Genomic DNA, 57,671 nt, shown 5'->3' on the forward strand with positions numbered 1-57,671 from the left:
GTCACGCTGCTGCCTGTTCTCCCCATGCCGATGCGGGCCTGGGTAAATGCTCGGTACTTTTCCCACAGATCGTTTTGGTTCATAGATTCATCAACCGATGCCGTGCCGCTTCAGGAAGTAATTTACCGTCGCTGCCAATCAAGTTCATACCTTGCAGCCAAGCTTCAAATTCAGGGGCATGTTTTAGACCCAGCAGTTCGCGAAGGTAGAGCTGGTCGTGGTACGACGTGCTTTGGTAGTGCAGCATCACATCGTCCGCGCCGGGAACGCCCATCACGAAGTTACAGCCCGCCATGCCGAGCAACGACAATAGATTATCCATATCGTCTTGGTCGACGTTAGCATGGTTCGTGTAACACACATCGCAACCCATCGGCAGCCCCATTAGCTTGCCGCAGAAATGATCTTCCAGACCAGCACGAATAATCTGTTTGCCATCGTATAGGTATTCCGGACCGATAAAGCCAACGACCGAGTTGACCAAAAGAGGCTGATACTCACGAGCAACCCCGTAGGCACGGACTTCGCACGTTTGCTGATCGACACCATGTTGAGCGTTGGCAGAATGGGCGCTACCTTGCCCAGTTTCGAAGTACATACAGTTTTGGCCAACCGTGCCACGACCTAACTCAAGACCGGCCTGATGCGCCTCGTCGAGCATCGCGAGTGTAACGCCAAAACTATCGTTGGTAGCTTCCGTTCCGCCGATCGACTGGAAGATTAGATCAACCGGCGCACCTGCCTCGATTAGTTCGATCGTGGTCGTCACGTGCGTCAGCACACATGACTGTGTTGGGATCTCAAACCGAAGCCGAAGTTCATCAAGCATCTCCAGTAACGTCCGAACGACGCGAGGGTCATCGGAGGCAGGATTGATTCCAATTACTGCGTCGCCGACTCCATACAGCAAGCCATCAATTGTGCTGGCCAGAATGCCTTTTACATCGTCGGTTGGATGATTCGGTTGTAGCCGAGTCGAGAAGTGTCCGGCCAATCCCAGGGTGTCTCGAAAGCGTGAGACCACACGAATCTTAGCTGCCACCAAGATCAAATCCTGGTTCGACATCAATTTGCTGACCGCCGCAACCATCTCAGGCGTTAGCCCAGGGCTAATTTGCTGTATCGTTTCCCCAGTGGTTTCGTATGCCAGAAGCCAGTCGCGAAACGCACCTACCGTTAACTGACTGATTTCCGCGAAGGCCTCGGCGTTGTGCCGATCGACAGTCAAACGGGTGACCGAATCGAGCTCGTAGGGAATGATCAGCTCGTGCAGAAATTGCGAGAGTGGCACATCGGCTAACACATGCCGCGCCGCCAGTCGCTGTTTGTTGTTCTCAGCGGCTAAGCCGGCCAGGCAATCGCCCGATCGCTCTGGTGTCGCTTTAGCGAGAACGTCTTTCAGGTCGGGAAAAGAATAGGTCGTTATCCCGATTCGATGCTGATACTTCATGATCCCACGATAAAGAGGCCGACGGTTTGCGTTTTATCGTACCGCATCGAAACGCGCGAATGCACTGGCGCATTGCGCAAATTCTTATCTTCCTACACTCAATGTTTGAGGTTTTAGGGGTCGTGGCATCAAAAGGGACGACGTTGATAGCTGTCCGAAACAAATCGTCTCACAGGATCAGCTGCCACGGTAGTACATGGCGAAGCCCCAATTTCTACCAAGGCTCTTTTCAATCAACTTGGGATTGAATGCGAGTTCTTCCTGAAACCTCCCTAAACAAGATCCACTTCTCTCCCAAATCGTCTTGCAGGTTAAGCTCGTTTGCAATGGCAAAACGCTCAACGCCCGATCGACTACGGCAAGCTTACCTTCCGTCTTCATGTTCGATAGGGATCAGAATTGAACCCTATTTGTTGGAGAAATGAATGCTGAATCCTTCACCATAGCGCACCGCGAAATTCTTCTACCAGGATTTGGACAGCTTCCTTTAGGGCCGCATAGCATAGAACTTTAGGAGCAAGACAATCTGACGGTATCAATGCCGTCTGTCGTGACAACAGCTACCGAGTATTAAGGTTCATTAATATGCCGCTCTTGAAGGCTCGATGTGATCCGCGTAATGGATATTCAGAAGACATTAAACGCTTTCTATAGCGATCACTTTTCCACCTCGAAAGAACGTCAATCTAGACGGCGAATCGCTAGCTCTTACGGCTACTAAGTTTTGAAGATTCCCACGTTAACAATTGTTTCAGATGCGGTGCATATCCTCAAATGAATTGCGTGTATTGTCATTACTCGTCCGAATTGATCTGGATATTCTGAAACGGCTTCAACAGCACGGTCATTCTCGCTTGCCTTTCCCGGCAATGTTATTGCTTCCAGGATCCACCTCACGATCCTAGCCGGGTGAACGTTTGCCAGTGCATGACCGCCGGGTCAAATTCCATCCACGACTGGCTTCGCCAAAGGCCGAGCCTCAGAGGAGAACTCAATGTTGGGAAGGCTGATTGTCTTGCTTGGTATTGTCAGTTTGCTGGCCGGCTGTGGCGATCCGGCATTGCATCCGATCACCGGAAAAGTCTCACTGGACGGCAAGACTTACGAACGACTGCTGGTCTACTTTCATCCTCTCGATCGTGAGCCTAACGAGTTTTCAATTGGCGTCGGCGAGACCGACAAAGATGGCGTTTTGGTCCTGCGAACTTCTGCCGGCCCTGGCATCGCCACCGGCAACTATCGCGTGACCTTCTCCTGCATTCAAGCACTTCGTGGCGGCAAGACGCTCACCCTCGGAGCTGGTTCCGAAAAAGCGGACGACGATCGAAGCCTGGTCACCAAGGATATCGTTCCTCCGCAATATGGTTCGAAGACCGAGAGCCCGGTCGAGTTCCAAGTGAAGTCAGGCGAGAACATCTTCGAGTTCGACATCCCTGGCAAATAAGTAAGTCGTTTCATTCCGTTTTTTATTCTCTCCACAAGGGGAAAGCTCTCATGTCGATTTCCAGCACGAAACGAGGCGCGTTCACACTCGTCGAGCTATTGGTTGTCATTGCGATCATTGGTGTTTTGATCGCTCTTTTGCTGCCGGCCGTGCAACAAGCTCGCGAAGCTGCTCGCCGCATGCAGTGCAGCAATAATTTGAAGCAGCTCGGCCTGGCCGTGCACAACTTCGCTTCAACCTATCAGGACGAACTGCCAATGTTGGGCGAGGCCCAGGAAGGTGGCCACTGGACGGCATTCATCCTGCCGTATATCGAACAAGCCAATATGTACGAAGCATTGACCTTCGGTTCCACAAACTGGGCCGCCGGCACCGCGTTGAACAATCCATCGATCACATCGACCAGCAACGCCGAACGTCAAATCGCGGCATGTCAAACGAAGCTCGAAGCTTTGATCTGTCCTTCTTCCACTGTCAGCGGACCGATCTACGACGCCTCGGTCTATTCGCCACCGTGGTTCGTTGCGGCTCGTCAGCCGGCGAACTACTTGGGTGTCGTTACTGGGATTCAGCCCAACGACTGGAAGCCAGCTTGGGGATGGGGACGACCCGGCATCCCGTCCTGGACCGACGCCAACGGCAATTCCCACGATACCAAGGGGCATCCAGAACTCGATGGCGTGTTCATCACCCGACATCCCGATAAGGCGCGAATCGCCCAAGGTGGGATGGGAGGCGCTTGCCGATTGGCCAGCATCACCGATGGAACCTCAAACACGCTCATGATCGGCGAAGCGGAACCAGACCCGCAGCTACAGACCTTGGCTTCTGTTTCCGAAAACGCCAATACTGGCCGTAAAGATCATTGGGCGATCGGTGGCGACGACTTCGACAATTGGGAAGGTTCGGACTGGTCGGAAATGGGTGGCTCGACCGGCGTGCGAATCAATTACCCGCGACCTCAAGGTTCGCCGAACGACGCTTCCGATAGCGATCCGAACTGGGCCGCTTACGAGGTGAGCTTCAGCAGCCGTCACCCAGGCGGATGTAACTTCGTGTCGGCCGACGGCTCGGTCCGATTCGTTGCGGAAACAATCAACGCATCGATCTTCAGTGCCTTAGGTACGCGGGCGAATGGGGAAGCCGTTCCGGCCCCTTAGCTTTCGGATTCCGTTTGAAATTGAAAAGGACGCTTCCGCAAGAGGCGTCCTTTCTTTCGTGATAATTAAGACAGCGAGACCGATGACCGATGACAGATGAATCGTAGTTGTCTCCCAATCGTCGGTCGTGGAACTTAGTCTTGCTTTGGGTCGACCAAGACTTCCTTCTGCAACCAACCGCTGGCCAGCTTTGGCCATTGGGTAACGCGCTGCTCGGTTGGTCGTAGCCCGTAGCCATGACCACCCTGCGGGAAAATGTGCATTTCAGCTGGTACGTCGTTCTGTTTCAATCCGTAGTAATACGCCGCACTTCCCGTTGATGAGACGCGGTCATCACTAGTATGAACCAGGAAAGTCGGAGGCGTCTTTTCATCGACGGAGGTTTGGGGAGTTAGTTCGATGCCCTGTCCGTCGATGTTTAGATAGGCCGGGTAGATTAACAACGCGAAATCAGGCCGCGCATCGATTTGATCGACTTCGTCCACCGGCTCGTAGGCAGACTCATCGGCATTGGAAGTCACCGCCGCCAAGTTACCGCCCGCAGAGAAGCCTAGGATACCTACCTTATCGGGATCAATCTTCCAATCTTCCGCGTGAGCCCGGGTAAGTCGAATTGCACGCTGCGCATCTTTCAGCGGATTGACGTGAGGTTCACCTTCTTTCGCTCGTGGCACGCGGTAGTGCAGAACCACGCCGGTAATTCCGATCTCGTTCAGCCAGGCCGCGACTTCGGTTCCCTCTAAGTCGTAGGCCAAAATGTGATAACCACCGCCTGGACAAATGACGACTGCGGCGCCAGTGTCTTTGGCCGGATCTGGCTTGAAAACAGTCACGGTTGGTTTAGTCACCTTGGTCACCTTACGACCAATGCGTTCGTCGATAATCTCGGCGATCTCTTCTTTTTCACCTTCCGCCAAGCCGGGTACTTTGCCTGCTGGCCAAATGGCTTCGCTGATTGGTTCGGCAGCTGAAAGGGTGGACACCATTAGTAACGCAAATAAACAGCTCGGTCCCAGAAGGCATTTCATGGCAGGCGAATCTCAATGTGAAGAGTTTTGGGAAAAAAGTGGGGTAGGCAGCATTCGTGGCTAGAATGGTATAAGCTGATGAGCGTACCCTGCCACAAAGGTGTTTGCAAACATTCGGTGCGTGTTTAGGCACCACTAGGCAAATCCTTTGGGCACGCAGTTTGCAATTGCGTTACTACATCAGTCCCACCTGCTGGACTCGTTTGAAGGTTTGGTGAAGTAGTTTGCCACAATCGGTAAAGAATGTGACAATCTACCCCGATAACCCTTGCAGAACGGGAACTGAGCAAGCATTAATAGAATGCTGACACTTTCACTTACTTTCTGACTTAGGAACCCTCCCCATGGGTGGCAAAGCCGTTGCCGTCGTTTTATTTGATGGCCAGTCGGCGGGTGGAACGTATCTTCTTCGATGCATCACCGATGCGTTGGAAGCAGACACACTTCCCAACTTGACTCTTCTTCCCACAACGCCAATCGAGGCAATCCAAGAGGCACAAGTAACTTCTCCACAAGGAGTTATGTTTCTCGGTACTGCGATTGCACAGCGAGATACAGAAATCGGTCGCCTGACAGACATCGATCTCTGGAATCCACAAGAGTATAAGCACGAACTATTGAACGCTTGGCATCGTCGCCTGACGAAGGGGAAGAAGGAAAGCACAATTCCGCAAAATGCGCGTGCTCTGTTCCTCCATCATGAAGAACGCCTTGAGCCAGAACAGCTGGAATCGGTGATCTTGCCGATGGTTCGACGCGTGGGTCTGTGGACTCGTTTCTGGAATAATCTGCCGCATCGCAAGAAGGCTTCCGCTTCTTAAGCGAGTCGCTGTTGCGAAAAGCAAACGGCGCGGTGACTTCTTTCACCCGCCGCAAATGCCGCACGGCTTCCCATCTCCCGCCGTGCAATACTTTCCGCGGGATGTTTTTCCGAAGTGCTTGCACGATGGATTGTGCCTAACCCCGCTTGATGTATTCAGCCAAAACTTAGTGGGGCTAGTCGGATCAGTCGGCTTCAGCTGAGCCGCTTCTTCCTTTCGCTGCTTTTCCTCAAGGCGAAAGCGCCAGGGTTGTTGCGGCTTATTGTCTTGCCATAAGCCAACTTGCTTCGCAGCCGCGTCGGTTTGGGTCGCTGCTAACTCGGCATCACCACTGAAATGGCGATAGTGCCAAGCCCAGCCGTCAGCAATGAGCTGACGATTGATCCAATGGCCATCCAGAAACACATGACCCAAGATTCGGCCGTAGGTGTCGGACTTCTCGTAAGCAACGAGGACCTGCTTTCCATAAACTAAGCGATTGAGTGCCTGACGACTTTTCTCGCCGTAGGCTTGGCCGCTTTCTGGAGAGTCGATTCCTTCCAGACGAATCCGATGGGTCTTCTTGTTGTCATCCAGTACGCCGATGGTGTCGCCGTCGGCGACGTAGATCACTTTGCCGCGCAAAATGTTAACTGGACAATTTGTAACCCATCGCCGATCCGCTAAAGACAACCGTGCCTGCGGAATAAGCACGATTTGCCCAGTTTGTGGCAACAGTGCAACCTGATCGCCATCGAGATATGCAAAGCGAGATTTTGCAAAAACTTTATCTTCTTGATCGTGCCACTCGCGAACGGGATCGACTAGCGGTGGATCTGGTTGAGCTTGGGATAGTGCGAATGAGAGTGGCAGCAGTGCCAGCACAAGCCCGAGAAGAGAAGCGTGTTTTGAATGCATTCCGCCAAACCGTCTTGCCTGACGCGGACACCGCGCACTTTGGTCCGCGCCAAGCGAAGACGACCTTTTCAATGATAGAGCTACTTATTCAGTTCAGCGGCGGCGGCATCTTGGAAATCTTTTCGCAAGTCGCTCGCGTCGCTGTTGGGAAAGTTCGATCGTTGGACCAGTAAGATGTAGGCCCGCTTCTTTTCAGGATCGCCCCAGCTTTGTGTGCCAAAGGCACCTCCATGGCCAAAACTTCCGGGGCTTAGTGCCGCCGACACACCCTGGGGTTCTTGCACCACGCAGTATCCAAGTCCCCAACCGTTGCCGGGGGTGAAGCCTGTTTCGATGTCACCGGTTTGCAGTTTGGTCAGTTCCTTTACCGAATCACGACTTAGGATCTTGGCGTCTCCCAGGAAACCGCCGTTGAGCATCATGCCATAGAACTTTGCGAGATCTCGGGCCGTCGAGTAAAGTCCTGCACTCGGATTCGGATATGGATCGGTGTCGAAGTTGCCGATCCAACTTTCTGCTTCGGTCAGTTCACCGGAGTCTTTGTTCTTCGCGTAAAGCGTGGCGATACGTGCTTGCTGTTTTTCGTTTGGATGGAACGTAGTCGTATTCATCTTCAAAGGGTCGAAGATTCGCTCTTGAAGAAATTCACCGTATGGCTTTCCGGAAGCGACTTCGATCACCCGTCCCACGACGTTTAAACCAGGGCTGTATTCCCATTTGGTCCCTGGCTCGTAACGCAGCGGACGTTCTGCAAGTTCTTTCGCGGTGCTTTCAAGAGATCCGACCACACGTTGGCTACCACCAAGTCCAGCGGTGTGCGTGAGACACTGGCGGATGGTGATTGGCTTGTCGAGTGTGTTACCTTCAAACGTTACGTCGGCAAACTCGGGGATGTATTTTGAAACGGGATCGTCGAGACCTACTTTGCCGTCTTCGACAAGGGTCATCAGCGCCGTAGCTGTGATTGGCTTGGTCATCGAAGCGATAGCGAACATCGCTCCCGGCCGCATTGGCTTCTCGGTTTTGAGATTGGCGTTGCCAAGCCCGCTCAGGTGCACGAGCTTGCCGTCTTCGATCACCAGGGTGACAGCTCCGGCGACATCTTTGTCTTCGATGTGCTTCGTGACCGCCTTGTTGACGCCTTCGAGCGCTGGCGGCTTCCGGCGACCTTCCTGAGCAAATGCAGGGGAAGCAACCGCCACGCAGAGCAGTGCCACAACAGTGCGTCCAAGTGTCCAGGGGGGAGCAAGCATCGCAATCATCCTACTTACGAAACAAGATTTCGGGGGAAAGCCGCAGCCTACCGCAATCCATCGGCCTGTCAAGCTTCTTCCAGCCCCCCTCTTTCTGGCCAGTATCCGCCGTAAAATCCGCAACATCTTAAGACGAATCCATTGAGTTTTTCCGCCGATCCTGCCTAGAATAGCTGCTGGATCATGCCGATCCCTTCCGTTCACTCATGGTATCCATGCGACGTTTTGGTAGTTACGCTCTGATTGCCACCTATTTGGTGGTACAACTTTTCGGCCAGGTGCTTCATGCCTGGAGCGGATGTGAGCACGCGCACCTGCCAGGTCAATGGTCGTCGCAGGCCACCGTCGCAATTGCCGATGGTCATGCTGAAGGTCACCATCACCACCACGATCATTCGTCCCATTCGCATGGCTCGGCCGAGCGAGAATCTGCTCCGATCGAAGGTGACGGCTGGAAGTCAGGTCATCGACACAATCTCGCCATCGATGGTTGTTTGCTTTGCCAACATCTGGCGTTGGGTCAGATTGCTCCGGCGACAACTCCTGTTGCCGTCGAATCGATCGCCGTGGAATCGTACATTCCCCGATCGACACGCTTCGCCACGCACAAGTGGCTAGGTCCGAATTCTCCCCGGGCACCTCCGACAGCATAGGTTTTGCTGGCGTGATCTCTTGCGCCAGCCGTCTGTTTGCGTGCGAGCAAACAGGCTAAGGGTCGATCTTCTTCGCATTGCGTCGAAGTCATGGCTCTTGTTTGAATTCGCGACGTAGTCTTGCACCGTAAACCTGCGAGCTGCGGCGCGGCCATGCTATCTATTCATCCGATTCGCCGTCGCGCTGCACACGCGCGATTGGTTGCCCATATATAAGAGAATTCATAATTATGTCTTCGCGCAAAGGTTTTACCCTCGTCGAACTATTGGTGGTGATTGCCATCATCGGTGTTCTGATTGCTCTGCTTCTGCCTGCCGTACAACAAGCTCGCGAAGCAGCACGACGGATGTCCTGTTTCAATAACTTAAAGCAGCTTGGCTTAGCTCTACATAACTACCACGATACGTTCGGAACGTTCCCCAGCGGCTACATCGCAACCAATAGCGATCATCGCACGCCGCTGGCCACCGGCGATCCTGGCTGGGGATGGGCCGCGTTGATCTTGCCCCAGATGGAGCAGGGCAACCTGGCGGACTCCATCGACTTTCGTCTCAGCATCTTAAACGTTTCAAATCAGGCCGCACGCGAAACGCTTATTCAAGCCTACTCCTGCCCAAGCGATCGCTCGCCGGAAGTCTTTCACATTCATGATGAAAACGAGAACGAACTGACTGAGCTTGCTTCGGCAAATTACGTCGGCTGTTTCGGCACCACGGAACTCGACGAATGCGAAGGTCTCGCATCAGGCGTGAAGTGTCAGGGTACCGGTTTGCTCGATCACAATGGCCGCTACGGCATGCGAGACGTGATCGACGGGACGAGCAATACTTTGATGGTCGGCGAACGAGCGTCACCGCTTTACAGCGACCATGTGGAACTGAGTACTTGGGTTGGTGCTGTTAGTGGTGGGGAGGAAGCGGCCGTTCGTATTTTAGGAATCGCCGATCATCCGCCGAATAGCCAGTACCACCAACACGATGACGACGACCATGGCCACGAACACCAACACTTGGACGACTTCGGAAGCCGACATCCAGCGGGTACCAACTTCGTCTTCGCCGATGGCTCGGTCCATCTCATCACCGAGACAATCGACGTGGCTGTTTACCAGTCTCTAGCCACCCGTGCCGGTCGTGAGATGATTTCAGGCGACGCTTACTAAGTTGCCCTCATGCGAAATGGCAAAACCTGATGCTCGTGCAACTGCGCGAGCATCAGAAATTTCTCTTTCTGGCTCCGCACGACACATTCCGTTGATTCTCGGGAATTTGGCTGATGGCATACTAGTCGAAGTTGACCATCTCAAACCGGACGGTCGTCACTCTCTTAAAACATCGTTAAAGCGTACACCCCCGGTAAAGCTTCAGTCCGACGCAGTCTCGTCTACATGACGCAATGTCGCCGAGCGAACGATAATTACTAGGACGCCATAGCATCTATGCTGAGTGGATTCTTGTTCTTACTGGTTGTCTAGTGAGCATATCTAGATTCTTGATCGAAAGGGGAATTCGGCGCGCAGCAAGGTATTGACGCCACCACCTATTACAAGCGATTTTTACCTTGACACACATAATTTGTGTGACATAGTATACTTCGCAAGACAGGTGAAACGAAGCAATTTCTCTCTCGAGTTCCCAGCAACAAGATGCCGCAGACTTCATTCTCTTCCGACTTGATGCGGAGCTGCGCCGATTTGGTGATTTTGACGCTGCTCAACAAGACTCCCATGCATGGATATGACATTCTCGTGTCGATGGGTGACATGGGCGACGGGCAATTTCGTTTCAAGCAGGGCACGCTCTATCCGCTGTTGTACCGTTTAGAGCGTGCAGGCTGGATCGAAGCGCAGTGGCAAGAGCCGCCCGAAGGAAAGAAACGCAAGGTCTATCACATCACCAAGGATGGCAGACGCGTCTTGAAGGAGCGGACACAACAGTGGCATCGGTTTACCGGTTCCGTTAATGCAATATTGCAGGAGTGTTCCCATGGCTGAGCTTGCCTCGAAACAGGTACAAGACTATCTCGATGCACTACGAACAGCCCTGAAGCTGACACCACAGCAATCGTCAGACATTGTCGAAGAAGTCCGTGACGATTTGTTCGATCATGTTCGCCGTTTGGTCAATCGTGGTCGAGACGAGCCAACTGCGGTTGCCGAAGCCTTGGCCGACCTAGGTCCGGCTGAAGAACTTGCTTGCCGAATTAGGACAGAGGTTCCTCCCTGGAATGGTGCATTGTTACAAACATTGCGCTGCCTTCTAACCGCTGCTCTCGTCTTACTCGTAATGTGGATTGCCTGGCAGACACGCGCTAACGCCTTCGGTTTTTCGTGGATACGAGCCTTTGGCCTGATGGCTACCGTGCTACCGATCATCCTGATTGTCTGGCCAGGAATCGTGTGGCGCAAGAATTGGATGTTTAGTGCCGTTCCCGCTGGTTGCGTTCTGGCAATGGTCATTCTGGTACTAACCCTGGGAATGCCAAACCATTCAACGCAAATCATTGACCCCGAAGCGCCGCGTAATGTACCAGCGATGGACAATCAAAACACCCTGACGATCGTTGCCTACCTACCACTTGTTCTTTTTGCTGGCTTGTCCCTTTATCTGCTTGTTATGATGCAGCGGTGGCATCAACAATGGATTGTGATCAGTTTTGGATTGCTCCTCCTGGTCGCCATTGAAGTCCCCTATGCTTGGGAGGAAAGGGAGTACTCTCAGCGATTGGAGGCAATGAAAACTTATCTTGCTGCGACACACCAACAACAAGGCATCTATCCAACAGAGCAGCAACTGATCGACCATCCTAATACCAACCGGTTTCGTTATCGCGTTGCTTCAGATGGCAACAGCTATAGCCTGTTTTGGAGACGTCCGCTAAGTCACGGATATGAATTGGCGTACAGCACCGACCGAGATGCTATCTGGATCGTTGACTGACCGATCCGATAAGACCTTTTTTCTCGATTCACCATCGTTGCTGTCGTCATGAGACTGGAAACGAGGCTGATCGTTCGGCAAGGATTTTTAACCGTGCGACGTGTCACCATTGCGATCGGATTGATCTTCCTCGCCGGAATAGCTGCGATGACGGCAACAGTCTTCACGCCCCAAGAATCGAGCGTTCCGAAACGAGCGAAACGCCCGCCTTCGGCGCCAGGTATGATCCCAATTCCGCTTTCCGACGAGAATGGTGACTACGCTTACCTTGTGGACTACCAACTCGCCTATGTCCCAGCTACCGACGATGAAGAAGCTCAGCTCGTGGCCGTGTTGTCTAACACAAGTGATCAGTCGATGGCAATCATGATCAACTCAAAACGCTTGCACGCTTCGTTCCACTTCACGCGACCAGATGGAACGAAAATCGAAGCTTATCCGAGTCAGTACTATCGCATGATGATGACGGCCCAGTGGATTGATCCGCCCTGTCAACTCGATCCGCTAGATCAGATCATTTGGCGGATACCACTCTCGGATTTAGTACCCCATCTAACGAAAATCGATGGTCCCTTAACAGAGGAGACCATCGCGGGTTCAAAGGTTCAAAGCGAGATCGGTTTAAGTGTCGTTCCTGGTCCAGGGATCTCGATCCCCTACGAAAAGGTCAAATCGGATCCGATAACTATTCCTGGCGGAGATCGCCAGCGCTAGTCATAACTTTGTGACGACAAGATCTGCTGGTCGTAGTGGTAGCGTTTTTCTTGCATCGTTTCACCGCCACCTGAGTAGGCACTGCCAAACGCTCCGAATAGCAAGTCCGACACCGCACACCCAGTGCAGGATGCAATCAGGACTATACCGATAAGCCGTGAGATTTGCTACACAAGATCACCAAGCTTTGCCAGTAGATGGTGGAACTCTGCCATCGATCACATTGGTCGATAGACGATGAACTCCCGTTACTACCGAAATGGGGGAAACGACGCAATACGTTCGGCGGACCAGCGCCGCTAGCAAGCGGTCATCCAGCGTAGAAGTAATAGAACGTCATCCACAAGCACACGAAGTGCAGATACTGATCGAAGCCCACGGTCGCGAAGAAGGCATGCATGTTCTGCCGCTTGTAAAAGTACGACGTGATACGGCTGGTAATAAAATCGACCACAAAGTGCAGTACGCCGTTGGCCACGGCAAATTCGACCCCGGGAAAGAAACCGAGCAGGGGCAAGCAGCAAACACCAAGAACCGCCGTATAGGTGCCAACATGCGCCGAGAGTGCCCCAAGGTGCGAGCTTTTATTCTCGGCCATCCACCGGCTTTGGCAGAGAAAGTCGGCAACCCAGTGGATGAGCATCACATAGAGCATGTTTTGACTTCGCTGATATTGCTTAGGGAGCAAATCCTAGTCTAGCTTCCTCTTCCTCGGCAATGAACGGTCCACGAGGTGTCAACATCATGTAGTTCACTGGGGGACTGATCGATGCGGGAATGCTTTCCCAGCCATCGCTAGACAGGCGACAAAGCCGCCGGACTTTGCTTGAGATTTGGTGATGACCGTAAACCATGCGGGGAAGGCCAAAACTGTAAACAATAGTTGGGACACCATGCAGGTCGGGCAAGTTCTCGGCTGCCAACAAATTTTGCGTCGGTAAGCAAGCCAGCAGGATCGCAAGCGTCGCTAGACTTCGTGCCATCATTCTTACTCCATTGGTAAATCAGGTGCATTCGCTTGAAGGCTACCAAAGGCTGTCGAACCGAAACAATCGCAATTAACGCCGTCCCAGAAAAGCAAACGAACGAAGCAAACCACAATTTGGACAGCGAAAGGTATCGATCAAGTCTCCATTTTCAATGCCGATCGCGTGAATTCCACACGACCAGAACGTTGCATCCCCCGAAATCCAACGATCCTGATAAGCACCATGATTCGAGCGATCAGGAACAAATCCTTTGATCATCCTGACGGCACAATCGGGGCATTTGATCTCTCGTTCCATGTTCTCCTTCTCCCAATACTCGCTTTACGGTCGGGAATCGCCTATTCTCAAGGGAATCATCCCCTCTCGGGCTTCCCACCTTAAGGCCAACCTTCATGAAAATATTCGCTTGCCTGATTCCTTTCTTGGCAATATTCGCCGCCGCTTCCGCCCTTGCTCAAGAGGCACCCACTAAGAACCGTTTGCGGTTAGAGACGAGTGCCTATTTGCAAATGCATGCCGAGAATCCGGTCGATTGGTATCCGTGGGGCGAAGAGGCCCTGGCCAAAGCGAAGATGGAGAACAAGCCGATTTTCGTTTCCATCGGTTACGCCAGTTGTCATTGGTGTCACGTAATGGAAAAAGAGAGCTTCTCAGATCCGAAGATCGCTGAGTTTCTCAACGAGCACTTCGTGTGTGTTAAGGTGGATCGCGAAGAACGTCCGGATGTCGATGCCGTTTACATGCTGGCCGTTCAAGTCATGTCTCGTAGTGGCGGATGGCCACTCAATGTTTTTCTCACGCCTGAGGGAAAACCATTCTTTGGAACGACCTATCTTCCACCGGAAGACCGCGAAGTCGAATTACCCGACAATCAGGGAGTCGGCCTGGTGCCCGGATTTTTGACGCTCGCTAAGCGAATCGCGCAGGTGTGGGAAACACAGCCGCAGCAACTAACGGACGCCGGCGACGCGATCACCCGCGCGCTGAAGCAAGTCATGGGACGCCCGTTGCTTCCGCCTGACTTGGCTGAGCACGATTCGATTCTGCGGACCTTTGACGAACAGCTTGAGGACGAATTCGATCCACGTTTCGGTGGGTTCGACTTCGACGAAGGTAATGCCGACATTCCCAAGTTTCCGCAGCCTTCCTACTTGAAGTATCTTGAGCGACGACAAGCAGCTGGCGATGCGGCAGCAGGTAACATGTTGAAGTTAACGCTCGAAAAGATGGCCGCTGGTGGGATTCATGATCAAATCGCGGGCGGCTTCCATCGCTACAGCACTGATCGACATTGGAAGATCCCCCACTTCGAGAAAATGCTTTACGACAACGCTCAGCTGTTACCTATCTACGCGACCGCCTCGAAGACATTCAGCGAGCCGAAGTTCGCAGACGTTGCCCGCGACATCGCAGACTTCATACTTGCGGACATGACCGGTCCAGACGGGCAGTTCTACAGCGCGCTTGATGCAGACTCGGATGGCGAAGAAGGGGCTTACTATCGCTTTACTTCGGAAGAACTGCAGAACGAGTTGACTGTCGATCAGTTGCGTCTGGCAGAACAGGCGTTCGGCATGACCGGCGACCCTAACTTTGACGAGAAGTATTATGTCCCGCAGTTCCACGGTGCCGCAGAGACCGACAAGCTCGATCAGTTGAAGACCGCCTTGCTCATCCTTCGCAAGAAGCGAAATCCACCATTCCTGGATAAGAAGGTGATCACTAGTTGGAACGGGCTCATGATCACAGGGCTGGCCAGGGCAGGGGAGAGCCTCAACGAACCTCGCTACATCGAAGCCGCTGCGAAGGCTGCCGACCATTTGCTAAGAACGGCCTGCTCGGAGGAAGGACGTCTGCGCCGCACACCCGACACCAAGTCCGAACATCCAGGAGCCTACGTCGATGACTATGCCATGTTCATTGAAGGGCTACTGGCCCTTCACGAAGCAACTGATGAGCAGCGTTGGCTTGACGAGGCAGTGAAATTGCAGGCGACCCAACAAGCGCACTTCGCCGATGAGACAGGCGGAGGGTATTTCTTCACCCCGGACGACAACTCGAACTTGATTGTCCGAGGCAAACTATTTTCAGATAGTGCTCTGCCGTCTGGAAACGCCGTCTCCGTCAGTAATTTGAAAACACTCGCCAAGCTAGTTCCCGAAGAAGCAAAGAAGTATAACTCTCTGGCCGAGAAGACGCTTGAAGCCAGCGCTCAGTTGCTCAACACGCAGCCCAATAGCACAGCCCGTATGGCGGCCGAGTTGATTCGTCCTGAATGATCACGAACGATTCTAACCCGTTTGAAACGCCAAGTTCTACGGTCGAGGATGTGCCAAACGATGTTTCGCATCTCAGCCCCTTTACTGGTCGAAGAAGCGCAATTCGACATTCCCCGATCGGTAGCTCTACCGAAGCCTAACCGATTTGTTGGCTTGGTTTCTATCTCTGGTCTCATGGATGATCTATCGTTCTTCAAGAGCAATCAACACTCGTACTCCGGCTGTGTTCAAGTTCACGAATTTATCGTTATCGCTGTTGTCAAACGAATCCAAAATGATTCATCCCCAGGAATATGAAGGAGGGAATATAGAACTGAGCGGTCACGACAACGCCTAGCCAGTGCAGCAAGTCTCGACGCTCGTCGGTAGTCAGTTTGTCGTAGACCGCTAGGCCAATGAGAAGAAAGAATGTGAATAGAATGCCTGCCAGGTATGCCGTCGTGAACCAATCGAAGTCAACGAGCATGAAGTTTGAGTCGCTCAGCAGCAAAACCAACTGCAGGATGGTAACACCATACAAGAAGCAAATGGCAACGAGGTAGCTACGCCAGATCATGCGCACCGGCAGCAAACAACCCGTAACGACGATCGCGATCATGACGACAAATTGTTCTATCAACGGAATATAAAACTGCCAACTTGTGTTCTCTGGTGGAAACGCGACGAAATAACCGGAATCAATCACTAACGATTTCAACGTCGAAACGATGTAGAGAATTCCCGCCACACCTTGAAGGCAAAGCAGCCAATGCCCGGGCTGAAAAATGGTCGGCTTGCGACGAAGTCTTCGCATGCCAAAGAGAAACAACGCCGTTAATCCGACTGGATAGGCAAGCAGCACAGGAATCAGCAGCAGTATCGCTGTAAAGTTGTTCTGCCAGATCAGCTGAAATGAATTTTGACTGACCGCGCAGAATAGGCCAGTACAGCTCATCCATACGAACAAGTCGATTAGGGAAATGCGGATCCGACCGTCTGATTGTTTAACTTCATCCATGATTGGCATCCTGAAGCAGAATTAAAATCTGTATTCCATCAAGTCACCCTCTGCCCATATCCAGGCGGGAATTTAGAACAGCGTGCAAACCGCCACCCCGAAGCAAGCACGCTTTCCACAAGCCAACATCCGCCGTAGATCGCCTACACTAACCCGCTGACGCATAGCAACCAATAGTCGGGTGTAAGTTCGCTTCGCTTTTCGCGAAAGTAGCCCGCACGCGCAAGAAGAATGGTTGAGGTCCACGCGGACTTGATTCGCAACGACTTCGGCATGAATAGTATGACATAGAAACTATCTATTTCTTCGCTGCGAAACGCGGTGGCCCAAATCATCGAAACCAGGCAAGCCAAGCTTACTCAAATAAACAAATCGACCAGCGAAAGCTGGATCGACGAGTTTTCTTGCACGTGAATGGTTCCCATCCGGCCTCCTCAAAGTGGCAATAAGCTCCCCCAGCATGGCAAACTTTTGTGCTTATTTCCACATTTGCGTGTAGAAAAAAGACAACCCAAGAAACTTATGTTTGGGGAACCTACGAAAGTGATTGCTCCCGAGGATTTCGCTTTTATGATGGAATTGCCCCAGACAATTCCTTTGCCAGTAAGACTTGAAAATGATGTATTTTTTCCGCTATCTGCTGACTACCTTTTTCCTGTTTGCTTCGGCCGCGTCACTGCTGGCCCAAGGGTCGGCGGAAGATTACCGGCGCATGGAAGAAGTCGCCAAGGCGGCTCGCGGCAAAGTTTTCCGCGACGACGTCGTCCCGCATTGGTTCCATGAGAACAATCACTTCTGGTATCGGGTGAACACTGGGCCGCGCCAACACGAGTTTGTGCTGGTCGACACCGAAGCAGGCAAACGCGAGGCCGCGTTCGATCATGCCGAGCTCGCCAAGCAGCTTTCAGAAGAGCTGAAGCGTCCCATCGATTCCGAGGTTCTTCCATTTCAAGCAATTGCTTTTTCCGACGACTTAACATCGGTTCTCTTTCGAGTCGGCAATCAGAACTATGAGTTCGATCGAGCGAATTCTGAGCTTACAAAAGCAGAAGGCACAAAAAACGCACCGACGAACGACCAAGTCGGTCGGCGTCCCTATCCTTCGATTGATAAAGGAGGTGAGGTCGAGTTGATCGTGGCCAATAGCTCGCCAGATGCAATTCGTGTCTTTTGGATCGATCGTGATGGTCGGCCTCGCTTCTACGAGGATTTGGATGCGAACGACGAATACAAACATCGTACATTCGTGGGACATGTTTGGATGATCATGAATAAACAAGGCCAGGCAATGGCCATTCACGAGGCGTCTGATGGGGACAATCGATTGACCGTCGACGGCAAGACGGTCTGGGATCTTCCTCACCGAGGTCGCGGTCGTGGCAATTTCCAAGGTTCCCGTCGCAGTGGCCGTACTTCGCCTGATGGCCAATGGACGGCTTCGATCGAAGATCACAACTTAGTGGTGCGGAACACCAATACCGATGAGAGCACGCGTCTGACCGAAGACGGAACGAAGGAGAAGTATCTGAATGATCGGTTCTACTGGTCGCCTGATTCACGCTACTTGATCGCCATGCAGGTTACTCCAGGGGACGATCGACACATCTACATGGTCGAGTCTTCCCCGAAGGATCAATTGCAACCCAAGCTCCACGACTACAGCTACGCGAAGCCAGGCGACAAGCTCGCTATCGATCGCCCCAGATTGTTCGATCTAGAAAAAGGGGAAGAGATCCCCGTCGACAACAGCCTGTTCGAGAACCCTTGGAGCCTTTCTCGTTTGCATTGGACCGAGGATAGCGGCGAGTTTCGATTTCTCTTCAACCAACGAGGGCATCAGGTAATGCGTCTGCTGGCGATCCAGCCTGACGGAACCGTTCGGACGCTGATCGACGAAGTAAGCAAAACGTTTATCGATTACACCAACAAAGTCCACTTGGAGGAACTAGAAGATACCGGCGAACTAATTTGGATGTCGGAACGTAGCGGGTGGAACCATCTGTACTTAATCGATGCGAAGTCGACTGAAGTGAAGAACCCTATCACAAGCGGTGAATGGGTTGTACGCGATGTCGAACAAGTTGATCTTAAGAATCGTCAGATTTGGTTTACAGCCGGCGGGATCATTCCCGGACAAGATCCCTACTACCTCCATCATTGTCGCGTTAACTTCGACGGCACTGGACTGACAATGCTCACTGAAGGAGATGGTACGCATCGCATTGATTACTCGCCGGATCGCCGCTACTTGATTGATAAGTATTCCCGGGTCGACATGCCTGCAGTGACAACGCTGCGAAAGGTCGAAGATGGCTCGCTCGTTTGCGAACTTGAGAAAGCAGATCACTCAGCTCTCGTCGAAACGGGTTGGAAACCGACCGAACGATTCACAGCAAAAGCCCGCGACGGTGAAACCGATATTTACGGTGTGATTTACTTCCCGACTAATCATGACCCAGCCAAGAAGTATCCGGTGATTGAGTACATATATGCGGGGCCGCATGGCGCTTTCGTTCCCAAGCAGTTTTCTCCGCGTAGCCAATGTCGTGAGATGGCCGAACTTGGCTTCATCGTCGTCCAGATCGACGGTATGGGAACCAACTATCGTAGCAAGGCTTTTCAAGATGTTTGCTGGAAGAACCTGGCCGATAGCGGATTCCCAGATCGCATCTTGTGGATGCAGGCAGCGGCTAAGAAGTTTCCGAGTATGAATCTCGAAAAGGTCGGTATCTATGGAGGATCGGCAGGCGGGCAAAGCGCTTTGGGTGCGATGCTTTCACACGGTGACTTCTATGACGCTGCTGTTGCAGATTGCGGCTGCCACGATAACCGAATGGACAAGATCTGGTGGAACGAACAATGGATGGGTTGGCCAATCGACAAACATTACGAAGAGCAGTCGAACGTCACCAACGCTGATAAGCTGGAAGGTGATTTGTTCCTAATCGTCGGCGAACTCGATACGAATGTCGACCCAGCAAGCACCATGCAAGTTGTCAATGCCCTCGTCAAAGCCAACAAAGATTTCGACCTGCTCATCGTGCCGGGTGCTGGCCACGGAATCGGTAGCGGCAGCTACGGCATGAGAAGAACGCGAGACTTCTTCGTCCGAAAGCTGCATGGTGTGGAACCTCGGCGTTAAGTTCGAGGGAAACCACACATCGCCGGTCAGTTCCGTGATACTGTTTTGTATGGTGCCAACGCCAAGCTTAGTTTTCGCTATGCCGGTCATTCTCGCACTGCAAGGCTACCTCGCAGCCGTTCTGTACTCATTCGATTACGTACTCCGCTGTTTCGGTATCTCGTTCGTCGAAACAATTGATGGAAGTGACAGTTCCCAAGGGAAACGCATTTCACTGTCTTGAAGTCAACCACACAATCGTCATCAAGTACGGCTGTAAGATTAGAAGCCCCCAAGCTGCGACACCTGTCCAGTGCATCCAATCGCGCTCTTGCTTGCTGATGAATGCATCCCACAAAGGGACGATAAGGATAAGCAGGGGCCCAGCGAGAGCGATGACCCCTAATATCCACGTTAAAGCCATCGTCACGTCGCTTCCGAATGGGAATTGACTCGTCCCGTTAAACACGACGTAAATCTGCATCCCGAGCGAGAACGAACGAGTAATCGCTTCCGGGAGGACAACAATGGCCCAAACGCGCGGCAAGGAAGCGAACCACACCACGCCCCACATTGCCAGTATCGAGGCAACCGAAAGAATCAAGCGAACGTTCTCTTGAAGCCAAAGTCCCGTCGATGCGGGGAGTGGATCGACCTGCCAAAAGAACAACTGCAATAGCTTTGTTAAGATTGGCACAAGTCCGACAAAGCCCACCAAACACAGCAGCCAGTGCCCCGGCTGCCACGGGATTCTTCGACCTTGTTGCCACCACCACGCCCGTAGCCCCAAACCGCTCAAACCAGCACTCCACGTCGCAAGCTGCATTCCCATCAAGGATTGCCATAACACTTCGCGCCCCATGAGCCCCGTCTGCCGCCAAAACTCGAAAAGTACCGCACAGATTGCCACCCAAGCCAGCAACATCATCAAGGTAAACGGTGGGATGCGATTGGTTTCGGTCGCCGCGGCAGTTGTTTGTTCGTCCTGATCTTCGCTATTCAAAAATTCAACTCCGCATGTTTGTTTTTAAAGGTATTCGCAGGAGGTCTTCATCTGTTAGGTAACCGCCCAGGAAATTTCAACTCCAGGGGATAACACCCCAAAAATCGACTATCATAGATTTCATACCCATGAGGTATGCTTCTTACGAGTTACCACCGCAACCGCGAATTGACACGCACGGGTTGTAACAATTGCACCGCCTCCTCCAGCCCCACTTGGTGGAATGAACGACGAGGAACTGTCCGACGAGAGTGACCTACCCAGGAGCCCTGTGCTTCAGGTTCGCGATGTCAATCGTACGTTCACGATGGGAGAGGTCAAAGTGGAAGTGCTCCACGACCTTTCGTTCAATATCTACGATGGTGAAGTCTTGGCGATGGTTGGTCCGAGTGGCTCCGGCAAATCGACCATCTTGAACCTGATCGGTGGACTCGATCAACCGACGGCGGGACAAATTGAATTTGAGGGGAGCGATCTGGCCAAGTACTCGTCGAATCAGCTCACACGATATCGCCGCAAGCACGTCGGCTTCGTTTTTCAATTCTATAACCTCGTCCCCAATCTCACCGCGTTAGAGAATGTTCTGGCCGCGGCGCAACTAGCCGATAAGCCGCTCGACTCGGAAGAAATGCTCGCCAAAGTTGGTCTGGCCGAGCGGATGGATCATTTCCCGTCGCAACTTTCCGGAGGCGAACAACAACGCGTCGCGATCGCCCGGGCCGTGGTTAAGAACCCGAAGCTCCTGTTGTGCGATGAACCAACTGGTGCTTTGGACTTTACAACCGGCATCAGCGCGCTGGAACTGCTCCTGGAATTCAACCGAGATCTCGGTACGACCATTCTTATCATCACGCACAATACCGCATTGGCCGATGTCGCCCATCGTGTGATCCATCTGCGAAGCGGTGAGATTGTCAGTGTGCAAGAGAACGCCCATCCCAAGCCTCCAGCGGAGGTCGTCTGGTGAGCATTCTCAACCGGAAACTACTGCGCGATCTCAGCGCGGCGCGCGGTTTGTTGATCGCCATCATCAGTATCATGATGCTCGGCACCGGTTTGCTTGTCGGTATGCAATCGACCTTCTACAACATGCAGGCCGCCAAAGATAGGTATTATCGCGAATGCCGCATGGCCGATTTTTGGATTGACCTGAAGAAGGCGCCCCTTGCCGAGCTCGACGTCCTCCACGACATCCCTGGGATTCGAAATTGGCGGGATCGAATTCAATTCCCAGTCACCGTCGATGTCCAGCAACGCGTCCGACCTTTGAACGGTATGGTCATCTCGATGCCTGATCTGCGTCAGCCGGTGACCAATGACATTGTATTGATTCGTGGCGACTACTTCTCCGATCGAGGTGAACCGGAAGTAATCATCAACGATAAATTTGCCGAAGCAAATCGATTGTACCCTGGGCAGAAACTGCATCTCCTACTAAACAATCGCCGCGAAGAATTCTTGATCGTGGGAACGGCGATCAGCGCAGAATTCACCTATTTAATTGGACCGGGAAGCTTAACGCCTGATCCGGAAAACTTCGGCGTCTTTTATCTGCCGCGAAGACAAATGGAAGAACTGTTCGACTTTGAAGGGGCAGCGAACCAAGTCGTTGGACATTTCACACCTGGAATGGAAGGGGATCGCCAAGCGGTACTCGACTTGGTGGAACGTCGTTTGGAATCGTCCGGCTTTATCAGCTCGACTTTGCTAAAGGATTTCACTTCAAACTACTTCGTCAGCAACGAAATCAATCAGCTCAGCAACATGGCGACCGTTCTGCCAGCCATGTTTTTGGTAGTGGCGGCATTGATCCTTAATGTGCTAATGACGCGTTTGGCTCGACAACAACGAACAACGATCGGTACGCTCAAAGCCATTGGCTATAGCGACGCGACTATCTTCTGGCATTTTCTCAAATTCGGCGCGGTAGTCGGTCTGGTCGCTGGCATTTTTGCGAGTGGACTTGGAATGCTGCTGACCTGGGGCATGTTGACCCAATACCAACAGTTCTTTCAATTCCCAGATCTACGAAACGATCTTTTCGTCCAGACACACTTGATTGGCTGGAGCGTCAGTATTGTATGCGCGATGCTAGGCAGCGTTTATGGTGCGCGGCAGATGTTACTCTTGCAACCGGCCGAAGCGATGCGACCAGAGCCTCCGGCGAAAGGAGGCCGCGTTCTGTTGGAGCGTATCACACTGGTCTGGGATCAACTGTCGCCGGGCTGGCGAGTTGCGATTCGTTCGATGATCCGCCATCGCTCTCGAACGGCAATCGCGCTGTTCGCAGGAACCGTCGGAGCCGGGATTCTGGTAAGCGGTTTGATGATGATGGAAGCGACGGAATACTTCATTCGAGACGAATTTGAACGCCGCAATCGTAGCGATATCGAGTTAACGTTCAAGGATGCTCTCGACCGCCAGGCCTGGTACGATCTTTCTCACTTGCCTGGCGTCGATCTGGTAGAGCCCCAGTTCAATCTGGCTTGCGATTTTGTGAACGGCCCTTACAAGCGCCAAGGCGCGATTAACGGAATTCTAGGTGACGCCCAACTAACCGTTCCGACCGATAAACAGAATCGCCGAATCTCGATTCCTAGTGTTGGCCTGGTGATGGAACGTCGCCTGGCAGATCACCTCCATATCAGCGTAGGGGACATGCTTGAAGTGCGACCTAAGTCGGGTCGCCGCGAACCACTGCACGTTCCGTTAGCGGCGATTAGCGATAGTCAGTTCGGCTTGAGTGTTTATTCCGACATGCAGTATCTCTGCCGCATTCGAGGCGAGTCGTTCGCGATGAGTGGTGCGCAGCTCAAGATTAATCAGACTGAGGACGCGCAGCGAGAGCTTTACCTCTCCCTCAAACAAATGCCCGCCATGGAGGCTATCAGTTCGCGTTTAGAATTGATAAAGAACATGCGCGAAACGATTATTCAAAATCAGAACATTTCAATCGCGATCATCGTGGTATTCGCTGGCACGATCTTCTTCGGTAACGTCCTCAATGCTTCGTTGGTGAATCTTTCCGAGAGGCAGCGCGAGGTTGCCACAATGGGCGCCATGGGGTACACGCGGTGGGAAATTGGCATGCTTTTTTTGCGAGAAAGCCTCGTCATCAATAGTGTAGGTGCCGTCCTTGGTCTGCCAGTTGGTTACTTCCTGATTCATTTAATGGTTCAAATGATCGATCAGGACTTGGTTCGATTTCCCGTTGTCACAGCGCCATGGATATGGATTTCGGCGGTCGTCACAGCTCTCTCGTTCACGCTGTTGGCTCACGCCGTGGTTCAGTGGCAGATCCATCGCATGAATTGGCTCGACTCGTTAAAGGTGCGTGAATAGTTCCACGTTCCAGGAAAATTTTTGTCATGTTCAAAACCATTGCCATCGGTGTCGCCATCGTGCTTGTCGGAGGACTGCTCTATTTCCTTCTGCGCGACGGCGGCCCTCAAGTCGACGTCGTTACTGCCACCGAAAGACCCATTCAAGAATATGTGGACGAACAAGGGAAGACGCGACTTCCTCGCATCTACAAGATATCGATGCCGTTCGCCGCTCGGATTGGTGAGATCACCTTGGAAGAAGGAGACCAAGTCAAAGCTGGTCAACTGGTCGCCCAGATCGTGCAGGAAGATGTCGAAGCGGAGCATGCCGAAGCGAAAGCGGCCGTCGAGCGATTGACCGCTTCAATTCGCGAATCGGCCGACAAAACTGTCGAGAACACCACGAAACAACAAGCGGAGTATTTTGTCCAGTCGATGGTCAACACGGTCGAAGCCGCCAAGACACAGATGACCGCCAGCCGTTCGCGTTTTGAATATGCGACGACCTTCTTAGAACGTGTACGAAAACTCATCCCGCAGGGAGCGAAAACGGAAGATGACCTCGACCGCGCTCAACTGCAAAAAGTCGAAAACGAAACCGAGTTTCAAACCGATGCGCTCACCTATCAAGCGATCCTATCGATCGATGCGGCGACGAAACTGTTGCCAAGCATGGTAAGCCAATACATCGATCGCAAAGACTTATCGGTCGCCGTACTGCAGCAAGAGAAAGCAGAAGCTGAAGCACGCCTACGAACCGCCGAACTTCGACTCGCTCGGTCAAAAATGACCAGCCCAGTCAATGGCATCGTACTCAACAAGGAACTAACCAGCGAACAACAAGCAGCTGCTGGAACGTTACTCTTAGAAATCGGTCAGTTGGACCAGTTGGAGGTTGAAGCCGAAATCCTCAGCCAAGATGCAACACGGATAAAGCCAGGCAACCGTGCAGAAATCTACGGTCCTTCGCTTGGCAGAAAGGCAGGGGAGGGGATCGTGCTGACGGTAGATCGAGTCTATCCAACCGGGTTCACGAAAGTGAGCTCGCTGGGGGTGGAGCAGCAGCGTGTCCTGGTAATCTTACGGTTTGACTCTGACAAAATTCGCGAAGTGCTGGAACAACATGGGCTCGGAGTGGAATATCGTGTTCAAGTCAGGATCTACACTGAGGAGAAAGCTAGCGCTTTGGTCATTCCCCGTTCGGCGATATTCCGTGATTTGGCTGGAAATTGGCAAGCATATGTTGAATCGGGCGGACGGTTGCAACGTAGAGAATTGAAACTGGGTCTGATGAACGATTTGAATGTCGAGGTTCTCCAAGGCGTAGCACCAGGGGACCATCTACTAGTTTCACCGGAGTCCTCTCTGTCCGAGGGCGATTCCGTTACCGCCGTTGTGCGACCCCGGGAAGAGTGAGTCCAAAAAAAACCCCACAGACGGGGCAGAGCCTGTGGGGCCGATGCCGGTCATGCGAACATGACCGACCTCATTTCCAGTTTATACTGATTTAATCGGGTCGATTCCGAAATAGCAACTAGTTGGGACGGAATCTCAAGACGATTCTTGACTCGATCTTTCGCTTAAAACGAACCAAGAATATTGTCTTTCCACGATATTAGCATCCCATTATTGGCACATTTTTTATATTTTTCACGAAATACTACAAACCACCCGAAATTGCGGCCATTGTAACGCGTTGTCAACTTGAATGCTTTTATGGGGTAGGAAAGTTGCCGGTATTGTTGTCGAATATTGCGCGACGTAAAGTTCCGAAATCGGGCACAGCCTAAAATTTTACCTTATATGTGAAGGAATGGTGCTAGCATACGCCGGCACTCTCCAGAAAAGCGGAGACGGATGTCCTCGATCAGCATTGAACCAGTTGCCACGAAACGCCAACAAAACGAATTCATAGACTTTGCATGGACTTTATACCGAGAAGATCCCCTTTGGATTCCGCCGTTACGTCAAAACCTCAAAGAACTGGTTAACTTCGCTCACCATCCGTTCTATACCCGGAATAAGGTTCAATGCTTTTTGGCGCGGCGTGATGGGAAAGTCGTCGGCCGAATTGCCGCCATCTTAAATGTTGGCCATATCGAACGTTACGATGAAAAACGTGGCTTTTGGGGCTTCTTCGAGTCGGTAGACGATACGGAAGTCAGCGGTGCTCTGTTCGATGCGGTCAAAGCTTGGTTTGCCGAGCAAGGCATCCACAAGATGCGCGGACCAGCGAACCCTTCTTTAAATCACGAAGTCGGAACATTAGTCGAAGGATTCGATAGCTCGCCAGCGTTCATGATGACCTACAATCCGCCCTATTACGAGAAGCTGATTCTCGACTATGGGTACGAGAAAACTCAGGACCTTTATGCGTTCTGGGGGCATTTGAACATGCTGGAGGGGCTCGACCCTAAGTTGCAATTCATCGTTGACGAGGCGAAGAAACGGTTCAATCTGAAACTGCGAAGAATGGACCGTCGACGATTTAAGGAAGATGTCTACACATTCCTCGATATCTACAACCGATCGCTGGTCGGGACCTGGGGTTTTGTACCGATCGATAAGTCCGAAGTCGACAAAATGGCGGCCGATCTGAAACATCTACTCGTCCCCGAGTTGACATCCGTGTGCGAAGTCGACGGCGAGGTCATCGGATCGATGTTTGGGATGCTCGACTATAACCCGCGAATCAAGCAGATTGACGGTCGCCTGTTTCCGTTCGGCTTTTTCCGCCTATTGTGGAACAAAAAAGCCATCAAGAATATGCGTCTCATTTCGACCAATGTGGTGCCAGAATACCAACGGTGGGGCATCGGGCTCGTTATTTTGGAGCGTTTGGTTGCTGATTTACGTGCATGGGGCGTCGAAGAAGTCGAATTCTCTTGGGTCCTGGAAAGCAACCATCTTTCACGTGCCTCGCTCGAGCGAGGCGGGGCCAAGCGGTCCAAGACTTACCGCATGTACGACTATGCCCCGGCGGAAAAGGAAGGGACCACCCCCTAATAGCGACAGACTTTCTCCCTATTCGAACCCTTTTCGGCATGCAATCTGCGTTTGCGTTTAGGTAGCTTATCGATATACTAAAGCTGGGATAATTATGATTGTCCCCGACAACTGTTTACTAAGTTAAAATCCTTAGGAGTGTTATGTCTAAGAAAGAAGAGGCTCTCGAAGTCGAAGGCACAGTGACTCAAGCACTGGCCAACACGCGATTCCGCGTGCAGTTGGACGTTGGTCCGACGGTGATGGCCCACGTGGCCGGTAAAATGCGTAAGCACTTTATCCGTATCGTTCCAGGCGATCGGGTCCGAGTGGAACTGTCTCCCTACGATATGACCAAGGGACGAATCGTCTTCCGAGAGCGCTAAAGCTGGCGCCGCGAGAGTCCTTCTGCTCTCTCGCTTGTCCCACCGTTACGTGAAACCTGATGTAAGGTTGCGTTGTCAGAGACCACGGGGACACTTTCGACACAAGATCCTGGTACTGCGCGCTCGATCTCTTCGTGCTCCTTCGTGCGTGCAACCATTCTGGATTGGTAAAAGATGTGTCCTTGTTAAAAGGGATTTTGCATCTCGGATATCTGTCCAAGCGCGTTTTTTCCCTGGTTATTTGAAACCTTCCCGCCATTTCGCGGGTAGGTCTGGTGTGGCTATGCGCGCCGGTCCAGCGATTCCCACCCACTGCTTGGCTTCAGCCCCTTGGCTTCAACGGCGCCTCAGTCTGCGGTACATTTTAAGAATCGTCCCCCAATCGGGCAGCCAACCGTCAGGTATAGTTCCAGGTTGGATGGGATCACCAATCCAAGAATCAAAACCTCTCAGGAGACGGATGCAGTGAACACGTTGATTCAAAAGAGTCGCCTTGTCTTGGGTCGGCTCGTACTCGCCAGCATGATGCTCGTCGCCATGCCGCTGGCGATGCTTCAAGCTCAAGAAGCCGAGATGAAACCGGTAGCGGTTATTTCGATTTCGCCGGTTAAGAAAATTCTCGCCGACACCCAGTACTTGGCTGACGCCGCGAACCAAAGTGATTTCGGCCGCATGGCTGCGATCATGAGCGCACCATTCACCCAAGGCATCGATAAGACTCGCCCAATTGGTGTCGTGGTGATGACCGATGGTCAAGAGTTCGCTCCGACCGCTTTCATCCCCGTCACCGACATGGACTCGCTGTTGCTGATCATTAAGGAACAGTTCGGTCCTCCTCAAGACATGGGTAACGACGTCAAGATGCTTCCTACGCCGATGCCAGTCTTCGTCAAGAAGTCGGGCGACTGGGCATTCGTCGCGATGGACATGGATAAACTGTCCAACGTGCCAGCCGATCCAGCTGCCTTGCTGAAGACGCTGCCAACGGAATACGATTTCGCCATCCAGGCCTACCCTGGCAACGTGCCGGAAATCTATCAGAACGTCATCGTCTCGCAGATGAAAGCTGGCGTTGAGTTATCGCTCGAGCAAGAACCAGACGAAACTGACGAAGAATTCGCCGCTCGTAAGGAACAGATCAATGCTCAACTGAGCGAAATCAGCCGCATTTTCACTGAGGTTTCGGACCTGACGATCGGATGGAATGTCGACGCTTCGCAGCAAGGAACCTACCTCGACGTCAAATACACGGTCGTCGAAGGAAGCCAATTTGCTGAACAGTTGGCAATGAACGCAGACCTGACCACCGAGTTCAGTGGTTTCACGAAGAAGGGAGCTGCTTTTAACGCTCAGGCAACCTCCAAGACCCCAGAAGAACAAGCCGAAAAGTTGGCAACCCAGATCAACGACATTCGCGACCAAGCGATCCGTCAACTGGAAACCGAAGGCAAACTGCAGGGTGACGAACTGGAATCGGCAAAGAAGGTCGTTGACTTGATGATCGACACAGTCGTTCAAACGGTTCGCACCGGTAGCATGGATACCGGCATGATGGTCGATCTCGACGGTGGACAAGCTGTTGCCCTGATCGGCATGCATGTCGCTGACGGTAGCCGTGTTGAGGATGGGTTCAAAGAACTTGTTAAGTTGCTGGAATCGGAACCAGACTTCCCGGCCGTGAAGTGGGATGCCGAAACCTACCAGGCGATCCGTATGCACGTCATGGAAATCCCCACAGACGATGCGCCGCCACAAGCCAAGGAAATCCTGGGCGACAAGCCTGCATTCATTCTGGGTGTCGGTGAAAAGAGCGTTTATTTCGCATTCGGAAGCGATTCGATGACACGCTTGAAAAAGGCCATCGACGACTCGATTGCTGGTACCGATACCAAAGTCAACTTGGGCAAGGTGAGCATCGCATTGTTGCCAATTCTGAAGCTTGCTCAGAAATACGATGATAAGAATCCGGCTGCGATCAACGCCGCTGTCGAAGCATTGACGGCTGGCAACGATCAGATCCTGGTAACGAGCGAAGTGAATGGCTTGGAAACCCAGGCTCGCTTCCTGATCCAGGAAGGCGTGATCAAAGCCATTGGCGCTGGAGCCGCCGCTCAGAACGCCAATGAGTTCGACGCGAAAGAGGCTCCTGCTTTCTAAGCTGAGCTTTTCCTTAGCAATCCACATGGGGGGAGACCTTTTTCCGAAAAGGTCTCCCTTTTTTTGCGCCCGGTGGGCTAAATCCCGTGTCGCATTACAATAAAGTCACGTTTTATTGCCTGTTTCAACTATGGTTATCGACATGCCACAAGTCCCCACATTTTCGACCTCGCGTCAAGAGATCGCTGGCGTTAGCGTAACAGAGCTCGCCGCTGAATTTGGCACTCCTACCTACGTTTACGATGCCGCCAAAATCGTGGAACGTATCAACGACCTGGCTTCGTTCGATGTGGTTCGCTACGCTCAAAAAGCATGCTCGAATCTGGCTGTTTTGAAACTGGTTCGAGAGCACGGCGTAGTTGTCGATGCCGTGAGTGCCTGGGAAATTCGCCGAGCATTAGCTGCCGGCTATGACAAGCATGGCGATCCTCCACCGATCGTTTATACGGCCGATATCTTTGATCGCGAAGCCTTAGAGCTTTGTGTCGAACATGGACTGCACGTGAATTGTGGTTCGCCTGATATGATCCGTCAGCTTGGCGAAATGGCACCCGGCCGTGAGATCACCTTGCGTATCAACCCAGGTTTCGGGCATGGTCACAGCCAAAAGACCAACACGGGTGGTCAGCAGTCAAAGCACGGTATCTGGCACGAACAGTTGAGCAATTGCCTGATGTTGGCCGATGCCAATGGTCTGCAAATCACCGGGCTGCATATGCACATCGGCAGTGGAACAGACCTACATCATCTATCGCAAGTGTGCGATGCCATGGAAAAGGCTGCCCTGGAAGTTGGCCGCAGCATCAAGACCATCAGCGCCGGTGGCGGCCTACCAGTTCCTTACAACAGCGAGCAAACCTACGTCGATCTCGACAAATACTTCGAGCTGTGGGACGCTACCCGCAAGAATTTGGAAAAGGCGTTCGATCATTCGATCTCGCTCGAAATTGAACCAGGTCGCTACCTGTCGGCGGAAGCCGGTTATCTGATTGCCGAGATCCGCGCCGTGAAAGAGATGGGAACGAACCTCTTCTACGTCGCCGACGCTGGTTTCAACAACTTGGCGCGACCAATCATGTACGGTGCTTATCATCCGATCTCCTTGGCTCGCAAAGATGGCCAGGCACTCGAAGCCACGAACGACGTGATCGTCGGGGGACCACTTTGCGAGTCAGGCGATATCTTCACCCAGGAAGAAGGAGGCTTCGTCAGCGCTCGCAAACTGCCGCCAGCGACAATCGGCGATCTGCTGGTGATCGAATGTGCCGGAGCCTACGGCTACTGCATGAGCTCGAATTACAATTCGAAGCCACTTGCCGCAGAAGTGATGATCGAAGATGGCAAAGCCCGTGTGATCCGTCGCCGCCAGACGTTCGAGAGCTTTATTGCCGACGAAATGGTCTAGGCTTCACGACAATGAAGAATCGACATCATGGCTCGTAACACTGAAATCAAAGCCCGACTCACGCGACGATCCGACGTAGAAGATCGGATCGTTCCGTTAGCGGACTCGGGCCCAGTGGTACTCAAGCAAGTCGATCACTTCTATCGCGTGCCGGAAGGTCGCTTGAAGTTGCGGCAAATCAACGGCGAACATGCCGAGTTAATCTTCTATCGCCGCAGCGACCTAGCCGGGCCGAAGACATCGCACTACCGTCGCGTACCCATTATCCATCCTGAACAGTTGGGTCTTTTACTGACCGACGCCTTGCAGTTGATTGGAACCGTAAAGAAAACCCGCACGCTCTATTTGATCGGCCAGACTCGGATCCACTTGGATGAAGTAGAAGACCTGGGTTCCTATCTCGAATTAGAAGTCGTCCTGACCGACGATCAAGCTGAAGAAGAAGGTCAGGCGATCGCCTTTGACCTGATGAGTAAACTTGACATCACGGAAGACGACTTGGTGGAAGGCGCTTACTTCGATCATCTGAACGTATAATTCAACCGTTAATCAGGGCACGCAGTTTTAAGCCGTCGTATCTTCTCTTCGTAACATCTCCAACAATCGTGATTGCGGCGTCGTTACAGTTCGGTGGCGATTCCAAGCCGCGCAGATTGTGCGAAATGGTTGAAACTTCCGTATGGGCCGATAGACGATCGACTTATCATCTGGGTCGATCGCCATTTCGGGCAACAGCGAAATGCCAAGTCCCTGACGGATCATCTCTTGAATTGTAAATATCTGAGCACTCTCGCAAACGACGTTTGGCTGAAACTCTTGCTGTCGGCAGAAGCCTAAGATTTGTTCCCCAAGGCAGTGGACCTCATGCAATAGCACAAATCCTTCTTGACGAACTTGGTTAAATGCTACCGTCGGCTTTTCGGCCAAGGGATGGGACGGGGGCATCGCCACGAGCAGGGACTCACGAAAAAGTGGTTCCACTTCGAGTCGTGGATCTTCGATCGGCAAGGCCATGATGGCGACGTCGAGGGTTCCCTTCTGCAGTCGCGCCAGCAAGTGGTCTGTGTAATCCTCGACAATGGTTAAACAAACCTGCGGGAGCTCGTCACGAAAATGACAGACAATCTCGGGTAACAGGAAGGGAGCAATCGTCGGCAAGGCACCCAGGCGAAGCGAAATTGCCTCTGGCCCGTCGGGACGTTTGAACCATCCTTCGGCCGAATCAACTTCCTTCAAAATCCGTCGCGCTCGCGGAAGCAGTTCTTTTCCGGAATCGGTCAGCACCACGCTACGACCGAGCCGATCGAGCAGTCGCGTTCCCAGTTCGCGCTCCAGCTTCGCGATCTGTTGGCTGAGCGATGGTTGCGTCACATGGCACTGCTCGGCAGCACGGGTGAAATTCTCGAGTTCGGCAACCGCTACGAAGTAGCGTAGCTGATGAATTTCCATAGGTATCACTTATCATCCAGATAGGAACAAGATATTTCTGTTATACCTCATCCACCAGTATCTTAAAAGCTACAGACGCCTGAGAAACGATCTCGGTCACGGTTTCAGCTAGTTTGAATAAGAGGGCCAAGGGAAGTGTCATGGGCGTTGAACGAACGCGTTGGCCGGTAACTGTCGATGTGTGGGAACGGTGACTTTGACCCGGCCAACGTGTTTCGTTTTCTTAAGATGGACTACTTCTGGTCTAGCAACCAAGTCGGATGATCGTCGCCGACGAGTTTCGGATTTTGAAGTAGCGCCAATGCTCGGTCACGTAAGCAACGAGTCGGCCCATCCGAGCGAAGTTCGTCGATTTTGGCGATGTTGTCGAGCGTATTAAGCGCCTCAAGGAAGTTCCGTGACTCAAACTGAAGCAAAGCGTGCTCGTAGTTTTCACGTAAATGATTCCACTGACCGGCGGTCGAAGTTGCCAGTTGATGGACCCGAATTGGATCGGGGATATTCACCACCTGAATCGAACCCAGGTGCCGAGTTGGCATGTTGGACCCGAGTGCTAGACGTGTAGCTTCGGTGATCAGAATATTCGGCGGCAAGTAAATGGTCGCCGTGTCTTCGCCAACCCGTTTCGGACAGAAGTGCTTAGTCGCGCCCTGAACGCGACTCGCGATGTTAACCGTCGGCCCAAGCGGACCCCACATGTATTTGTACTCGGTCCCCTTTTTCCCAACCACGCAGTCGCCCGTGTTGATGCCGATCGTCAAGCCGAAGGGTAGAAGATGATCGGGGATACGGTCAGACCAAGCCTGGTTCAAACGTTCGAGTTTACCGATCATGTCGATTGCAGCTAAACATGCCAAATCCGCATGCTCTGGCTGTGAGTCAGGCGCACCCCACATGGCAACCATTTCATCACCCACGTATTCCAGCAATACGCCTGAGTGACGAATGACACTTTCGGAGAGCTCTCCCAATACATCACGCAGCCACTCCAGCGTGCGGATCGAACCAATCGCCGAGCTAATTGTGCTGAAGCCGCGAATATCACAAAACAAGACTGAGATGTTCTCTTCGCGAGTTTCCAGTAACGTCTCGTCATAGAGAATGCGGTCGGCAATTCCTGGCGGAAAAAACTGGGCCAGACAAACTTGATGCTTGGCCGCTTCCTGCTCTTGTTTCAGACGTTCGAGACCGACCGTTAAGCAGTCGCGGATCACTTCAACAAACTTCACCTCGCAATCGGCCAAGACATCGTCGCCCAACATTCCCTTTTGCTTCGAGGCGTACAACGCTCCGACCACCGAATTGTGCGACAATACCGGCGTCACCACGATCCGTTCGGAAACGGAAGCCTCGCCAAAGGAAGCTGGCGTCGCCCATGTCTTGCGATTCGTCCAGATGTATTCCAGGGCCTTCCCGTCGAAGTGAGGCCCCTCGTTGTTTACCGAGTCGTAAGCTGGCCAGGTTGCTTCGCATTGCCATTGATTGGCGGTCAAATCGAGTCCCAGGTAAGAGCAGGAATCGAAGTTTCCCAGCTTACAGACATTTTCCGCAGCGGTCGTGAAGAAGTCAGGCGAACTGGCCGCTTTCTCCAGGACGGCACTAACGGCGCCCAGGATTCTCTCGATATCAGCACTCGAAGGTCCGGTAGGCGTCGCGTAACCATCACTCATCCGACTTTGCCGCAGCATCATTGCCACGTCGGTGACGCTCTGCGAGATGCTAGTTTGACTCAAAGTCGGTTCCGGGAATTGGTGCTCGGCGACAACTCCCTTGACCCCGACTTCAATGGCGATGTTTTTGGCAATCATCAGCCGGATCGGCTGTTGCTTTAGATCCTCGACCACGAACGTGCGGACTTGTTGATGGGCAATTCGCCCTTCGCCACTTGGTGCCACCTCGACTTCATGGGTCCCAATATTTCCCACGCGAAGGTAATTTCCCAGCGGGTCGAGGGTCAGATCAAGCGAGCGTCGCGAGATCTCGCGACGCTCGTAAGGCGTGACAATTAGCTTACGATGATCGGTGAAGGTGATCGTCCGAAAGGGCATGGGATCGCCCTTGGTCACATCCTGGCGTCCTAAAATGAGTCGATCTGGAAGATTCAGTTCCTCGACTTCACGGCCAGCTTGGTCGTCGAAGATCTTTTGCTGTTTTCCGTCCAAGAAAACACGCAGCACAACCCGAGTGGGCGTCTGGGAAGGTGGTGGACTAGAGGAGGAAAATTGCATCGCGGCCGGAGCACATTGCTAAAAGTGTCAATCAATAGATCCGCCATGGATGTGATAGCTATGATTGTTATCGTACCAGTTTTTCTTATCGACCGTTGTTAGGGCAATTTTTCTCAACAATAGTCGAAAGATTGCTAGTTTACCAACTTCCTCGCACTTTATAGGGCGTCAGAAACCGCATAGTTGCCTACTTGAGGGACGTTTTCGATTGGTTCCGGTCACCATGGGGGATAAAATAGAACCAGGCGCAATCGAATCGCGACCGTTTCTTTTTCGGCGGATGTGCCATGGACCTACTCCGATACCTTTTCGGCTCCTCGAAACGCGATGACTTCGCCGACAGGCTTCTACGTCGGGTCAAGGATGCTGGCGAGACCCGCGAGATCCGTTATGAACGGGACGCCTACCAGTTCCGCTTCTTCGAACAGGGCGAGTTGGCGGGAGTCGCGAATCTGGGGAACATCTTCAACGAGTATATACGTCTCTCCTCTGGTGAGCGGGAAAGTTATCTGACTCGGATTGCAAGAGCGATCCTATCGCATCACAAACCAATCCCGGAATCCTTCGAGGATGCCCAGTGCGATATTTTGCCGATCGTCCGCAGTCGCGCTTACCTGGAAATCGATAACCTGCAACGTCGGCTCGAGGGGAAGCCGCGATTCGAACTGCCCTACATCGAAGTCGGCAGTCATCTACTCGCACTACCCATTTACGATCTTCCTGAAGCGATGCGGAGTATCGATCCTGAGCGGTTATCGCAATGGAATCGATCATTTTATGAACTGATGGAAACGGCACTGGAAAACCTCGATCAAATCAAAGCCGTGGTTACCACGCTCGATGAGCGTCTATTTCTGTTTCGAAACCAGGACAATTACGACGCTTCCCGAATCTTGCTGATTGACCGCATTCGTGACTTGCCTGTTCAAGGTCTCCCAGTCGCCATGGCTCCGACGCGTGACTGCTTGATGATTACGGGTGATGAAGATGACGTGGGCATGCAGTTGATGATCGATATCGCGAAACAGCATCTAAAAGATCCACGGCCAATAAGTTTGACGCCGTGCCGAATGACTGGAGAGGGATGGCAGACCTGGCTTCCTCCAGTCGGACATCCAGTACACCAGGCAATGAACGAATTGCGTTTGCAAGGGCTCTCTACCGAGTACCGTGAGCAACACGAATCCATTGAGAGTGTATTGAGCGAATCTGGGCGAAAGGGCTTTGTCGCGAATTACTATCTCTTTCGTGATTTAGATCCCCGTAATCTCTATTCCTATTGCGTTTGGCCAGAGTGTCCTTATGCATTATTGCCGAAGACCGATATTGTTGTTTTTATGGATCAGCATCACATGAAGCCTTTGGCCAGTGGCCGGTGGGATGTTGTCCAAGGCATTCTCAATCCCAAATTAGAAGACCTAGAAACTTACCCACCGCGCTTTCGTGTTTTAAATTTTCCGACTGAGGACGAGTTGAGGCAGATTGGTTCAATTCCACGTTTCCGTCTATGAATTTCACTACGGAAGAGGAATCAAAAACGACCAGCAAGATTGCTCGACTTCGCAAAGAACGACAACTAGGATGAACTCGTTCCTCCAGGCGCGTCTTTGCTGATTTTGATGCACTTGATTTACTACTTTGACGGCCTCCAACTTGATAGCCTGACTCATGAATGCGCACGGTGATCTCGGGAACTTGTCAGCTGCGGAACTTCGCGAACTCTACCACGTAACCGAAGAAGATCTAGCACTACTCCTGGAGTATTCGAAGATCGTTCTCCCTAAATTGGATGACTTCGTGGAAGAGTTCTACGATTGGATGAGAACCCAGCCAGAGTTCGATCTTTACTTCTCTGACCCCATCACGCTGCAGCGTGTCCAAAATCAACAACTGGTCTATTGGCGTGATTTCTTTTCCGCTGATATCGACGAGGCGTACGTTCACAAACGGAAATCGATCGGCGCCAGTCATGCCCGGGTCGGCCTTTCGTTGCCGACGTATGTGAGCGGCATGTATCGTTCGCTGCGGATTTGGACCGACGTGCTGTACGATCAATCCCTTTCCCACGAGCGTTACGCGCGGTCCCTGAAAGCGATCACAAAGCTGATCATGTTAGATACGGCAATCGTGGTTGACACCTATATGCGGCAGACGCATTACATCATTGCTGAGCAGCATGATTCGTTGATGCAGATGTCGACTCCGGTTACCGAAGTGTGGAACGATATCTTGATGCTTCCGATCGTTGGCATCATCGATTCCAAACGAGCTCAAGATATTATGACGGCCGTCTTACATAAGATCGCCGACACTCACTCGCGGAGTCTTATTCTCGATATCAGCGGTGTGGCGGTCGTTGATACGGCAGTTGCAAATCACTTGATCAAAATTACGAAGGCAACTCGTTTGATGGGCTGCACCTGTACGATCTCTGGCGTCTCGCCGGCGATCGCTCAAACGATTGTCGAACTGGGCATCAACGTCGGAGACATTCGAACAACGGCAACCTTAAAGGATGCTTTAAGAGATGCGTTCGGCGACATGAAAGTGGCCCTTCAAAATGACGGGACACCATCATGAACCACGATACCACCTTGGCGCCGCGAATTCCGATGCAGTTGACCAACCATTGTTTGGTCGCGTCGATTCAGATTGATCTGAATGACAACGTCTTGTTTCGCTTTAAGCGAGACTTGCTTGAGAAGATACGTCAAACACAAACTCGCGCGGTCTTGCTCGATGTATCAGGCGTCGACATCATGGATCTGGTCGAGTTCGAATCGATTCGCGAGATCATGCACATGTCGCGTCTAATGGGCGCACGATCGATGTTAGTTGGCATTAAGCCTGAGATTGTCTGCTCGTTAATGGACTTCGATATCGACTTTAAAGAGATGGAAACGGCACTCACGCTCGATCAAGCCTTCGAGGTTTTGCAACCGATGTTAGCCAACGGGGGAACATAATAAGTTGTCACCATGAACCAGAAGGAGATGCGGATATGGATAAACTCCGAAGCAAGCCTGGCTCGCTCGATCATGGCCACCCGTAAACTGGCCGAATCGATCGGATTGCAGAATAACCAAGTTGCCTTGGTCGCCACGGCGGTTTCGGAACTTGCTCGCAACATTTTGAAATATGCCAAGCAAGGCGAAGTCATTCTTCGCCCCGTTAGTCAGCTTACCAGACCAGGCATCGAGGTTGTTGCCTGGGATCGCGGACCAGGGATTGAGGACGTTGACACCGCGATGTGCGACCATCACAGCACCGGTGGAACCTTGGGACTAGGATTGCCTGGGGTGAAGCGTCTCATGGACGACTTTGAAATTGAATCAGAAGTCGGAAAGGGAACGAGGGTCACAGCAAGGAAATGGAAGTAATGACCCTACCAAAACTCGAAACAGGACAGTACGTTCGCAACGCAATGGGGCATTTCGTCGGCGGCGACGTTGCGATCGTGGAACACGAACCTGAGTTTGTATTCCTGGCGTTGATCGATGTCCTCGGCCATGGACCGCAAGCTCATCATACTGCCGTCGAAATCGAAGCGTTTATTCGATCGTGGAGTGACAAGCAAGATTTGCTTGGTCTCCTGAAGGCGCTTCATCGACAACATATTCATGGCCGTGGAGCCGTCATCGGGCTATGCACGATCGAACCCCAATGTGGTGAGATTCGATATGTCGGCATTGGCAATGCTACTTGTCGAATGATCGGTGAGAATTCACGCCACTTGCTCACGAGGGAAGGAGTCGTTGGCCAATCGATTCGCACTCCATCGGTCGAAGTGACGAACCTGGTAAGCGGCGACTTGCTGCTGCTACATAGCGACGGTGTTTCCAGTCACTTTGATCTAGACGATTGCCCTCAGTTACGTATCGATTCGATGCCGACCAGCGCCCGGCGAATCGTCATGCAGTTTGGGCGTCCCCATGATGATGCTTCGTGCATCGCAGTGAGGTACGCATGAGAACACACTTGGGTGAAATTTGTATCTTCGACCAGTCTGCGGTGATCGAAGTTCGCACGAAGATCTTGGGACTAGCCTCGGCGTTCGGCTTTAACTCATCGATGGCTACCCGGATGGCCACATCGCTATCGCAACTCGTGCGGCAGCTTCTGTTGCACCGAGAGCCGGGCAAGCTTTACGTCGATTTAGACGAGTTGTATGGCGAGGTCGCTTTAAGTTTGCGATTTGTCCTCTCCCACAAAATGACCGTGCCGGATGTCTTGCGAGAAGTATTTGATGACACGTCGCTAGTTGTTTGCGACAATTCGCGGGAAGAGATTCGCTTGCGAAAGTCGTTACCGAACTTGCCTGGCTCGCTATCGCCGGAATTCCTCGATATGCAGCGTAGCCGAATCAACATGAAATCGCGTGCGGCGCTGCTGGAAGAGTTACGCGAAAAGAATCAACAACTCGAGAAATACAACGCGCACCTTGAGGAATTGGTACGAGAGCGAACCAACGAACTTCAGGTTGCTAATCAACGGATGCAGCGCGATCTCGATGCCGGGGCCGACTATGTCGCGCGGTTGATCCCCGCACCCATCCGAGGGCCGATTGCAATCGACTGGCGTTATGTGCCTTCGGCCGCGCTTGGTGGCGATACGATGGGCTATCACTGGATCGATCGTGATCACTTGGCGATCTATCTGTTAGACGTTACCGGTCATGGTATTGATTCCGCCTTACTGGCGGTCAGCATTATCAACGTCGTCCGTTCCGTCACCTTGCCAGGAGTCGACTTTCGCCATCCGGGACAGGTCCTCAAGCAACTAAACGACTCGTTCACCATGGAGAAGCATGACAACAAGATGTTCACTATGTGGTATGGCGTGTTCCAAAAGTCTACCAGCACACTAACCTGGGGCGGGGGTGGTCATCCAGATGCTCTGCTGTACGAACCAGGAGCGACCGAACCCGTTCTGCTCGCCTCAGGCGGTCCGATGATGGGGATGATCGAATGGCCCGAATTCGAGATCTTCTCGCGCGTGATCGAATCGCCTTCGCGCCTTTATCTCTTTAGCGATGGCGTTCACGAGATTCACTTAGAGAAAGGAGGCGAATGGACGTTCGCGGAATTCATCCAGTTCATGAATGTCTCCGCTCCTACTGGGGCCAGCAAGATGGATCACCTCTTTCATCACGTCCGAAAACTAAGCGGGACTGATCAACTCTCGGATGACTTTTCGATTCTCGAGCTTTGCTTCAATGCCAAAAGCGATTCGAATTAGTTCGCATCGCTAACGGTCATTCTCGTCGACATCCGCGATAATCCTAGGTGATGTCGAAATGCTAGCTTCATTCGGTTTGCTAGCAGCTCGGAAATTGCTCTTGGCTCAATGGAGGGCCTCGCTATACTTGTCCCGCCTTGAACTGTGCCCATACGGCAAAGTTTATCGGGAACAGTGCGATTTGGCCGAGGGGAAACATGCGGATTCCGACCACATTCACACGTACGTTAGCAACCATTTTGCTGTTTGCGCCACTTAGCTTGGCAAACGGCGACCCGATTCGTCTTATGCTCGACGAAACGGATCGACCGCTCCAAGACGAGCCCGTTGCGCCGACCAAGCTTGAAGCGCCGGTTGAGCCTGCGCCACGTCGACCATTTTCTCTGTCTCTCGCACCAGAAGACGAGCCGATCACTCCGAACGCCTCTTCCCACGTTCGGCTAGTCTCCGCCGAGACGCCTCCTACGCCTGACCAGGAACTAGATGTTCAGGTAATTCCTTCCTACCCAGCTCGTAATCAGCTGCGCGAAGCGAATGGTCCGCTACGAGTTCGTGGCATCCGTCGCGAAGAAATTGCCAATCCGGCCGCTCCCGCAGGCACCCCGGCTTTCCAAGAACAACCGATTCCGCCTTCAACGTCTGACAACCCGTCCGCTTCGGCCGAACCCCCGTTACAGTTGCCGCAGCCACCCGGCTCCCGGTTTACGGTCGTCAATTCAGAGGCAGCGAATTCCAATCCGATGGTGACCGTTCCGGAATCCACTAGCAGTGTGGCAACGGTTTCCAATGAAGATGATTCGTTGTCGGTTTGCAACTTGATGCCAGGCGAGACCTCTTTGGCCCGTTTGGATCAGCAATGGGGCGAACCAGCCAAGCAGCGACGTATTGATCAAGAGAAACGAGTTCGCTTGTACGAAAACCGGCCTGGATTCGACCAAGTGGAAGTCGCCATCGATGGCGAGAAGATCGTCTCTTTGTTACTGATTCCCTCGCAACCAATGACGCTGGATGACGTGGAAGTGAAGTTCGATCTGACGCAGATCACGCCAGCCGATGTTCGCGATTCGACGGGTCGCAGCCTCGGTTGGATCTATCCCGAGAAGTCGATCATGTTGCCCCAGCCGACTGATACGAACTCAAGCAAGATCGATCGCATCATCGTGCAAGCGCGCTCACCGGAAGGTTACTTGCTTCGTGCCCAAAGCAGGTCGTCGTTGGCCTATCGCGATCGTTTGGAAGACTATCGTCTGGCGCTCGAAGTAGAACCACACTGTGCTGAAGCCTGGCACGAGACCTCGAAGATTCTGGAACAAATTGGTCGGACCGAGGAAGCTTTCGAGGCTTCACGGCATGCGATCTCAGGCGTTGGAGCGAAGCCAGAGTTCCGTTTGCACCGCAGCATGCTTTCGGCCACCCTCGGAAACATCGATAGCGCACTTCAAAGCACCCAGCAAGTTGCTGAGGATTCGACCGTTGCTCGAGAGATTCGTGCCGCAGCTTACTGCCAATGGGGCGATCTGCTGCAAATGGCTGGGCCAGCGAAGAATGCGGAAGCCGTCTCGCGTCATGTGAAGGCGATCGAAACGGCCTCACCGCTGGTGAACGATCCGAATCGCGATGTTCGCCGCACCGCCAAACAGGTCCTGATCGATGCTCACACGTCGCTTGCCATGGATATTGCGACGGGTGACTGGGAAAAGAAACCAGAGACGGTCAATCAGTGGCTCAGCCGAGCGAAGATTTACGTTGACGACGTGATGACTAACGAAGAAGGTACCGACCTTCTACGGTTGAAACTGCTAACTCAGTCGCTCATGGCACATGGCTCGTTTTCCCACAACTTCGATCCAAGCGAGTCGGTCGACCAGATCCTCGGAAGCTATCGAGAGATCGTTCGCGAAACCGACGATCCGTTTTTGCATCGTGCCATCGAATGGAAGATGGGACTAGCACTTTCCAAAGCCGTACTCGTGGAGAACGAACGAGGACGCTACCTCGAAGCATTATCGTTGGCGGACGAGGCCCGTACGTATGTCAAAGCAGGCATGGTTGGGCGCGAAGTGAACACGGAAGAGCATATCTTGCTGGGCTTCGTTTTCTTCCGAGCTGGCACGATCCAAGCCGTTCAGAAGAAGAACCACCATGCAGCGGCCGACTGGTACGATCGTGCAATTCCTCATCTGAATGAACCGAAGCTGAAAGAGCTGCTGTTGGACGAGAGAGGCGAATCCTTGGTCAGCATGGGGGTTTCCTACTGGACGATCGGTCATCGTCAACGTGGTGTCGAATTGAGTGAACAAGGAAAATCACTCATTGAATCGGCAATTGCTCAGGATCCGTCATTCCGGCAGAAACTGGTTATTCCGCTCGATAACTTGGCTCAGATGTACCGTCAGCTGGGTGATACGCAGCGAAGTGCTCAATACACGGCTTCTTCGCAAGAAATCCAGCAATCGCTAGGGACCAATCCGGTCCAGCGATAAGCGGTAAGCCAATTCATCTCCCCTCTTACAAGCCTAGCCATAGCGATTTAGGGTGGCTTCTTTTATGATAAGGGAAGCGAGCTTGTACTCGCGCGCTTACCGTTTGACCTAGTTGCCGCTGCGAGTTGGGTATGGTTTTCGAGCACATCGAAAAGCTCAAACAAGAGTACACCGACAAGTACGTCGCCATCGCCAACATGGTGCCGGAATTGAAGCGATTTGAAGGTCGCACGGGAATTGTCCGCACGGTTAACATGAGCGGTCGTGCCCTGGTCGAATTCCTCGGTTCGAACGATATCTCTTGGTATGACATTGATGTCGACTTTCTGAAGATTGTCCCCGCGCCTGAGCCCACGGAAGCAAAGAAGACCGACGTCAAAGGTCCCGCTGACAAATCTTCATCGTCGGAAGTGGCGCCAAAGAAGAAAAGTTCTGCCAGCACAGCGGACATTCTGGCCATGGCCCGCGGCAAATCCAACGCGAAGCCGGCAGGGGACAAACCTGAAAGTAAGAAACCAAGTACAGCAGACATCTTGGCAGCGGCGAGTGGGAAGGCAAGCCAACCGAAATCGGAATCCACCGAGCTCGCCAAGGATACGAAATCCCTTTCCACGGCTGAGAAGCTGGCACTGCTGCGAGGCGAGAGCAACAAGTCTCCGGAATCTCCGCAAAAGAAGGACGATGCCCCACAGAAGCCGAGCACCGCTGACATTCTCGCGATGGCTCGAGGCAAGAAGCCAGCCAATCTGGAGACGTCCGCAGAAGTGTCTCCTCCGAAAGACCCCAATCCCCCCAAACCAAGTACGGCCGATATTTTGGCCATGGCTCGCGGACAGAAAAAAAAGAAGGAAGACGATTCATCCGATTCGGAGAAACCATCGTCGGAATGATTCTGATCGGAATTCAGGTTCGACACGTGAACAACTCGTAAAATACGATTGTCCCCCAACTCACGCACTTAACTAACTGACAACCTTAAACTTGATGCCTCGCTGAGCCCTCGCATGATCCTCTTGATCGACAACTACGATTCGTTCACTTACAACTTGGTTCAACGTCTGGGCGAGATCGATCCGTCTTTAGATTTACAGGTTTACCGAAACGATCAGATCGATTGTGCCACGATCGAAAAGCTGAAACCGACCCATTTGATCGTTTCCCCCGGACCTTGCACGCCAAATGAAGCGGGTATCTCCGTCGAGGCCATCAAGTACTTCGCTGAGAAGTTGCCTATCCTCGGCGTATGCCTCGGCCATCAATCGATGGGGCAAGCATTCGGTGGAACGATTGTCCGAGCAGAACGCCTCATGCACGGCAAAACGGACGAGATTTATCACGATGGTAAGGGCTTGTTCGAAGGCATGCCCAACCCATTCATCGCCACGCGCTATCACAGCCTGGTGATCAAACCCGACACCTTGCCAAGTGATTTCGAGGTTGCCGCGTGGAGCGTCATGCCCGACGGCGAGAAAGAAATCATGTCGATTCGCCATAAAACACTCCCCATGCTTGGTCTTCAATTCCATCCAGAGAGTTTCCTTAGTGAAACGGGGACCGATATGTTGCGTCGCTTTCTAGAGATTCAACCTGTTACAACTTAGTTGGAAATAATCAATATTCCGTAGGCAGTATCCAGGACCGAACGATTCGTCCTGAGCCCCGGGCTGCCGACAATGGGAGTCATGTCATGCATTCCGTCGAAGAGGCCCTGGAACTTATTGGCAAGCACGCAACGCCTCTGCCAACCTACGAATGTGATGCGGTCGATGCCCTGGGCTCGGCAATGACCCACGATCTGATCAGCGAACAAGATTCGCCAGCATTTGATAAGTCGATGATGGACGGCTACGCGGTAATCGCAGCAGATTTGGACGACGGCCCTGCGAACCTGGAAGTCGTCGACGAAATTGCCGCCGGCGTCACAACAGTCGAAGTGATCCGGCCCGGCACGTGTGCCCGCATTATGACCGGTGCTCCGATGCCACCCGGCGCGGACGCCGTCGCTCTGGTCGAGAACACGCAAATCGACTCGGAGAATGTCCACCGAGTCATGATCACCGAAACCGTTTCCCCCGGAAAGAACGTTTTGAAACGGGGTGGCCTCTTAAAAGAAGGCCAAGTGGTGCTCGCCGCCGGCTCCGTAATTCGGCCAATCGAAGTTGGCATTCTGTCCGATATGTCCAAAGGGCGGGTTACCGTTCATCGTTCGCCTTCGATCTCGATTATCAGCACCGGCGACGAGTTAGTCAGCGCCCACGAAGAGCCTGCCCCAGGGCAAATCCGTAATAGTAACGGCCCCATGCTTGAGGCGATGGCCAGCGAGGCAGGTGCCACGGTCAATCAACTTGGGATCGTCCGTGACAAACGCCAGGACTTGGCCGATGCGATTTCGCAAGGTCTGGAATCGGATATCCTGATCCTATCTGGCGGCGTTTCCTCGGGCGTTTTGGACTTGGTTCCCTCCGAGTTAGCGGCGAACGGAGTGGAACAGATTTTCCATAAAGTTTGCATCAAGCCCGGCAAGCCGCTGTGGTTCGGCAAACGCGTGTCTGGCGACAAAACAACGCTGGTATTCGGGTTGCCAGGAAATCCCGTCAGCAGCTTGGTATGCTTTCATCTGTTCGTTCGTTCTGCGCTTAATCAGCTGAAGGGAAGGGCAGAGGCACCGTTGTATGTGCCTGGCTTCCTTCTCACCCGTGACTTCGTCAATCATGGCGATCGTCCCGTTTACTTCCCGGCGATGGCTTGCCGGAAAGAAGGGGCTGGAGCAACCATTTCGCCCTTGGATTGGAAGGGATCAGCCGACCTGGCAACATTGGCCAAAGCCAATGCGCTGGCAAGCTTCGCCCCAAACACCAAGTACGAAGCTGGCCAATTCATCTCGGCAATAATGATCTAGTCCTCCTTCTTACCGGTTGGGAAATTACTTTTTGTGGGTTAAACTCCTCCTAAACAAGAGGGGCCCTGGCCAGGGGCGTCTCTTGCCAACACGGAACAAATTAGGCGGAATTAGGTAGTGAGCCAACTCACGAAAATGGCGGAAACGTGGTTCGAAGAAGTTTGGAACCAACGTAACGACGATGCCATCTTCGAACTGTCAGCCGCAGATGCGGTCGGACACGCGGAATCGGACGTTCGCTATTTCAGCATGCATGCGTTCAAGGAATTCCGCGATAACGTGTTGGCCGCCATGCCCGATCTAAAAATCGATCTGGAAGGCATCATTGAACAACCACCGGATGTGGTTGTTCGGTGGTTTCTGACGGGCACGCATACGGGTGATGGCTTCGGCTTTGAACCAACCCATTCTCGGGTAAGCCTCCGCGGCATGACTTGGCTTCGTGTGAACGAAGAAAACAAGCTGTCCGAAGGTTGGGATTGCTGGAACCAGGGTCGGATGATGCAGATCTTCATTGGAAACGGGCCCAATGGCAAAGCTGAGGAAGCCGAAGAAGAGTAGCTCCCAACCATTCTGAATCGATCTAGGACGCCAGCTCAAAACCACTTAGATTAGGGTTCGTCTATCCTCCCTGACCTCATGCGAGCATTATTAGCGTGCCTCAGCCCGTATCTCAGCCGAATTCTTCACCGCTCACTTGGCGCGGCGTGCTCTTGTACGGAATCGCGAGCGCGTTGTTGCTGGCATTAGCTTTCCCGAAGGTCAATCTTACGCTCTTAGCTTGGGTGGCCCCGATTGGCTGGTTGATGTTGATTCGCGCTGATGCCTTGCCCAAAAGAGCATACTGGCTGATCTACGTCTCAGGCTGCTTATTCTGGCTGACCGTCTTGTACGGCATCGGTAAGGCCCACTGGGCGACGAGAGCCTTTGGATGGCCGGTTCTCAGTGGCTACCTCGCAGTTTACATCCCGTTGTTTGTTGCCTTCAGCCGACTGATTGTCCATCGTTTGAACGTACCGATCCCAATCGTCGCTCCGCTGGTCTGGACGGCCTTAGAGTATGTTCGAGCATACTTCGCCACGGGGTTTTCGATGGCCCAGTTGGGTCATACGCAAGTCGATGTTCTCCCACTGATTCAAATCTCTGCGGTGACGGGAGCTTACGGCGTCAGCTTCCTGGTCATGCTGGTCGCTTCCTTGTTGCTGATGGTGGTCCCCGAATGGGAGGCCGCGCCTTCCGATCGAAAAACGCAGCCGTGGAACATGCGTGCGGCCTGGATCATTGCGGCGATTGTCGTACTTGGTGGAACGTATGGAATTGGCCAACTGTGGCTTACCCAAGACGAGAAGCTCGATGCGGCACGCATTGCCCAGCAAAACGAAGCTGGGAAAGGCCCCGTACGGATCGGTCTCGTGCAGGGCTCGATTGATACCGTCTTCGGCGATCCAACGCAGTCAACGCGGACCTTCGAACAATACTCGGAACTTTCTGATCTTCTCGTTGCCGAGTATCCCAACCTTGATTTGATTGTCTGGCCCGAGACCACCATGGGGCCGCACATGGTTTTTGAGGTCGCCAACAACTTCGCTCCACCTGCATCATGGGGCCCATCAGGCGATCGGGCCAAGCAAAGTATTTTGGAAACCGCGCGCGGCTTTCACTACTTTCTTCATGGTTTGGCCGTAAATCGATGGAAGTCGCCCCTTCTTCTGGGTACATCCGTCATTCGTTACGGCAATCAGAAAGTCGATCACTACAACGCCGCGATTCATGTGGGCCACGAAGGAACGATCGTCACCCGCTATGAGAAGACGCATCCGGTGATGTTCGGCGAATATGTCCCCTTCGGCGACTGGTTCCCGTTCGTCTACGACTGGCTTCCCATCGGTGGAGGACTCACTCCAGGGAAAGGACCGATCGTGGTCGAAGTGGACGAGGTGAATCTCGTACCGTGTATCTGCTTCGAGAATACGGTCCCTCAGCTTGTCGCTAGCCAAGTCCGAACGCTTGACGCGGCCGGGAAACGCACGGATGTCCTGGTCACCCTGACCAATGACGGATGGTTCTGGGGAACGAGCATTCTAGACCTGCACTTGACGTGTGCCCGATTCCGTGCCGTCGAAAATCGCCGGCCGATGTTGGTTGCTGCCAACACAGGTGTCTCTGCCTCAATCGATGCGCAAGGGAAAGTTCGACAGTTTGCACCAATTCGTAAGACCAGCTACTTGGTAGCCGAAGCGTACGCGTCAGATCGCCCCCTTTCTCCCTACACCCGCTATGGAGACTGGTTCGCGGCCAGCTGCCTCCTGCTAACGACACCCCTCTTTTTGGTGTCTTCCTTTCTTCAGTGGCGTTCGAAGCGAAAGATGCGAACGGCTGACAAGGGCACCACTATTCAGGGGGACGCTTCCCAATAATAGGGAGGATATCGCCCAACGATATGGAATTCTTAGCGGGAAATCCGTCGTAAAACGTTATCGTCGTTTATATTAGAGTCAGGGGAGTTGGCCCCGAATCCGCAAAGTGCCGGTTTTGCCGCCATATTTCCCAGAACCCCCAAACTAATTTTCCCGTTTTGTTGACACTGTTCAAACACCAGAATTATACTGGCCGTAAATACTCACGCATCTTGTCCCTAATTACACACCCGGTACCTTTCGAGATTGACCTCGAAAGGGCTGCTTTTCGGTTGTTGGATCCGTCAATCTGCATGGACGCGGCTTGCTTATCACCCATGGTTTCTTCCATGAAAGCTGCGAGCGACGTGAAACCGATCCCGGCAAGGCCTTGGCGGAAGCCATTGAAGGAGTCAAATCCATGACATTGATCGGAAAGATCTTTACTGTCCTCATTCTCCTCATGAGCATGGTCTTCATGACCGTTGCGATGATGACCTATGCCACCCACAAGAACTGGCGGGCCGAGGTTAAGGGAGATGGCGCTGGCAAGTTGGGGATGGAAAAGACCATCAGCGAGCTGAAGGCCAAGGAAGCCGCCTTGCAGGACCAACTGCAGAAGGTGCAAATGAAGCTTGAACAGGAGCGCGCCGCTCGCGTTTACGCGATCGCTTCACTGGTTGCCCGCAACCAGTTGCAGCAAGCGAACTTGGCTCGTCTCGATCAAGAGAATGAACGTCTCGTCAAGTCGGAAGCCGACATGAAGACCTTGCTCGAATTGGCCGAAACCAACTCGAAGAATCTAAAAGAAGAAGTTGCCCAACTGCGGACCGACATTAAGACGGCCCAAGCCGATCGTGATAACAGCTTCGCGGAAGTGGTTGCTCTGACCGACAAGCTGCAACAGTACAAGGTCGAGCAGGAACGCCTGAAAGAACGCGAAATGCAGCTTGCGACGCAGGTCGCACGGATGGGCAAGGTTCTGGCCGCCAATGGTATGAACGAATACACCCCAGTCGACAACATTCCGCCGCAATTGGACGCAAAAGTCCTAGCTGTGAATGACAAAGACATGGTCGAGATCTCGGTCGGTGCCGACGACGGCATCCACGAAGGGAACACGCTGGACGTCTTCCGCGGTGACACTTATCTCGGCCGTATCATCATCAAGCAGACCCAACCTGATCGTGCGGTCGGTGAAATCATCAGGGACTATCGCCGCGGCGTGATTAAGAAAGGTGACAATGTCTACACCAAGCTCGGATAAGTCGGGACGCAAGTCCTCGTTGAATATCTATACCGCCATGTTGATGTTGTCTTTCATCGCACTGACAACCGGCGCTATCCTGCTATTCATGGAACTACAACGCTACGGTAGCTGGCCGCAGTGGTCGATCAAATAAGCATGTTGAGAACAACAAAAGAGGCGAAGCTAGTTGGCTTCGCCTTTTTTGTTTCTTGGCCTAATAAGTCGCTCGGCAGGCCAAACCCGGAACGATCAAGCAACTGGCGACTCAGATTCAACACATCCATCTCTACGCCACGTCGGATCGATGCGTCGCCCCTAGTTCCGTCGCCAGACGAAATACTTCGCGTTGGCTGTGATAGTAGAGCCGAGTGGGAAGCACCATATTGATATGGTATTCGACCCCAACGCGATGCTCGTCCGTATCGGTGTTAATCACAATTCGTTGTCGGGCATACCGCTCTGGTCCGAGCAGAGTCGACCAGAGATTGCCTCGCCAGAACGTGAGCGGGGCTTGAGAGATTACGTGGGCCTTAGTCGCCTCGTAGAAAGCGATCGCCTGCGGTACAACTTCTGCTATCTCAGGCACGTAGAACACGTAACGATCCACGAACCAGCTTAACGTCGTTCCCCGGAAGATATCGGACTCGACGTATGATTCGGCAGAGGTCTCAGGCTGAGGAGAACGATATGGGTTCACAGGGTCCACGAACGAATTCCAGGCAGAAGAAGTTGAAACATCTGCCTTCTATTGTACGCAGCACGGCAAACAAGGGGTTAACCGGGCAGATCAGCCCCCATGGTTGGAAGGCTCATCTTCGCGAACGGTTTCCGGAGTTGGGCTCCAACCTGCGTCGAACAACATATCAAACAGATTCGATTTTGATTCGACGTTCGTCTTTCGGAAGATACTCGAGCGGCGAAACTGAACGGTCCGCAAGCTGAGCTGTAAACGATCCGCGATCTCTTGATTGGTCCGCCCTAAGAACATGAGTTCGAGGACCTTCATCTCTTCGTGCGAGAGCTCGTGCAGAAGCTGATTGGCTTCTTCCCTTCGCAAGTGTCGCTCGAAGTTCTGTTGGTTCTTTTCGAGAGCCTGGCGGATCGCCTCGATCAATCGGGATGTGTTGCAAGGTTTCTGGAACAGTTCGAAGGCGCCAAGCTTCATGGCCTGGACCGTCGTTGGCACATCGGCATGCGCTGATAGGAAGATCACAATCAGCGGATAGCCCGCTTGATTGATACGGCGATGAACCTCAAGCCCAGAGATGCCTGGCAAGCGTATATCTAAAACCGCACACCCAGGCTGAGACATCTGGATTTGATCCAGAAACTCTTCGCCAGAGCTATATGTGTAAGCCGTGAGCCCAACAGACCTCGCGAGTTGCAGCAATGCTTCGCGCGCGGATGGGTCGTCATCGACAAAATGTACTACGGATGATTCTGAAGTCATGGGATGCAAACTGTCTACCCGGAAAAACGGACATGCCTGTTTTACCTCTAGTGATGTTGCTGCCCTTGATTCAGTTCGATGCCAAGGTCAACTCTCGCTGCCCCGTGATACGATTCATCCATGGGATGAATCGCAATCCAGCGAGATCTTGGATCAGAACTTACTTGTATATCAGGTGTTGGCGGTCCAAAAGAAAAGCCGATTTTAGATGGGCTTGTTCATTCGGAAAGTGTCACAAAAACCTGACCAATGTTTTCGCCAGTTTCTTCTTTCAGACCTTACATCGGTCACCACGATCAAGGCCTCAAATAAAAGCCACCACATTGCTGTTTTGCTGAAAGAAAGCTACACAAAACAGGAAATCTAGTGGATTCGCTGCGCCTTGGCCGCAATTCCCAACCTCTTCCCTGGCTGAAATACACCGGCTCACGACAAATATAGGTTTAGAATCACCTTCGTATGAAACGAATATTGCGATTCGACGGTTATTTTCAAGGAAACTCGCCCGTTGCGCCATTAACGCGGAGACAGGTGGCTAGGTTCGCGCAAGTTCCAGTTCACATTCCATGCAAACACAATATCTCATTAATTCTGGGATTTTACTAACTAATCCTTGTAAAAATCGACATCAATCGCAAATTTCGACCATCGGCTTACCTCATGGCCACCACGGGTAACCAGACTCAAATTGGCCTGACATGGCTCAAAAAAAAAGACCCAAGCAATCAGCTCGGGCCTCTTCGCGTTTTCGACCTGAAAGAACGATTCGTATGTTCTTACGGTAGTTCGTTCCCATTCGGGTCCTCAGGCAAGCGAACCAGCATCCAAGTTTCTTCACGTTCGACGCCGTAGTGAACCAGCACCGAGGAAGCTTCTTGCGACAGGTTATAAATACCTGTCTCCATGACCGTGGATGAGGTCTCGCCAATCATCCAAGCCACACGCTGCGAAGTCGGATCGACCTTACCCCAGATTGGCAACGAGTTCTCGGAGGAAGCGTTGTAGTAGGTACCCGCGATCAAACCATCCTTATCAACGGCCAATTGCAGGTAAATATTGCCCTGACCGGTCTCCGTATCGGTGAGAACAAACACACCTAGTGGCAGCCAGTCCTCGGGACTTCCATTACCCTCAATCGGTGGCTTGCTCTGGAGTTGCTTCCGTCCTTCGTTCGCCAAGGCGATCGCCTGCAGCGCGTATTGCTCACGGGTCGCGATCGGTTCGTCTTGCACGTAGATGTACTGCGTGTCATAGACAATCGTGGAACCGTAATCGTAGTAGACCGGATAGGTCGGGTTGCTACCCCAGAAGCCCCAAGTACTTAACCGATAAGGCGAACCCCACGACCACCAGTAGCCTGGACGGGGAGTGTAGGTGTAGAAGAGCCAGTTGTTGAGGTAGCGATTATTCGGTCGCCAGTTGTTGTTCCAACCGTAGTGGAAGTGGCGGTAGGCGTTGTTGCGAATATTTGAGGTATAGCGATACCAGTTATTCGGAACGTGGTGCCAATCGTTTTGCCCCCAACGACCATCCCAATTCCGGTCAAACTGTCCATCGCGGTGACGCTCGTGATGTCCGTCGCGATCGCGATGATTTTTTTCCGCCCGAACTAGCTCGTTACGAATTCGATCGTGATCGAGCGAACCTCGCTGCTGAACCGCTTGAAGTTGATCACGGAATTGCGAATCGCGTTGCGAACGATCTCGCCAATCGAAATTAGGACGAACAGCCTGCTGATTGTTTCCGACGCGGTTGTCGCCAGGACGATCGTTGCCACGACGGTCTCCATCAGCGCGGTTTGGACCTTGCGGTCGGTCTTGCATATTCGGACGATTTACCGTCGTTCGATCACGGTCAATCTGAGGGCCGCGGTCACGATCGGCCGGATTCGGGCGATTGTTGGCATCACCACGGTTCATCTCACGCAGACGACGTTGGATGTCTTCGGCGTTCCCAGGACGGACACGATTGTCGGCCGGACCGCGCGAGTTTTCGCGGGCATCACGAAGACGATCTTGGAGCGATTGACCATTGTTATCACCGCGATCTGGACCTCGGCCCGGACGGTTACGATCAGTCGGCTGGTCGCGATTGAACATGTCTCGCAAATCGTTCGGCGTGGGACGATTTTCACGTGTCATGTCGGGACGATTCGCCGGGTTTCGATCTGGCCCAGTGTTGCCTCGGTCCGGCCCAGGTCGACCCGAGTTACCGCGATTGCCGTTCGATTCCAGGCGTTGGCGCAGACTATCTAGCGACGATGAAGAGCGAGGGGAGTTACCAGGATTCCGGCTCGACCCTTGCCGTTCCGCTCGATCAGGACGCTTGATCGGCTGACTTGGACGTGCACTTGGAGCCGGAGAAGGCTTTGCGGCTGGGCTCGGCTTTGCTTTCGGAGCCGGTGCGGACTGCCCACGATCACGATTAACGCTTGGGGATGGACGCGACCTCTCAGGACGTGCGTTGCTTCGACCTTCGGACTGGCGTGCTTGGCCGCCTTTGTCATTCCCGTTGCCTTTGCCTTTACCCTTGCCTTGGGCATCTGCGAAGGAGGGAAGTCCGATCAGACAGATCATTAGACCTGTCAGCCATATTGGACGGGGGGACATCATGGAACTCCTCTAGGTATTTTTAACCTTGCTGGTTCTCTTTCAGGGAACACCGCGCTGACCGTGCGATACGAATAAGGCACGACGCGATCATCGTGCGCAAGGCTTAATGGGACGCATTCCACATGCCAATCAAATGCCCAAAACTGCCATTTCGTCGATCCGAGTTGAATTGCACGGGTTAAAGCGACTATTCCAATCGACGGTCAGCCGGGCGCAGTTGGAAGTAAGAGGTCAATCTGACAACAATCCTTTCAAAATGAGCCATTCCGCGCCATTGTTCGCTTAATCAATTCGATTTTGGCGATGTGTGGCTATTGTCAGCCAGCTTGAACGCTCTCTGACCAACCGTGTCCTAGACTTGAAGAGAATTTTTTCAGAATGTGACCTTGGCACCGATTTTGCCTTGTTTCTTCGACCGCCCATGGAACAATGACTTTGTTTTGTCTTGGGCCTATCACCTGAATATAAAATCAACTTTTCAATTCGAGGGGGACATATCATGTTCCGAGGTTTGCTGATCGCCGGGGTTGTTGCCTTGGCGCCAATGTTTGCTGCTGAAACGGCTCAGGCTCAAGTTGTTACCACGGTGGCACCACCGACTGCCGTAGGCTATATCCCAGTTCGCACCGGGTTGCTCGGCCTTCGAACCTCGATGAAGCCCGTTCTCGTTCCTGGTGCGACGACGACCTACGTGAATAGCCCAGTCGTGACGACGAACTATGTTCCGACGACCACTTACTATCAGCCGCAAGTGACGACGTCGTATTACACCCCGCCAGTGGCTAACACCACCTACTACGCACCGACTACTGCCCCGGCAGCAACGACGGTGGCCCCAGCGACAACCACTTACTATCCACCAGCACCGACGACGAATTATTATCGCAAGACGTACTGGTACAGCACTCCAGCGCCAGTGCCACGTACCGTCGGTATGCCGATCATCGGGTATTAAACTCGTAAGAATGAACAAGTGGATCGTGAACTGCCCTCCTGATGGTGGGCAGTTTTCATTTCGTGAAAACGTCGCTCCCGACTACAGACCTCATTTACGGTCGACTACACTGATAGATTCCGAATAGGAAGTGTTTCGGCATTCGCCCCTTTTCTATCTATCCGCCGCTGGTGGTCGTCTGTTTAATCTGGAGGTTCCCCCTCATGAAAATGCAACGTTTGTTTGGTCTTACTTTGGTTCTCGCCTTGGCGAGCGTGGTTTCTCTCCGGGCAGAAGAAGCGGATTCCAAAGATGCTGCGAAGGAAGGGGAATGGATTCAGATGTTCAACGGTAAAGACCTTACTGGTTGGACCCCGAAAATCCGCTACCACGAGTTAGGCGAAGATCCGAACAACACCTTCCGTGTCGAAGATGGATTGTTGACCGTTTCCTACGACAAGGGATACGACAAGTTCAACGAAACTTTCGGTCATCTCTTTTATGAAAAGCCATTCAGCAACTATCGCATGCGGGTCGAGTATCGCTTCATCGGCGATCAGTGCGAAGGGGGCCCCGGCTGGGCGTTCCGTAATAGCGGCGTGATGATTCACGGCGAAGATCCAAAGACGATGGGCAAAGATCAGGACTTCCCCGCTTCGATCGAAGTTCAGATCTTAGGTGGCAGCGGCAAGGGCAATCGTCCTACGAGCAACCTGTGCACGCCAGGCACGAACGTTGTGATGGAAGGTAAGTTGTTCAAGCCACACTGCATCAACAGCAGCTCGAAGACTTACCACGGCGACCAATGGGTCACCGCCGAAATTGAAGTGCACGGCAACGGAACCATCAAGCACATCCTGGATGGCCAAGTGGTTCTTGAGTACGAAAAGTCGCAACTCGATCCGCGCGACGAACACTCGAAAGAACTGATCGAAAAGGCAGGTGGCGACGTCATGCTTTCCGGTGGGACGATCTCGCTGCAGTCGGAAAGTCACCCGATTCAATTCCGCAAAGTTGAAATCATGCCTTTGGACGAATAGTCCTAGAAATGAACGGATTCGATGAAAATCTTCACGCTCTTCAATGGACGTTCGGGTGGCGCCAAGGCGATCGGGCCTCAGGTCGAACAACTCGCCGAGCGTGACGCAGCCACATGGATCCGTGTCGATGATCTCGCCGATGAGGAACTCGTCGAGCGGATCCATTCGGAAAGGCCAGACCGTGTCATCCTCGTAGGAGGTGACGGAACGGTTTCCAAGTCGCTCGGCTTACTTGATTCGCCGAGCGATCTTGAGTTCGCCATCGTCCCGACGGGCACTGGAAACGATTTGGCGCGTTCGTTGAGCATTCCTCTCGACGACGTCGAAGCAGCCTGGGAATTAGCCATCAATGGTAAGGCTCGCAAGATGGATCTGATCGAGACTTCGTTCGATCAACCCAAACTGCTGACCAATGCCGTCACCGCGGGAATCGGTGGCGTTGTCGCCCGTGAAATCGCGTCGGAGTCGAAAGAAACTTACGGCGCGTTGGCCTACTGGTTTCAAGCATTGTCGGTCCTATCCGATCCGCCCGTGTTTCAAATACGCTTGCGGTTAGACGACAACGAAGTGATCGAGCAAGATATCTACGCGTTCTGCGTTGCCAATGGTCGTTGTGCAGGAGGAGGGTTTGTCATCGCCCCGACGGCGAAGCTGGACGACCAAAAGATCCACATCACCATTCTGCCGGCTTTGTCGATGGTGGAGATGCTGGATGCCGGTCTTAATTTCGTGCTGACAAATGAAGATGCCGAAGAACGGATCGTGACTTACGACGCTCAATCGGTCGAGTTCATCTCTAGCCCAGAAATCCCCTGCAGCTTGGACGGAGAACAGGCCGTCCACCAACGGATGGAGTTCCGCATCGTCCCGGCCGCTCGGATGTTAGTTGGCGGCCCAGACGCTGCGTTTGGTGAAAAGTCGTAATAGCCGCTAGTCTATTGCTTTTCGGCTTCCATCTTCTTTCGCATTTTTAGCTCGTGCGATAGCAGCCACGTGTACAACTCTTCGTTATCGTAGGTTTCTGTCCAGCTATCGTGTTGGGCTTCGGGATAGATGGTCAGTTTGGGCTCGCCTCCCTTTTCCTTTAACAAGCGAATCATCTTTTCAGAATGATCGACGGTTACGGTCGGGTCTTTGCCGCCGTGGAAGACCCATGTCGGAATTGTCACGATCTTCTCGACGACTGTTTCGTCTGATGGACCACAGATCGGAGCAATCGCTGCCAGTTTGTCAGGAACAGCTCCGGCAACTTGCCATGTGCCACGTCCACCCATGCTTAAGCCGGTAACGTAAACACGATTGTCGTCGACGTTATGAATCTGCATGATGTGATCAAGCAAAGCGACGACGTCTTCCGTCTTCCACCATGTTCCCTTGGGGCATTGCGGGGAGATCACAATAAAAGGAAAGTCTTTGCCCTTCTCGATCAGTTTCGGTGGACCATGCTTTTTGACGAGGTTCAAGTCGTCCCCTCGTTCGCCGGCACCATGCATGAAAAGCATCAGGGGCCAGTGCTCTTTTTCTTCGTAGCCCTTGGGAAGGTACAATAGGAATTTCATCTCCCTGCCTTCTCCCAGATCGAAGGTTTCTTCCGATTGACGGGCAGGTTCTTTTTCGTCGGCAGCTATTAGGGGTGTCGCCGACGGACATAGTAATAACAGCGATACGCTAAGAGCGAGCAGGTACTTCATCGGTAAAACCTTATAAATCGGGATCAGGTAAGTGTCTTCCTATTCTACGTCACCCAAACTGACGTTTGCCACGTACCTTGATCGAAAGCTTTGCCAGTTCTGGGCGCCTCTGCTAAAACGAAGCGAACGTCCTACTTCCCTTAGTTGAGCTTCCATGTCGCAAAGTTATGCCATTCTGCGCGAGGCCGATTGCCAGATCGATCAGGCCCAAGCTGCGCAAATCTTGGCGCCCCTGCTCGGAATGGCCCGTGTCGAGATCCAACAGGCCTTGCACGATCGGCCGGGAATGCTGGCGTGGGATCTTCCAGCAGAAATCGCCCGCGACGCCGCGAAGGACCTGATCGTGGCTGGGATGCCTTGCCGGACCGTACGAGAAGATCACCTGATTGCCGTTCCGGATGCCCCGAGAAACACGGTTCGCTCAGCCACTTTTGAGGAAGAACACTTTGTCTTTCGGTCGGCCGAGTGGGAAGGACACGTGCCATGGCAGAACATTCGCTTGCTCGACATCGTACAAGAGGTGAAAACCGCCACGGAACTCGTCAACGATGTACCGAGCCACCTCGGTTCCGATCCACGATCGAATCGACACAAGGTGCGCCGGACCAAGTTTGATGTGAGTGTCTTCTTGGAAATCGTGTGCGCCGAGCCTGTCTTGCGAATGCGAATCGATCGGAGTTTGTTTAACTATAAATCGACGGGACTGAAAATGCATACCAACCGGGAAATGAACTTCCGCGCGTTATGTATCGCTCTGAATATGCGTTGTCCGGATGCGCTGATGGGACCTGGCTTCCATTGGATCGCCACCGGCAACAACTCCCATCATGCCTCCGGTAACACGCGGAAGAAGTTCGAAAACTTCGCTACTTGGCTTTTGACGGTCGAAGCTTGACCCTAGGAGAGGTCCTTAGATGCGTACGCTCCTGAGCAAACTCTCGCTTCTCAAGAAACTGCATTGGCTGACTTGGTGCGTCCTCTTGGTAACTAGCGCACT

52 protein-coding genes (2 of these 52 only partly in view) are annotated in these 57,671 nt (G+C 52.8%); 37 read left to right on the forward strand and 15 right to left on the reverse strand.

All coding sequences use genetic code 11. The annotated features are described in order from the left end of the window. Positions 1-83, reverse strand: the 5' portion of a protein-coding gene (gene eutC / locus C5Y83_RS18750) for an ethanolamine ammonia-lyase subunit EutC (protein WP_105331283.1). The gene continues 670 nt to the left of window position 1, outside the view; 83 of the gene's 753 nt are visible here — the first part of the coding sequence; it begins with the start codon at positions 81-83; the stop codon falls past the left edge of the window. Next, positions 80-1,450, reverse strand: coding sequence for an ethanolamine ammonia-lyase subunit EutB (locus C5Y83_RS18755; RefSeq protein ID WP_105331284.1), 1,371 nt, complete (start codon positions 1,448-1,450; stop codon positions 80-82). The genes eutC and C5Y83_RS18755 overlap by 4 nt, the downstream gene beginning before the upstream one ends. Before the next feature lie 994 nt (positions 1,451-2,444). Here C5Y83_RS18755 and C5Y83_RS18765 point away from each other — a divergent pair. Together C5Y83_RS18765 and C5Y83_RS18770 are read left to right on the forward strand one after the other, a co-directional pair. Next, entirely contained in the window at positions 2,445-2,894 is a 450-nt protein-coding gene (locus C5Y83_RS18765) for a hypothetical protein (RefSeq protein WP_105331286.1), read from the forward strand. 50 nt (positions 2,895-2,944) lie between these two features. Then, entirely contained in the window at positions 2,945-4,054 is a 1,110-nt protein-coding gene (locus tag C5Y83_RS18770) for a DUF1559 domain-containing protein (RefSeq protein WP_105331287.1), read from the forward strand. A gap of 134 nt (positions 4,055-4,188) precedes the next feature. Here C5Y83_RS18770 and C5Y83_RS18775 read toward each other — a convergent pair whose 3' ends face one another. Further along, entirely contained in the window at positions 4,189-5,082 is an 894-nt protein-coding gene (locus C5Y83_RS18775; RefSeq protein WP_105331288.1) for an alpha/beta hydrolase, read from the reverse strand. 344 nt (positions 5,083-5,426) lie between these two features. Between C5Y83_RS18775 and C5Y83_RS18780 the strand changes: the two genes are divergently transcribed. Beyond that, on the forward strand, positions 5,427-5,903 hold the full coding sequence (locus C5Y83_RS18780) for a hypothetical protein (RefSeq protein ID WP_105331289.1): 477 nt from the start codon (positions 5,427-5,429) through the stop codon (positions 5,901-5,903). A 42-nt stretch (positions 5,904-5,945) separates the two neighbouring features. On the opposite strand, the gene C5Y83_RS18785 is transcribed toward C5Y83_RS18780, so the two are convergent. Beyond that, on the reverse strand, positions 5,946-6,800 hold the full coding sequence (locus tag C5Y83_RS18785; protein WP_105331290.1) for a thermonuclease family protein: 855 nt from the start codon (positions 6,798-6,800) through the stop codon (positions 5,946-5,948). 80 nt (positions 6,801-6,880) lie between these two features. Then, positions 6,881-8,053: a serine hydrolase domain-containing protein gene (locus C5Y83_RS18790; RefSeq protein WP_105331911.1), complete on the reverse strand. Its 1,173-nt coding sequence runs from the start codon at positions 8,051-8,053 to the stop codon at positions 6,881-6,883. A 215-nt stretch (positions 8,054-8,268) separates the two neighbouring features. Here C5Y83_RS18790 and C5Y83_RS18795 point away from each other — a divergent pair, with 215 nt between their 5' ends. The 5 genes from C5Y83_RS18795 (at position 8,269) to C5Y83_RS18815 (ending at position 12,360) form a co-directional block, all read left to right on the forward strand. Further along, entirely contained in the window at positions 8,269-8,706 is a 438-nt protein-coding gene (locus C5Y83_RS18795; RefSeq protein ID WP_105331291.1) for a hypothetical protein, read from the forward strand. A 230-nt stretch (positions 8,707-8,936) separates the two neighbouring features. Continuing rightward, a complete protein-coding gene (locus C5Y83_RS18800; protein ID WP_105331292.1) occupies positions 8,937-9,869 on the forward strand; it encodes a DUF1559 domain-containing protein in 933 nt (310 codons plus the stop codon). 483 nt (positions 9,870-10,352) lie between these two features. Then, positions 10,353-10,700, forward strand: coding sequence for a PadR family transcriptional regulator (locus tag C5Y83_RS18805; protein WP_105331293.1), 348 nt, complete (start codon positions 10,353-10,355; stop codon positions 10,698-10,700). Beyond that, complete coding sequence (locus tag C5Y83_RS18810; RefSeq protein ID WP_105331294.1) at positions 10,693-11,646, forward strand: HAAS signaling domain-containing protein; 954 nt, start codon at positions 10,693-10,695, stop codon at positions 11,644-11,646. Before C5Y83_RS18805 ends, C5Y83_RS18810 begins: the two co-directional genes overlap by 8 nt. Before the next feature lie 93 nt (positions 11,647-11,739). Beyond that, positions 11,740-12,360: a hypothetical protein gene (locus C5Y83_RS18815; protein ID WP_146117826.1), complete on the forward strand. Its 621-nt coding sequence runs from the start codon at positions 11,740-11,742 to the stop codon at positions 12,358-12,360. Between the two features lie 310 nt (positions 12,361-12,670). Here the strand turns inward: C5Y83_RS18815 and C5Y83_RS18820 are convergent, their stop codons facing one another. Together C5Y83_RS18820 and C5Y83_RS18825 are read right to left on the reverse strand one after the other, a co-directional pair. Further along, positions 12,671-13,015, reverse strand: coding sequence for a DUF3307 domain-containing protein (locus C5Y83_RS18820; RefSeq protein WP_105331296.1), 345 nt, complete (start codon positions 13,013-13,015; stop codon positions 12,671-12,673). 22 nt (positions 13,016-13,037) lie between these two features. Then, positions 13,038-13,346, reverse strand: a complete 309-nt coding sequence (locus C5Y83_RS18825) for a hypothetical protein (RefSeq protein WP_146117827.1) — start codon at positions 13,344-13,346, stop codon at positions 13,038-13,040. 395 nt (positions 13,347-13,741) lie between these two features. Here C5Y83_RS18825 and C5Y83_RS18835 point away from each other — a divergent pair, with 395 nt between their 5' ends. Next, entirely contained in the window at positions 13,742-15,628 is a 1,887-nt protein-coding gene (locus C5Y83_RS18835) for a thioredoxin domain-containing protein (protein ID WP_105331299.1), read from the forward strand. 259 nt (positions 15,629-15,887) lie between these two features. Here the strand turns inward: C5Y83_RS18835 and C5Y83_RS18840 are convergent, their stop codons facing one another. After that, a complete protein-coding gene (locus tag C5Y83_RS18840) occupies positions 15,888-16,625 on the reverse strand; it encodes a hypothetical protein (protein ID WP_146117828.1) in 738 nt (245 codons plus the stop codon). A gap of 616 nt (positions 16,626-17,241) precedes the next feature. Between C5Y83_RS18840 and C5Y83_RS18845 the strand changes: the two genes are divergently transcribed. Continuing rightward, positions 17,242-19,767 (forward strand): prolyl oligopeptidase family serine peptidase, encoded by a 2,526-nt coding sequence (locus tag C5Y83_RS18845; protein WP_146117829.1) that lies wholly within the window; start codon positions 17,242-17,244, stop codon positions 19,765-19,767. 211 nt (positions 19,768-19,978) lie between these two features. Here the strand turns inward: C5Y83_RS18845 and C5Y83_RS18855 are convergent, their stop codons facing one another. Continuing rightward, on the reverse strand, positions 19,979-20,749 hold the full coding sequence (locus C5Y83_RS18855; protein ID WP_105331303.1) for a hypothetical protein: 771 nt from the start codon (positions 20,747-20,749) through the stop codon (positions 19,979-19,981). 307 nt (positions 20,750-21,056) lie between these two features. Here C5Y83_RS18855 and C5Y83_RS18860 point away from each other — a divergent pair, with 307 nt between their 5' ends. The 8 genes from C5Y83_RS18860 (at position 21,057) to C5Y83_RS18895 (ending at position 31,542) form a co-directional block, all read left to right on the forward strand. Further along, a complete protein-coding gene (locus C5Y83_RS18860; protein ID WP_409994596.1) occupies positions 21,057-21,716 on the forward strand; it encodes an ABC transporter ATP-binding protein in 660 nt (219 codons plus the stop codon). Further along, the gene (locus tag C5Y83_RS18865; protein ID WP_105331305.1) at positions 21,713-24,091 is read left to right on the forward strand and encodes an ABC transporter permease; all 2,379 of its coding nucleotides are present in this window, start codon (positions 21,713-21,715) and stop codon (positions 24,089-24,091) included. Before C5Y83_RS18860 ends, C5Y83_RS18865 begins: the two co-directional genes overlap by 4 nt. 26 nt (positions 24,092-24,117) lie before the next feature. Further along, on the forward strand, positions 24,118-25,488 hold the full coding sequence (locus tag C5Y83_RS18870; RefSeq protein WP_105331306.1) for an efflux RND transporter periplasmic adaptor subunit: 1,371 nt from the start codon (positions 24,118-24,120) through the stop codon (positions 25,486-25,488). Positions 25,489-25,929: 441 nt separating this feature from the next. Then, positions 25,930-27,078 (forward strand): GNAT family N-acetyltransferase, encoded by a 1,149-nt coding sequence (locus tag C5Y83_RS18875; protein ID WP_105331307.1) that lies wholly within the window; start codon positions 25,930-25,932, stop codon positions 27,076-27,078. 143 nt (positions 27,079-27,221) lie between these two features. Continuing rightward, positions 27,222-27,443 (forward strand): translation initiation factor IF-1, encoded by a 222-nt coding sequence (gene infA, locus C5Y83_RS18880; RefSeq protein ID WP_105331308.1) that lies wholly within the window; start codon positions 27,222-27,224, stop codon positions 27,441-27,443. A 465-nt stretch (positions 27,444-27,908) separates the two neighbouring features. Further along, the gene (locus C5Y83_RS18885) at positions 27,909-29,600 is read left to right on the forward strand and encodes a hypothetical protein (protein WP_105331309.1); all 1,692 of its coding nucleotides are present in this window, start codon (positions 27,909-27,911) and stop codon (positions 29,598-29,600) included. A 142-nt stretch (positions 29,601-29,742) separates the two neighbouring features. Continuing rightward, positions 29,743-31,005, forward strand: coding sequence for a diaminopimelate decarboxylase (gene lysA, locus C5Y83_RS18890; RefSeq protein ID WP_105331912.1), 1,263 nt, complete (start codon positions 29,743-29,745; stop codon positions 31,003-31,005). A 27-nt stretch (positions 31,006-31,032) separates the two neighbouring features. Further along, on the forward strand, positions 31,033-31,542 hold the full coding sequence (locus C5Y83_RS18895) for a class IV adenylate cyclase (protein ID WP_105331310.1): 510 nt from the start codon (positions 31,033-31,035) through the stop codon (positions 31,540-31,542). Between the two features lie 27 nt (positions 31,543-31,569). Here C5Y83_RS18895 and C5Y83_RS18900 read toward each other — a convergent pair whose 3' ends face one another. Together C5Y83_RS18900 and C5Y83_RS18905 are read right to left on the reverse strand one after the other, a co-directional pair. After that, entirely contained in the window at positions 31,570-32,454 is an 885-nt protein-coding gene (locus tag C5Y83_RS18900) for a LysR family transcriptional regulator (protein WP_105331311.1), read from the reverse strand. A gap of 233 nt (positions 32,455-32,687) precedes the next feature. Then, positions 32,688-34,682 (reverse strand): adenylate/guanylate cyclase domain-containing protein, encoded by a 1,995-nt coding sequence (locus tag C5Y83_RS18905; RefSeq protein ID WP_105331312.1) that lies wholly within the window; start codon positions 34,680-34,682, stop codon positions 32,688-32,690. A gap of 287 nt (positions 34,683-34,969) precedes the next feature. Between C5Y83_RS18905 and C5Y83_RS18910 the strand changes: the two genes are divergently transcribed. The 14 genes from C5Y83_RS18910 (at position 34,970) to C5Y83_RS29460 (ending at position 49,101) form a co-directional block, all read left to right on the forward strand. Then, positions 34,970-36,193 (forward strand): DUF1444 family protein, encoded by a 1,224-nt coding sequence (locus C5Y83_RS18910; protein WP_105331313.1) that lies wholly within the window; start codon positions 34,970-34,972, stop codon positions 36,191-36,193. A gap of 157 nt (positions 36,194-36,350) precedes the next feature. Then, positions 36,351-37,262 (forward strand): protoglobin domain-containing protein, encoded by a 912-nt coding sequence (locus C5Y83_RS18915; RefSeq protein ID WP_105331314.1) that lies wholly within the window; start codon positions 36,351-36,353, stop codon positions 37,260-37,262. Further along, a complete protein-coding gene (locus tag C5Y83_RS18920; protein WP_105331315.1) occupies positions 37,259-37,648 on the forward strand; it encodes an STAS domain-containing protein in 390 nt (129 codons plus the stop codon). The genes C5Y83_RS18915 and C5Y83_RS18920 overlap by 4 nt, the downstream gene beginning before the upstream one ends. 27 nt (positions 37,649-37,675) lie before the next feature. Continuing rightward, complete coding sequence (locus C5Y83_RS18925; protein ID WP_199195073.1) at positions 37,676-38,062, forward strand: ATP-binding protein; 387 nt, start codon at positions 37,676-37,678, stop codon at positions 38,060-38,062. Next, the gene (locus C5Y83_RS18930) at positions 38,062-38,652 is read left to right on the forward strand and encodes a SpoIIE family protein phosphatase (protein ID WP_158262410.1); all 591 of its coding nucleotides are present in this window, start codon (positions 38,062-38,064) and stop codon (positions 38,650-38,652) included. The genes C5Y83_RS18925 and C5Y83_RS18930 overlap by 1 nt, the downstream gene beginning before the upstream one ends. Next, the gene (locus tag C5Y83_RS18935; RefSeq protein ID WP_105331318.1) at positions 38,649-39,920 is read left to right on the forward strand and encodes a PP2C family protein-serine/threonine phosphatase; all 1,272 of its coding nucleotides are present in this window, start codon (positions 38,649-38,651) and stop codon (positions 39,918-39,920) included. The genes C5Y83_RS18930 and C5Y83_RS18935 overlap by 4 nt, the downstream gene beginning before the upstream one ends. Positions 39,921-40,117: 197 nt before the next feature. Then, on the forward strand, positions 40,118-42,403 hold the full coding sequence (locus C5Y83_RS18940; RefSeq protein WP_105331319.1) for a hypothetical protein: 2,286 nt from the start codon (positions 40,118-40,120) through the stop codon (positions 42,401-42,403). 131 nt (positions 42,404-42,534) lie between these two features. Beyond that, positions 42,535-43,293 carry a hypothetical protein gene (locus C5Y83_RS18945; protein WP_105331320.1) on the forward strand — a complete coding sequence of 253 codons (759 nt, stop codon included), beginning with the start codon at positions 42,535-42,537 and terminating at the stop codon, positions 43,291-43,293. Positions 43,294-43,407: 114 nt separating this feature from the next. Next, positions 43,408-44,004, forward strand: coding sequence for an anthranilate synthase component II (locus tag C5Y83_RS18950; RefSeq protein ID WP_105331321.1), 597 nt, complete (start codon positions 43,408-43,410; stop codon positions 44,002-44,004). A gap of 86 nt (positions 44,005-44,090) precedes the next feature. Continuing rightward, positions 44,091-45,302, forward strand: a complete 1,212-nt coding sequence (gene glp, locus C5Y83_RS18955; RefSeq protein WP_105331322.1) for a gephyrin-like molybdotransferase Glp — start codon at positions 44,091-44,093, stop codon at positions 45,300-45,302. A 117-nt stretch (positions 45,303-45,419) separates the two neighbouring features. Continuing rightward, the gene (locus C5Y83_RS18960) at positions 45,420-45,863 is read left to right on the forward strand and encodes an ester cyclase (RefSeq protein WP_105331323.1); all 444 of its coding nucleotides are present in this window, start codon (positions 45,420-45,422) and stop codon (positions 45,861-45,863) included. 95 nt (positions 45,864-45,958) lie between these two features. Then, positions 45,959-47,719, forward strand: coding sequence for an apolipoprotein N-acyltransferase (gene lnt, locus C5Y83_RS18965; RefSeq protein ID WP_146117830.1), 1,761 nt, complete (start codon positions 45,959-45,961; stop codon positions 47,717-47,719). 400 nt (positions 47,720-48,119) lie between these two features. Then, positions 48,120-48,965, forward strand: a complete 846-nt coding sequence (locus C5Y83_RS18970) for a hypothetical protein (RefSeq protein ID WP_146117831.1) — start codon at positions 48,120-48,122, stop codon at positions 48,963-48,965. Then, complete coding sequence (locus C5Y83_RS29460; RefSeq protein ID WP_158262411.1) at positions 48,943-49,101, forward strand: hypothetical protein; 159 nt, start codon at positions 48,943-48,945, stop codon at positions 49,099-49,101. Before C5Y83_RS18970 ends, C5Y83_RS29460 begins: the two co-directional genes overlap by 23 nt. 132 nt (positions 49,102-49,233) lie before the next feature. Here the strand turns inward: C5Y83_RS29460 and C5Y83_RS18975 are convergent, their stop codons facing one another. The 3 genes from C5Y83_RS18975 to C5Y83_RS18990 form a co-directional block, all read right to left on the reverse strand. Then, on the reverse strand, positions 49,234-49,653 hold the full coding sequence (locus tag C5Y83_RS18975) for a hypothetical protein (protein WP_105331326.1): 420 nt from the start codon (positions 49,651-49,653) through the stop codon (positions 49,234-49,236). Between the two features lie 81 nt (positions 49,654-49,734). Beyond that, a complete protein-coding gene (locus C5Y83_RS18980) occupies positions 49,735-50,397 on the reverse strand; it encodes a response regulator transcription factor (RefSeq protein WP_105331327.1) in 663 nt (220 codons plus the stop codon). A 776-nt stretch (positions 50,398-51,173) separates the two neighbouring features. Further along, positions 51,174-53,009: a hypothetical protein gene (locus tag C5Y83_RS18990; protein ID WP_146117832.1), complete on the reverse strand. Its 1,836-nt coding sequence runs from the start codon at positions 53,007-53,009 to the stop codon at positions 51,174-51,176. Between the two features lie 499 nt (positions 53,010-53,508). Between C5Y83_RS18990 and C5Y83_RS19000 the strand changes: the two genes are divergently transcribed. The 3 genes from C5Y83_RS19000 (at position 53,509) to C5Y83_RS19010 (ending at position 55,907) form a co-directional block, all read left to right on the forward strand. Further along, a complete protein-coding gene (locus tag C5Y83_RS19000; protein ID WP_105331331.1) occupies positions 53,509-53,964 on the forward strand; it encodes a hypothetical protein in 456 nt (151 codons plus the stop codon). Between the two features lie 203 nt (positions 53,965-54,167). Further along, positions 54,168-54,983 carry a DUF1080 domain-containing protein gene (locus C5Y83_RS19005; RefSeq protein ID WP_199195074.1) on the forward strand — a complete coding sequence of 272 codons (816 nt, stop codon included), beginning with the start codon at positions 54,168-54,170 and terminating at the stop codon, positions 54,981-54,983. A 21-nt stretch (positions 54,984-55,004) separates the two neighbouring features. Next, a complete protein-coding gene (locus C5Y83_RS19010; protein ID WP_105331332.1) occupies positions 55,005-55,907 on the forward strand; it encodes a diacylglycerol/lipid kinase family protein in 903 nt (300 codons plus the stop codon). An 11-nt stretch (positions 55,908-55,918) separates the two neighbouring features. Here C5Y83_RS19010 and C5Y83_RS19015 read toward each other — a convergent pair whose 3' ends face one another. Next, the gene (locus tag C5Y83_RS19015) at positions 55,919-56,674 is read right to left on the reverse strand and encodes a dienelactone hydrolase family protein (protein ID WP_105331333.1); all 756 of its coding nucleotides are present in this window, start codon (positions 56,672-56,674) and stop codon (positions 55,919-55,921) included. A 154-nt stretch (positions 56,675-56,828) separates the two neighbouring features. On the opposite strand from C5Y83_RS19015, the gene C5Y83_RS19020 reads away from it, so the two are divergent. Together C5Y83_RS19020 and C5Y83_RS19025 are read left to right on the forward strand one after the other, a co-directional pair. Further along, positions 56,829-57,569: a hypothetical protein gene (locus C5Y83_RS19020; protein ID WP_105331334.1), complete on the forward strand. Its 741-nt coding sequence runs from the start codon at positions 56,829-56,831 to the stop codon at positions 57,567-57,569. Positions 57,570-57,588: 19 nt separating this feature from the next. Beyond that, positions 57,589-57,671 carry the 5' end (the start) of a hypothetical protein gene (locus tag C5Y83_RS19025; RefSeq protein WP_105331335.1) on the forward strand. The gene runs 1,183 nt beyond the window's last position, so 83 of the gene's 1,266 nt are visible here — the first part of the coding sequence; its start codon is at positions 57,589-57,591; its stop codon lies off the right edge, out of view.

The organism is Blastopirellula marina (assembly GCF_002967765.1).
Lineage (GTDB): Bacteria > Planctomycetota > Planctomycetia > Pirellulales > Pirellulaceae > Bremerella > Bremerella marina_A.

Excerpts from the sequence above, each read along its gene's own strand:
- C5Y83_RS18755 (WP_105331284.1), bottom strand. The coding sequence starts at position 1,450 with ATGAAGTATCAGCATCGAATCGGGATAACGACCTATTCTTTTCCCGAC.
- C5Y83_RS18765 (WP_105331286.1), top strand. The coding sequence starts at position 2,445 with ATGTTGGGAAGGCTGATTGTCTTGCTTGGTATTGTCAGTTTGCTGGCC.
- C5Y83_RS18770 (WP_105331287.1), top strand. The coding sequence starts at position 2,945 with ATGTCGATTTCCAGCACGAAACGAGGCGCGTTCACACTCGTCGAGCTA.
- C5Y83_RS18775 (WP_105331288.1), bottom strand. The coding sequence starts at position 5,082 with ATGAAATGCCTTCTGGGACCGAGCTGTTTATTTGCGTTACTAATGGTG.
- C5Y83_RS18780 (WP_105331289.1), top strand. The coding sequence starts at position 5,427 with ATGGGTGGCAAAGCCGTTGCCGTCGTTTTATTTGATGGCCAGTCGGCG.
- C5Y83_RS18785 (WP_105331290.1), bottom strand. The coding sequence starts at position 6,800 with ATGCATTCAAAACACGCTTCTCTTCTCGGGCTTGTGCTGGCACTGCTG.
- C5Y83_RS18790 (WP_105331911.1), bottom strand. The coding sequence starts at position 8,053 with ATGCTTGCTCCCCCCTGGACACTTGGACGCACTGTTGTGGCACTGCTC.
- C5Y83_RS18795 (WP_105331291.1), top strand. The coding sequence starts at position 8,269 with ATGCGACGTTTTGGTAGTTACGCTCTGATTGCCACCTATTTGGTGGTA.
- C5Y83_RS18800 (WP_105331292.1), top strand. The coding sequence starts at position 8,937 with ATGTCTTCGCGCAAAGGTTTTACCCTCGTCGAACTATTGGTGGTGATT.
- C5Y83_RS18805 (WP_105331293.1), top strand. The coding sequence starts at position 10,353 with ATGCCGCAGACTTCATTCTCTTCCGACTTGATGCGGAGCTGCGCCGAT.
- C5Y83_RS18810 (WP_105331294.1), top strand. The coding sequence starts at position 10,693 with ATGGCTGAGCTTGCCTCGAAACAGGTACAAGACTATCTCGATGCACTA.
- C5Y83_RS18820 (WP_105331296.1), bottom strand. The coding sequence starts at position 13,015 with ATGCTCTATGTGATGCTCATCCACTGGGTTGCCGACTTTCTCTGCCAA.
- C5Y83_RS18825 (WP_146117827.1), bottom strand. The coding sequence starts at position 13,346 with ATGATGGCACGAAGTCTAGCGACGCTTGCGATCCTGCTGGCTTGCTTA.
- C5Y83_RS18835 (WP_105331299.1), top strand. The coding sequence starts at position 13,742 with ATGAAAATATTCGCTTGCCTGATTCCTTTCTTGGCAATATTCGCCGCC.
- C5Y83_RS18840 (WP_146117828.1), bottom strand. The coding sequence starts at position 16,625 with ATGGATGAAGTTAAACAATCAGACGGTCGGATCCGCATTTCCCTAATC.
- C5Y83_RS18845 (WP_146117829.1), top strand. The coding sequence starts at position 17,242 with ATGATGTATTTTTTCCGCTATCTGCTGACTACCTTTTTCCTGTTTGCT.
- C5Y83_RS18860 (WP_409994596.1), top strand. The coding sequence starts at position 21,057 with ATGGGAGAGGTCAAAGTGGAAGTGCTCCACGACCTTTCGTTCAATATC.
- C5Y83_RS18870 (WP_105331306.1), top strand. The coding sequence starts at position 24,118 with ATGTTCAAAACCATTGCCATCGGTGTCGCCATCGTGCTTGTCGGAGGA.
- C5Y83_RS18875 (WP_105331307.1), top strand. The coding sequence starts at position 25,930 with ATGTCCTCGATCAGCATTGAACCAGTTGCCACGAAACGCCAACAAAAC.
- infA (WP_105331308.1), top strand. The coding sequence starts at position 27,222 with ATGTCTAAGAAAGAAGAGGCTCTCGAAGTCGAAGGCACAGTGACTCAA.
- lysA (WP_105331912.1), top strand. The coding sequence starts at position 29,743 with ATGCCACAAGTCCCCACATTTTCGACCTCGCGTCAAGAGATCGCTGGC.
- C5Y83_RS18895 (WP_105331310.1), top strand. The coding sequence starts at position 31,033 with ATGGCTCGTAACACTGAAATCAAAGCCCGACTCACGCGACGATCCGAC.
- C5Y83_RS18900 (WP_105331311.1), bottom strand. The coding sequence starts at position 32,454 with ATGGAAATTCATCAGCTACGCTACTTCGTAGCGGTTGCCGAACTCGAG.
- C5Y83_RS18905 (WP_105331312.1), bottom strand. The coding sequence starts at position 34,682 with ATGCAATTTTCCTCCTCTAGTCCACCACCTTCCCAGACGCCCACTCGG.
- C5Y83_RS18910 (WP_105331313.1), top strand. The coding sequence starts at position 34,970 with ATGGACCTACTCCGATACCTTTTCGGCTCCTCGAAACGCGATGACTTC.
- C5Y83_RS18915 (WP_105331314.1), top strand. The coding sequence starts at position 36,351 with ATGAATGCGCACGGTGATCTCGGGAACTTGTCAGCTGCGGAACTTCGC.
- C5Y83_RS18920 (WP_105331315.1), top strand. The coding sequence starts at position 37,259 with ATGAACCACGATACCACCTTGGCGCCGCGAATTCCGATGCAGTTGACC.
- C5Y83_RS18925 (WP_199195073.1), top strand. The coding sequence starts at position 37,676 with ATGCGGATATGGATAAACTCCGAAGCAAGCCTGGCTCGCTCGATCATG.
- C5Y83_RS18930 (WP_158262410.1), top strand. The coding sequence starts at position 38,062 with ATGACCCTACCAAAACTCGAAACAGGACAGTACGTTCGCAACGCAATG.
- C5Y83_RS18935 (WP_105331318.1), top strand. The coding sequence starts at position 38,649 with ATGAGAACACACTTGGGTGAAATTTGTATCTTCGACCAGTCTGCGGTG.
- C5Y83_RS18940 (WP_105331319.1), top strand. The coding sequence starts at position 40,118 with ATGCGGATTCCGACCACATTCACACGTACGTTAGCAACCATTTTGCTG.
- C5Y83_RS18945 (WP_105331320.1), top strand. The coding sequence starts at position 42,535 with ATGGTTTTCGAGCACATCGAAAAGCTCAAACAAGAGTACACCGACAAG.
- C5Y83_RS18950 (WP_105331321.1), top strand. The coding sequence starts at position 43,408 with ATGATCCTCTTGATCGACAACTACGATTCGTTCACTTACAACTTGGTT.
- glp (WP_105331322.1), top strand. The coding sequence starts at position 44,091 with ATGCATTCCGTCGAAGAGGCCCTGGAACTTATTGGCAAGCACGCAACG.
- C5Y83_RS18970 (WP_146117831.1), top strand. The coding sequence starts at position 48,120 with ATGACATTGATCGGAAAGATCTTTACTGTCCTCATTCTCCTCATGAGC.
- C5Y83_RS29460 (WP_158262411.1), top strand. The coding sequence starts at position 48,943 with ATGTCTACACCAAGCTCGGATAAGTCGGGACGCAAGTCCTCGTTGAAT.
- C5Y83_RS18980 (WP_105331327.1), bottom strand. The coding sequence starts at position 50,397 with ATGACTTCAGAATCATCCGTAGTACATTTTGTCGATGACGACCCATCC.
- C5Y83_RS18990 (WP_146117832.1), bottom strand. The coding sequence starts at position 53,009 with ATGATGTCCCCCCGTCCAATATGGCTGACAGGTCTAATGATCTGTCTG.
- C5Y83_RS19000 (WP_105331331.1), top strand. The coding sequence starts at position 53,509 with ATGTTCCGAGGTTTGCTGATCGCCGGGGTTGTTGCCTTGGCGCCAATG.
- C5Y83_RS19005 (WP_199195074.1), top strand. The coding sequence starts at position 54,168 with ATGAAAATGCAACGTTTGTTTGGTCTTACTTTGGTTCTCGCCTTGGCG.
- C5Y83_RS19010 (WP_105331332.1), top strand. The coding sequence starts at position 55,005 with ATGAAAATCTTCACGCTCTTCAATGGACGTTCGGGTGGCGCCAAGGCG.
- C5Y83_RS19015 (WP_105331333.1), bottom strand. The coding sequence starts at position 56,674 with ATGAAGTACCTGCTCGCTCTTAGCGTATCGCTGTTATTACTATGTCCG.
- C5Y83_RS19020 (WP_105331334.1), top strand. The coding sequence starts at position 56,829 with ATGTCGCAAAGTTATGCCATTCTGCGCGAGGCCGATTGCCAGATCGAT.